Origin of the sequence: Lentzea sp. NPDC059081 (assembly GCF_042738015.1) — a bacterium.
Classification (GTDB): domain Bacteria; phylum Actinomycetota; class Actinomycetes; order Mycobacteriales; family Pseudonocardiaceae; genus Lentzea.
In genome coordinates, this window is sequence record NZ_JBHYGW010000001.1 from 769512 (window position 1) to 827182 (window position 57671).

A 57671-nucleotide genomic window follows, 5' to 3' on the forward strand; every position below is an offset into this window, starting at 1 on the left:
AAACACCTTTTGGAAACGACCCCTCCCCGCCCCCTGCCCCAGAACGCCCCCCGCCGCCCTCTTCGGAAACCTCCCGCCCCGGGTTCGACGTCGTCGGAATGGCTACTTGGTCGACCCCGCGAGCACGCCCTGCACGAAGTAGCGCTGGAACGCGAGGAACGCCACCAGCGGGACCACCATCGACAGGAACGCGCCACTGGCGAGCAGGTCGATGTTGCTGCCGAACTGCCGCAGCTGCGAACGCAGGGCGACCGTGAGCGGGGCCGAGTCGGCGTCGGCGAACACCAGCGCCACCAGCAGGTCGTTCCACACCCACAGGAACTGGAAGATCGTCAGCGATGCGATGGCCGGCTTGCCGATCGGCAGGATCACCCGGCGGAAGATCATCCATTCCTTGGCGCCGTCCATCCGCGCCGCCTCGATCAGATCGCGCGGGATGCCGGTGAAGAAGTTGCGCAACAGGAAGATCGCGAACGGAAGTCCGAACGCGACGTGGAACAACACGACGCCGGCGATGGTCCCGAACATGTCCAGGGCGCCGAAGAGCTTCGCCACCGGGATCAACGCCACCTGCACCGGCATCACCAACAGCCCCACGACCACGAGCGTGAACCAGTCGCGGCCGGGGAAGTCGATCCACGACAACGCGTACGCGGCCAGCGCCGAGATCACGATCACCAGCACTGTCGCCGGCACCGCGATGTACACGGTGTTCAGGAACGAGTGCAGCACCGAGGAGTCGGCGAGCAGCGAGGCGTAGTTGTCCACCGTGAGCTCGGCGGGCTTGGCGAAGATCGTCCACCAGCCCGACGAGGTGTTGGCCTGTTCGTCCCGCAGCGACGCGACGAACAGGGCGAAGACCGGTACCAGCCAGAAGAGCGCGACCAGCGCCAGGAACACCTGCACGACTCCGTTGCCCAGCAAACCCATCAGCTTCGCGGCGCCGGATCGCCGCGGCGCGCCGCTCACCAGGATCTCGATCTGCTGGGGTTCCCTCGTCATCACCGTCGTCACGACTGCTCCCGGCGGAATCGGCGGATGTTGAACAGCATCGCGGGGGCCACCAGGAGGAAGAGCAGGACCGCCAGCGCGCTGCCCGCTCCCTGGTCACCGCCCGCGCCGAAGGACACCTGCCACATCTGCAACGCCAGCACGTTCGCCTCCTCCTGCACCGAACCCGGCGCGATGACGAACACCAGCTCGAAGATCTTCAACACGTTGATCACCAACGTCACGAACACCACGAGCAGGACCGGCGCCAGCAGGGGGACGGTGACCCGGCGGAACACCTGCCACTCGGTGGCCCCGTCGACCCTCGCGGCCTCCAGCGCGTCACGCGGGATCGCGGACAGTCCGGCCGCGATGAACGTGATCGCGAACCCGGTCATGATCCAGATCCAGGACGAGATCACCACCGGCGTGATGAGAGACGGGCCGAGCCAGGTGAGCCCGCGGAACGGCAGCGCGAAGTTGTTCTCCGCCAACCGGACCGAGTAGCCACCGGAAGGAAGGCCGACGAATGTGAACTGACCGTCGTCCGCCGTCATCGCGCGGCCGGCCACCTTGCCGGAGGCGTCGACAGCCTCCACCGCCAGGCCGGGCAGTCCCTTCTCGGCACGGTCGGGCTTCCCGGCGACGCCTCCGGCGGACACGTCGAGCCACGCCACCCCTCGCAGCTCACCGGGGTGCGGCTGCGGCTGGCTGATCGACGCGGCCGCGGCCGGCACGTCCTTGGCCGGGAACCCGACCAGCGGCACGGTGGCCACGTCGCCCGGCGAGTACTTCACCGGCGACGCGAACCCCCCTTCGGTGGCGGCGAAGCCGGCGTTCTCGCGCGGCCGGGCGCCGGGGTAGGGCGACGGCGCGGAGAACACGTCGTGCACACCGACCGCCATCGCGTTCACGACGCCCTGGTCCGGGTCCTCTTCGTAGACGAGCCGGAAGATGACACCGGAGGCGAACAGCGAGATCGCCATCGGCATGAACAGCACGAGCCGAAATGCTGTGGACCAGCGAACCCTCTCGCTGAGCACGGCGAAGATCAGGCCGAGACAGGTGACCGCGGCCGGTGCCACGACGACCCAGATGACGTTGTTGCGGAACGCGGTGAGCGTGCGGTCGTCCGTGAAGGTGTTCACGTAGTTGCGCAGGCCTACGAACTCGCTGCCCCCCTGGTCGAAGAAGCTGCGCACCACCGAGAACAACAACGGGTACACGACGAGCGCGCCGAGCAGGACGACGGCGGGCAGCAGGAACCACAGGGCGTTGCGGGGGGAACGCCCCGGCAGCGCGGTGCTGCCGGGGCTTGAGGTGCCTCGGGTCACTGAGTCACTTCCCGTATGCCTTGACGGCGTTGGCTTCCAGGCTGGTCATCGTGGCGTCGATCTTGGTGGGGTCGGCGAGGAAGTCCTGCAGGTCCTTCCACATGCCCGCCCCCTTGGTCCCGCCGAACGACGCGGGCGTCAGGTCCGACATGTCGAACCGGACGTTGTCCCCCGCCTTGACCAGCTGGGTGGCGAGGTCTTGGCTCACCTTGTCCACATAGGACTCGATGGCGATGCTCTTGTTGGGTGAGAGGAAGCCGCCCTTCTTCGCCCACACCTCACCGGCCTCAGGCGTGGCGAGGAACCTCATCAGCTCGTTCGTCGCCTGGTCGTCGCGGAACTGCACGGCGATGTCACCACCGACCACTGCGCCCTCCGGGCTGCCGCCGACCGAGGGGAACGGGAAGAACTTGGCCCTGCCACCGACGTCCGCCTTGGTGCTGGCGCGGACCACGCCGGCCACGAAGTCGCCCTCGAACACCATCGCCGCCTTGGACGGGTCGCCGAAGACGTTCGTGACGGACTTGGCGAAGTCGGTCTGCAGCGCGGTGGACGAGCCACCGTCGATCAGCTTCTGGTCACCGAACAGCATCGCGAGCGTCTCGAGCGCCTTGCGCACCGACGGGTCGGTCCACGGGATCTCGTGCCGGGCGAGCTGGTCGTACTTCTCGGGTCCCGCAGTGCGCAGGTAGACGTTCTCGAACCAGTCGGTGAGCGTCCAGCCGTCCGCGCCGCCGATCGACAGCGCCGAGACACCGCTGTCGGACAACGTCTTCCCGGTGGAGAGGAACTCCTCCCACGTCTTCGGCACGCCGGCGCCCGCGGTCTGGAACGCGTTCTCGTCGTACCAGACGGTGGACTTGTCGGCGACCTTGAACGTGACGCCGTACAAGGTGCCACCGACACTGCCGAGCAGCCTCCAGGTCTGCGCGTAGTTGTCGGCGACGGCCTTCTGCACGTCGGCGTTCGCCGGCTTGAGCACGCCCTGCTTCACGAACTGCTCGACGAGGCCCGGCTGCGGCACGAGCGCGACGCCCGGCGGCGTCCCGCCCTGCACCCTGGTCTGCAGCACAGTGGGCAGTTCGTCGCCCGCGGCCGTGTACCGGGCGGTGGCGCCCGTCTCCTTCGAGAACTCGGCGAGCACGGCCTCGAAGGCGACCTGCTCGTCACCGGTCCAGGTACCGACGACGTCGACGGTCGAGCCCTTCAGCTCTCCCCCGGCGCTGCCCGCGTTGCCGGAGCCGCACGCGGTGACCGCGAGCAGCGCCGCGACGGCGACAGTGAACTTTCTCGTGCTCATCAGCTCTCCTGGTTCCAGATGGACGACCCGGTGGCCGGGTCGAAGAAGTGCAGCCGGGAGGTGTCGACCCACACCGCGACCGGTTGGCCCTCGTACACCTTCGTGCGCGGACTGAAACGGCCCACCAGCACGGAACGGCCGTTCGCCACGGGCAGCACGTCGTCGGCACCCATGTCCGCCGCCAGCGCACGGGTGTCGTCGGTGACCACCGGTGCCGCGTTGACCGGGAAGTGCACGAGCACGTCGGACCCCATCGCTTCGACGAGATCCGCCACCACGTGGAGGATGCATCCCTCGGAGGCGTCGACCAGGGTGGCGTCCTCCATGTCCTCCGGGCGGATGCCGACCACGAGCTCCCGTCCGACGTACCCCTTCAACGCGGGCTTGTCGTGCAGCACGGACTCGGGCAGCAGCAGTGCGTCTTCGTTCAGCTCCACCCAGAGCCGGTCCTCGGCGTCGAGCGTGAGCTTGCCGTTCACGACGTTCATGCCGGGCGAGCCGATGAAACCGGCGACGAACAGGTTCACCGGGCGGTCGTACAGCTCCTGGGGCGGGCCGACCTGTTGCAGCACACCGCTCTTCATCACCGCCACGCGGTCGCCGAGCGTCATGGCCTCGGTCTGGTCGTGCGTGACGTACACGGTGGTGACGCCGAGATCGCGTTGCATGCGCGCGATCTGCGCGCGCATCTGCACCCGCAGCTTGGCATCCAAGTTGGACAGTGGCTCGTCCATCAGGAATACCTGTGGCGCCCGCACCATCGCCCGGCCCATCGCGACGCGCTGCCGCTGGCCGCCCGACAGGTTGCGCGGTTTGCGGTCGAGGTGGTCGTGCAGCTCCAGCACCTTCGCGACCCGCCGCACGCGCTCGTCGATCTCCTGCTTGCGCAGCTTGCGCAACGTGAGGCCGAAAGCGATGTTGTCGTAGACGTTGAGGTGCGGGTAGAGCGCGTACGACTGGAACACCATGGCGACGTCGCGGTCGCGTGGTGCGACGTCGTTCACGACCGCCTCGCCGATGTGGATCGTGCCTTCGCTGATCGCTTCCAGGCCCGCGATCATGCGCAGTGCGGTGGTCTTCCCGCATCCCGAAGGACCGACCAGGACGAGGAACTCCCCGTCGGTGATGCTGAGGTCGAGATCGGTCACCGCTCGTGTGCCATCGGCATAGGCCTTGCCGAGACCGGTGAGAACAACTTCTGCCACGCCAACTCCAAGGCTGTGACTCAGGACACCGCTGTTGCGGATCGGCGTGGAACGTAAACCGCGGCTCCCTAAGTACGAGTTAAGGCCGTCACCCGATGTTCATCGGGCCGAAATCCTTGCCCGAACGCGCCATGTGCACCGTGTGCCCGACTGCCTATCGTCAGACGATGACCAGACCGCGGCCTGCGTCGCCGCGCGAAAGCGTTGAGAGGTGGCGGCTTCGAGCCGTGGGTCCGGACGTGGCCTCGCTGTTGCGGCGCTCGGTGTTCTGGGCGCTCGTGCCGGTGATCGGGATCTCCGTGCTGACCGCAGGCGCCCTGCTGATGGCGCGGGATGACGCGGTGGTGCAGGAGCGGCGAGATGTCGAACTGGTCTCCGCCGTGCTCGCCGTGACCACGGACCCCGAGGCGTTGCGATCGGCGGTGGCCCGCACGAAGGCGGGTGCCGAGGGCCGGATGGTCCTGCGGCTCGCGGACGGGACCACCATCGGCACCACACCGAGGTCCAGCACCAGGACGACCGGCCGTTCGCTGACCGCGGGCGACGAGTCCCCCGTCGAGCTCGAACTGACCGCCTCCCCGTTCCGGCCGCCGATCCCGGAACTGGTGGTGCTTCTCGTCGCCCTGGCCGTGGCGGGCGCGGCAGGGCTCCTGCTGGCGAGCCGGCTGGTCCAGCCGTTCATCGTCTCGCTGAGCGCTCTCACCGCGGCGGCGCGCGCCGGGCAGCGCGTCCGGCTGCACGGGCCGTCCGACCTCGTCGCACTGGCCGAGGCGATCACGGAGGTAGCCGACCGCGCGCGGCAGTCGATCGACCGTGAACGCGAGATGGTCGCCGATGTGTCGCATCGACTGCGCACACCGCTCACGGCGCTTCGGCTCGACGTGGACTCGATCGGCGACGGCCCGGCGGCGCAGCGCGTCCACGCCTCCGTGGTCGCGATGGAACGCGAGGTCGACCGCATGATCCGCTCGTTCTGCGCACCGTCCACCTCGGGCCCGGAGGACGGCTGCGACCTGGCGGGCGTGGTCAGGGCACGGATGGAGTTCTGGTCGGCGCACGCGGAGCAGCAGGGCCGGACGTGTGATCTCTCGGTGCCCGCCGAGGAAGCTCCTGTCGGGCTCGGTCGTGACGCGGTGGAGGCCGTGCTGGACACCCTGCTGGAGAACATCTTCCTGCACACCAGGCCACCCGCACCGCTGTCGGTCGAGGTGGTGCGGCACGCCGGCTGGGTGCGACTGGTCGTCGAGGACGGCGGCACGGGCATCGCCGACACGGAGGCGGCGCTGCGGAGGGGGACGAGCGCACGCGGGTCCACCGGTCTCGGCCTGGCCATCGCGCGGGCCGCCGCCGAGTCGACCGGCGGCAACGTCCAGGTGGACCGGGGCCGGCTCGGAGGCGCGCGCATCCGGTTGTCGTTCAACGAACTGGGTCACAGTCCCGATGCCGAGGGGCCGAAAGCCTGGCGGTTGTGGACGCGCACGCGCTGAAGGTCCGGCGGGTGCCACTCACCGGATCGCGTCAGGCGCGAGCGAGCAGCTCCACGTGGTCCAGACTGGCCTGCACCTGCTCACCGCAGTGCCGGCCGAACCCGCACGAGGTCGAAATGCGGACCGGCGGCCGCTACAGGCTGACCGGCACGGTGGCCACCGGTGTCTCGACGAGGAAGGCGTTGCCCCGGTTCGTTCCCGTGCCGCGTGTGTCTCCACCGGGTGGTCTCGACCAACGCGGCCGGCTGGGAGGGCGCTCCCAGCCCGAGGGCGACGAGCGCCAGGTCGAGGGTGTTGACGCTCACCTGAAGACGCGGAACGCGGGATCTGGCTTGCTCGGTGACAGCGACGGTCGCCGGTGCGGCGCAGCACAGGAAGGCTCGGCACGGCGGCAGGCGGCTCGAGCCGGTCCTGTGCACGAACGGACACCCGGATCTGCCCTTTCGCGCCTGACCAAGGCCGCGTCATCGTCCTCCGTTGAGCTGGTTCGTGATCTCGCGCATCTCCGCTTCCGGCATCAGGTTGATGAATCCCGCGTGATCCGTCGCCGGGTGGCGAAGTTCGCTGGGGAAGCTGTCAATCGCGAACGGGCGGCCGCCCGGTACCTCATACCCGACCGACACGACGAGGCGCGGGGTCGCGAAAGTCCGAACAGGACAGACGCCGTTCGCGAGCTGGAACACGATGTGCGAACGGTGCGAGGTGCTGTCGACGTTCGCACCGTCCCAACAACTGGGGAACTCGTAGACGCGCAGTGTTTCCGCACCGCCGTCACAAAGCGGGTACTTCGTCGTGAAATGACCGGGAATGTTCGAACACCCCCATCTGACCCGCGTAGCAGGCCCGAAGCCGTTGGTGACCGCCTTCGCGTCTCCCGTCATCATCCGCAGAAATCGCGGCACGGGAACCAGCTGCCCGGAGGGACTTCCCTCATAGCGGACCTCGACGGTCTTCGGAGGCAAAATCTCACCGAGATTGCCGTCGGCACCGCCACCCGCCTCGTGCACGTCGTGAGCCGCACCGTCGGTCAGTCTCAGCACCGGCCAGGAGTAACTCGAGAGGTCACCCCTCTCGCACGTGCTGGTGGACGCCTCCAAGGTGGCGTTGGTCGACATCGCGTCCGTCGACGTGTTACCGACGTACTCGTGCATGTGGTGGGCCGCGGACCGCACGCCCGGCGCCGTCACGGGGTTGTCCGGGTTGAGGTGACGCCGTTCGTTGGTCCCGCAACGCACCGTGACGCTCGGCACGTCCGGGGCACGCGGACCCGGCTCGAGCTTCGCGGCAGGCACGTAGTAGCCGTTGTCCTGTGCCTCGACCAGCATCGAGCCGAACGTGACCGCCACGAGCGCGGCGGCCATCGCGACCAGGACGGTCGTCGTGGACCTGACACGGGAGCTCACACCCCAGTATTTGCGGACAGGGCAACCACTTGTCTCGCCACTGCCTTGAACTACCAGCCGTTGTGCGCGTTCGGCTCGGAGGAGCGCGGTCGAGTGGTTACCACCCGTCACGTTCGCCACCACTGTGGACAGTCTGTCGTGGACGCGTCACCGCGAGTGCATTGTCCCTCGGGCAAACGGTGAGGACCAAGGGGCAGAGGGTGCGTCGCTTCCGCCGGGATGCCACTCCGTTCCGAAAACGGCACCTCGGCGGAGCTGAACACAGGATGGGGAACCCAACGGTGAGGGGGACCGAGGACGTGTTGCGAGAACGAAGGCAGGAGCTGATCCGATCCGGTTCCTGGGAGGAGGCGGATCGCGTGCTCGAGGTGCTCGTGGCCACCGCGTTGACGGCAGAGCTGACCGCGGCCCTCGATCGCGGTGACGTGGCGGCGGCGTCACTGCACGCCGGCAGTCTCCGCCGGCAGGTCCGGCGCATGCGTCCCCTGTGGCGGTGAAGGGTTCGGAAGGAGGAGCGGCGGTACCGCCGCTGGCCGGACAGGCACCGAAGCACGCCGCCGAGGGCAGCAACCACCGCCGAACCGGCCGCAGAGGACCTGCCGGGCGTTTCATCGGCAAAACCCCCGACCCGGTCTCCCCCCGATTCGAGATGATCGCCATGACCGACCCAGTGAAAACGGCACCGGACCTGTCCTGCCGAGACGTCGCACTCCTGCGGGCAGTGGCCGCGGGACGCGCCCAGATGTCCCACAGTTGCGAACCGGACCTGTTCATCGACGGCATCGCCTCCTGCGACCAGCCCGCCGCACGACGCCTGGCGCACTCGGGATTCATCGAACCCGTCCTGCCCGCCGCGGTGGGATCGCTGACCGGGGCACGGCTGACTTCACTCGGGGCGACCGTTCTCGCCCACCGCACGATGTCGGCTTGATTCGAGCCGGGAAGTCCACACAGGACCTGAGGTCGCACTCGCGACGCCCCTTGCACGACCCAGCGGTTCGCTTTGACGCACACTTCGGTTCACCGTGGACAGTTGCCGAATTCCTCTTGACCATTTCAGCGCACGGCCGGAGAAACGCCATGGACAACCAGAACTCGTCGACAACGGGCGTCAGCGAGAAGAAGAGCAACGCCGGGCGGAACAACAGACGCGCTGGCGCTGGACACCTGTCGAGCCCAAGTCAGGCGAACCGCCGTGGGTCAAAGGCGATCGTGCTCCTGGTCGAGGACAACAGCGTGCTCCGCAGCACCTTCACGCACGAGCTGGTCTCGCTGGGTTGCGAACCGCGCACAGCGGACACGGTCGCGGCCGCCGAGGAGGTCGTCTCCCTCGACGATCCCGACCTGATCGTGCTCGACCTGTCGCTGCCGGACGTCGCCGGCACAGCGGCGGTACTGCGCCGCGTCAGGGCGGCGACGGAGGCGCCCGTCGTCGTCATGGCTCTCTGCGGCGAGGACTCACAAGCCCTCGCCGCACTGTCCGACGACGTGGAAGGTGTACTGCTGAAACCCTTCTCCGCCGCGGAACTCGACGCACGCATCCGCCGAGCGCTGGCTTCCCCCGCGAGATCGGTCACGGGCACGACCATCAACATAGGACAGTTGCGAGTGGACGATCCGGCACGAACCGCCGAACTCGGAGGTCGCGCGCTGCGGCTGCGGGAACGAGAGTTCGACGTCCTGTCGTACCTGGCCCACCAGGCCGGGCGGGTGGTGAGCCGGCAAGAACTGAGCCGCGCCGTCTGGAACAAGCCGCTGGCGAGCACGACCCGCACGGTGAACGCGCACGTGTCGACATTGCGTTCGAAGCTCGGCGAACGCTCCGCGGCCCCCCGCTACCTGCACACCGTGCGCGGCATCGGTCTTCGTCTCGCCGCACCGGATGAAGCCCGCACATCGCCATCTCGAATTGACAAGGCGGGCTCGGATCTCACCAAAGCAGACTCCCCGGGAAAATACCCGCACAGACCTACCCAAAAGGCTCCGAAAATGTGCGTTTTTAACTCCTTGTGAGCGATAACACGGCGACTTACAGTCCGTCGCTGTGACCCCCTCGACAGAGCAAGGCGGCCTCGCCTCCCGCTCTCTGCAGGCCGCGCGCCTCATCGCGGATCCCGCTCGGCACGACTACGACGCCGATCTGTTCGAGCAGCTGCTGTCGGACGTCTGGTCGGAAGGAACCGTGTGCGCGGCCACCGCCGAGCTGGCCACGCTGGTGACCGAGCTCCTGCCGACAGTCACCAGCGCCTGGCGCCCGTGGCTGGTGCTGGCGCTGGGTGTGTTCACCGAGGGGCAGTCGGCGGACCCCGCCGTCACCTCCGCCATCCGCGCCGCGGTCCAGGCCGGCTACCAGGGCTACTGCGACCTGCTGCGCGACCTGGCCCCGGAGGACGGCGCCACCAGGGCGGCACTGCTCTACCTGCTCTCGCACTTCCCGCCCGCGGACGGTCTCCTGGAAGTGCTCATCTCGTCTCCGCTCGTGTCCACGGAGGACGCCACCAGGGTTGCCCGGTGTGCCGAGGAACCCGTCGACGACGCGCGGTTCCCGCTCGGCCGGTGCTGGCCCTCCCCCGCGCACTGGGTGCTGGGTGAGCACGAACTGGGCGTCGACCAGGAGTGGCGGGCGAACCTGGCACTGTCCGGGCAGCACCGCGAGGAGATTCGCGAGCTGGAGACCAAGGCGGTGCTGGCCTTTCTCGGCGGGCAGGCGGAACACGAGGCCCATTCCGCGGACGGCCGCGTCTTCGTGGTTCCCCGCATGAGCGGACCTGACGAGATCATCGACGACTCCCCCTTCGACGCCGACGCCGACGTCTTCTGCTGCCCGCGGTGTTCCTCACCGCTGGACCTGACCGAATCCGCCCGCTGTGCCGGCTGCGACGAGCGGTACGAGGTCGACGGCAACGTCGTCGACTTCCTGCCGGACGCGGAACCGCGCACCGCCGGTCTGGGGCAGCTGTTCCTCCAGGATCCCCTGCACGTGGCCAGGTACGAGTCGCTCCGGCACAGCTCCGTCGCGCTGATGGCGGCCAACTGGACGGGCCGGATCGATTTCGAGGACGAGCACGAGTACCTCAGCAACCACGTGCGTCCGGCGGAAGGGCCGGTTCTCGACATCGCGTGCGGAACGGGAGCGTGGACGCGGCCGCTCGTGGACCTGGCCGGCGCCGGTCGGGTGATCGGCGTGGACATCAGCCGCGCCATGGTAGACCGGTTTCACGCCGCACACCCCGACATCCTGATCGCACGCGCGAGTGCCACCGCCCTGCCCCTGCAGGACGGTTCCGCGGGAGCGGTCAGCTCCTGGAACGCGTTGCAGCTGTTCGAGGACCCGTGGGCCGCACTCGCGGAGATGGCGCGCGTGCTGCGGCCCGGCGGTTCGCTGACGCTCCTCACCTTCCGCACGGCGGAGCGCCCGCTCCAGAGGTACTTCCAGCGACGGCACCAGGAGGCGTTCGACGTCGCCTCGTTCGACGAGGAGGTCCTGACGGCCAAGCTCGCCGAACTGGGCGTGACGGTCATCGACACCTGGACCCCGAACAACTACCTGTTCGTCACGGCGCGTCGTCTGCCGCTGACGAGCTGACGAGCCGCGGTCTCCAACGAGCCCCCGGAAGGCGATGACGCACTGGCAGGAGTCCGGCCAGGTGACGGGGAAGGTGCTGGACGCGGGCTTCAACGCCGGGTGGCTCGCCGGTCAAGGCCACGACGTGACCGGGTTCGGCGTGTCACCGACCGCGGTGGCCATCGCGCGCGGCCGTCGCGACCGTCAACCACACCTCGGCGCCGCTGCGCACGCTGTGCAGGACGATCGGCTTTCCCGGGAAGTGGTCGACGAACGCCGCAGTTGAGTCCACAGTGGACTGAAGACGGCCGGCACCGCGCTGTCAGCCGGTCGACCGCGCCGTGCCGTACGGCGAGGAGTGCCGCGACGCGAGGTGGAGCTGTGCGTCGAGTCCGTCAGCGACCGCGGTGAACCAGAGGACGGTCGGCTGCACCGGGGTTCCCTTGTGACAACCGGTTTCGTCCTTCACGGCGTCGATGACCGCCAGGTACCGCCGCAGGACGGCGACCCACGAGGACGCCTGGGCCTGTGTGAGGCAGACCAGCCCGCCGGTGGACGGCAGAACGGACAGCACGCCCCGCACCTCGTCGGCGACTTCCGCCAGGCAACGGGCTTCCAGGAAGGGGAAGAACCAGCCGGGCTCCAGCTGTCCGATCTCGGTCCGCAGGATCGCCGTGAGCCTGACATCGGTAGCGGCTTCCTCCGGCAACCGGAACTCCCGTCCTTTCTCGTCGCGGAAGGACGAGTAGGAGGTGGTGCGGTGATCGAGCAGGCGCAGCAGGGAATCGGCGTAGCCGCGCATGAGTTCGATCTCGAACTCGTCGAAGTAGCCGACCACACCGTCACCGAGGGAGTCCCAGCAAATCACGTCCCCAGAATGGGGGAAGCTTTCCCGGCAGTCAGCAAAACCGCTCCTCGATGCCCCCTCGAACCAGCAAGCGTGCCCTCCACGGGCTTTCTGTTCGCACGGCGTCGGAACGCGATCACCGGGAGCGCGGAACGGACGACGAGGCCGGCGCGAGCACGGCCGACGGCTCGGCCGGTCCGGTCACGACGGACTGGCCGAGCCGTCGGGTTCTGCCCGGCTCGCCCGGCGCGGAGAGATCTCGGGTCAGGAGCGCGGGCGAGGCCGGATCTGACCGCTGCGAGCCGCCCGGCGGAGCAACAGCACGGTGGCGGTCAGACAGACCACCAGTGCCATCAGACTGGCTTCCGGGCCGAACGCGCCGCCGGTGAGCAGCGTCGGGCCGGACAGGGTGGTGCTCAGCAGCCCGTTGGGCACCTCGTCAGACCCCGACACCGCGATGCCGAACACGCCGGTGTGGGTGAAGTTCCACGCGAAGTGCAGACCGATCGGGAACCACAGCGACCGCGTGGCGACGTACGAGGCGGCCAGCATGGTCCCGCCGGTGAGCGCGATCGACAGCGCTCCCCACAGCGTGGCGTTGACGTTGACCAGGTGGATCGCGCCGAACAACAACGAGGACGCGACCAACGAGACCACCGTCCCCGCCCGTTCCTCCAGAATCCGGAACAGAACGCCGCGGAACAGCACCTCTTCCATGACGGCGACGCTCGACATCATCCCGGCGAGCCCGAGGAAGCCGGCGAACGAGCCCCACGACACACCGTCCCACGCACCGAACACGGCGATCAGCAGCATCATCGCGCAGAACAACCCGGTTCCGAGCAACGCGCCCTTCCACAGTCCCGTCCACCAGGTGCTCGCCGTCAGCTCCGGCACGCCGGGCCGCGACTCGACGAACCGGGACAACCGGCGGTAGCACACGAGGCCGGCCACGGCCAGCCCGACGCCGACGGGCAGTGCGAGCAGAGGAAGAGGCGCAACGAGGTTGTCGATTCCGACAACGGCCAGCATTACGACGAACAACGACACGAACAGAACCGGAAACCTGAATTTCCGCAGTCGACGCCGGCGCTCCGGCAGTTCGACGGAGGAAACGCTGTCTTCCGGCAGTGCACTTCTTTCCATGACTCCGACTTCCTGGACAGTCCTCCCCGGGGCTGCGAGTCCATGCGGACATGCGACGACGGGAAGAGCAGGAAAGCAGCTGCTCATTCGCGCGGTTCACGTCGATGTCTCACGCCGCAAGGGCTTGGCAGTGATCCTGGGACGCCGACCCGATCGCGACTTGCACCAGAAACCTGGCGCGGCGCTACCGACAATAGGGTGAACATAGGCGCGGAACGGACCGCACGCCGGGAACTTCTGCCCGGCGGCACCCGCTTTGTTGCCCTTTTGCCGGAGTTGTTCGGCCTTTCTCGAACTACCCGGCGACCTGTTTCCCGCGGAGAGGAGCCCGAAACCGATCAGGAGTGCGGAAGGCGGGCGAGCTCGGTCTCCACCTTCGCGGACCAGCTCGTGAACTCGTTCTCCTCGGCGGTGGCCTGAGCGAAGAGCAGCGCTTCACGAGCCCGCTCGTACTCGCCTGCCTCGATGCGGCACTGGCCCTCCCACAACGCGGCGCGGACCGCCAGGAGGTGTGCCGCGCTGTCGACGTAGACGCGGCGCGCGGCAGCGTGGTCGTCCGCGGCGGCCTCCCACTCCCCCAGCCGGTACCGGCACCGGCCGATTCCTTCGAGGACCTGGGCTGCCAGCTGCAACCGGCTTTCGTGCCGTTCGCCGCGCAGGAGTCGCTCCGCGTCTGCGTAGACCTCCTGCTGCACGACAAGGGCTTCCGTTGCTCGGCCGATGTTCAGCAGGAGGTTGCCGTACCGGTGCCGGATGGGCAGCTGAACCGTCCAGAAGTCCAGTCCGGAGGCCAGGTCGACAGCGCGCCGCAGATCCGTCAGCGCCTCCTCGTGCTGGCCGGCACTGAAGCGGTTCGTGCCCGAGTAGGCGAGCGACCAGGTCTGCTCCAGCAGGTCTCCGCTCTCGGTGGCGACCTGCAGGGCCCGCAGGTGGTACTCGAGAGCCGACCCGTCGTCCTCAGTCTTGCGCACCGCCCAGCCCACGAAGTTCAGCTGCTGCGCCTCGGCCGAGGCATCACCCAGCGCCCTGGCCGCGTCCAGCGCGAGTCGGAAGACCTCCTCCCACGGCAGCACCGTCCAGTAGGAGTCGGAGTACCAGTGCATCGCCTGGGCCAGCGCGAGGACATCACGGTGCGACCCCAGCCGAGCCGCCTCGCGCGTCGCCGCCAGCCAGTTGGAGCTCTCGAGCTCGAGCCACTCGCGCGCCTCGTCGAACGAGTCGAAGACCTCGCCGGGCGGAGGATCCGGGTAGAACCGCCTGCCCGCCGCGGAAGCGGTTCCCAGCAGGTAGGAGAGCGTCTCGCCGGTGACCCGGTCGCGCTCGGCCAGGTCGTGCTCTGCCCGCCACTGCTCCTTGGCGAAGATCCGCAGCAGGTCGTGGAACCGGAACCTGCTCTGCAGTTGTCCCGCGAGCAACATGCTGGCGTCCACGAGCTCGTCGAGCACGGTCATCGCGTCCCACTCGCTCAGTTCGGCGACCACCTTCACGAGGTCGATGCCGAAATCCGCACCCGGCACCACCGCGAGCCTGCGGAACAGGACGCGCGCACGGGGCGAGAGCCTGCGGTACGACACCTCGAACGCCGATCGGACCTGCAGGTCACCGGCGGAGAGCGAGGTGAGCCTGGTGCTCTCGTCCCGCATCTGGTCGACGAGGTAGCCGACCGACCACTCCGGCATGGTCGCCAGGCGGTCACCGGCGATGCGCAGCGCCAACGGCAGGTTGCCGCACAACGCGATGAGCTCGTCGGTCTGCGCGGGCTCCGCGTCGATCCGGTCCTCACCGACGAAGGCGTGCAGCAGTTCGCGGGCGGCGAACCCGGCGAGCGGTCCCAGGTGCAACCAGCGCGCCCCCTCGAGACCCGCCAGTGTGCGCCGGCAGGTGACCAGCACACGACTGCCCGAACCTGCCACGAGCAGGGGCCGGATCTGCGCCTCGTTGAAGGCGTTGTCCAGCAGCATCAGCATGCGCCGCTTGGCGAGCGTCGCGCGGTACAAGCCCGCCTGCCCCGCCTCCGTCGCCGGAATCTCGGCGGGTGGCACACCCAGGGCCCTCAGCACGCGGTCGAACACCGTCTGCACCTGCAACGGCTGATCGTCCACACCGCGCAGGTCGATGGCGAAGCACCCGTCCGGGAACTCCTCGCGGAACCGCTGTGCCGCGAGCGAGGCCAGCACGGTCTTGCCGACTCCCGGCTGCCCCACGATCGCCACCGTCGAGCTGACGGCGAGCAGCTGCCGGAGCCGGGCGACCTCCTCGTCCCTGCCGAACTGCTCGACGGGTAGCAGCGGCAGGACCGCCCAGCACGGGCCCTGTGACTGCGTGCCGCGCCTGCGCCCCTCCTCCGCGGCCTTCAGGAACTCGGACCGGTCGACGCCCACCAGTTCGAGTGCGTCCGCCAGCACCTCGGCCGACCTCCGCTGCGCCGCACGGGCCCTGCCGTTCTCGAGATCCCGGAGCGCGCGCACGCTGATCCCGGACAGCCGCGCGAGGTCCTGCTGGCTCAGACCCGCACGTTTCCGGTGCTCAAGCAGCATCTCGCCGAAGCTCGACAGAAGGGTCTCCTCCACATCGTCAACGTAACTCCTTGAGATCAGAACCGCGATAAGCCCACCTCAGTTGGACTAATCGCCACCCGTACGGACCAAGGATTGCACTCAAGCGGTCGAGCCGGTCGGCGATTTCATCGCGATAATCCCACCGATCGGTGACGCTGGGTCACCAGCGTTCTTCGCTCGCCACCACCACCCATTCGCGTTGTCACATCGGAGACCCGGAACACACGGTCGATCCGCAGGACATCGACGGCCTGCCGGGGTGTCACGGCCTCGCGCTCCCCAAAACGGAGATTACCGGGCGGAAGTGAGCATCATTGCCGCGGTCGGCGTCTTGACGGCAGCCGCAGATGTCGCACATCAGCCCTTACCACGGCGTGACGGCGCTACGGGTTGCACGATCGACCACAAATTCGGGTGCGACGGCGCAACCTGCGATATCCCAGTGGCGTGCAGGGGAAAAATGAACTTCCCCAAAACTCCTGTCTCGAACACGAGGATTCATCTCGGTTCTACTCTCAGCAGGTGCCGCCGCCACACCGACGCCCATCCGCCGCGTTGCCGCCCGACACCCTGATGCGAAACTTTCTCACCAATGTCGAGTGGAATCGACGCAGGACGGCCCCTCCTGAGGCCCCGTCCCCGCCGGTCCTCCTGTCGGTGGGACACCTCGCCAGGAATATCCGTGGTGGGTCGTCCACCCTGGCCGGTTCGCGTTGTCGTGATCAGCGGCCCGGACGCAGGCGCCGGTGAAAACCACCTGGCACGCGCCCGGACGCATTCCGCGCACCGCACATCCCGAAGTCGGGAGAACCCGCAGGGCGCGCGAGCGGTGAATCGCAAATGACGCACGGGCCCGGCGACGCCGGACCCGTCCAGTTCGAGAGAGACGACGTTCCGAAAGGCCGCACCGGAACGATCTCGGCGCCCTTCCCCGAGCCGGGGTGAGGTTCTCCTCACGTCATTCCGACATCAGCCACCGGCCTCAGAGGAGCCATCGTGAAGTACACCAACACGACGATTTTCGCCGCAGACCCGCTGACCAATGCGGGGATCACGGCGTTCTTGCAGGAGGACCGGTCGATCAGCCTGGTTCCGCCTGTGCACCTCTCCCAGCTGGAGGTCGCGATCGTCGCCGCCAAAGTGGTCGACGACGGCACCCTGGACCTGCTGGACCGCCTGACCAGCGACACGGCGGCTCACGCGGTGCTGGTGACGGGTCCGCTGAGAGCGTCCACAGTGGAACGGCTGGCGCGCACCCGCGTCCACCGCATCCTCGACCGCGCGAGGATCGACTGCGTCCAGCTCGTGGACGCGACGCTGGAAGCCGGGGACAGTCCGGACGTCCTGCGCCTGTACGACGAGGGCCAGCAGACCGAGAGACTGAGCGCGCAGCACACGGTCGTGAGCGACGCGTCCGAGCCCGCCGGGGACCTGTCCCCGCGTGAGGTCGAGGTGCTGCGCCTGATCGCCGACGGGTTCGCCACCGAGGAGATCGCCGACAGGTTGAGCTTCTCGGTGCGCACCGTGAAGAACATCGTCCACCAGCTGACTTCCAGGCTCAACCTGGTCAATCGCATCCACGCGGTCGCACACGCGGTGCGCGTCGGTCTGATCTGAACCGCCTTGTCGCTCGCACGGCAGGTGCCGAGCGGCACCGGGCCGTGGACGCGCGAGTGGATCAGACGGTGATGACGAAGCCGGTACCGGATCCCGACGGCACCACTCGCACCTCGTCGACCGTCGCGGTGATCCCGGACCCGCTGGGCGAGTTGCTCACCACGAGTTCGCCCGTGCCCCGGACGAGATGGCTGACCGAACTGCTCTGGTGCGTGGTCCGCCAGTCGAGCCCGGTCCGTTCGCTGTCGGTCACGACCACCGAGAACAGGTCGCCGCAGGTGATGGTCGATTTCAGCTCGCGCCCATCGGAACCGGGGATCACCCGCAGCTCGGCCGGCCCCGACCGCAGCACGACCTCGCCGCCCTGCGCGATCTCCACCTGTGCGGCTGCCGCGTTGACCACGACCTGCCCCGCACGCCGCAGGGACACCACCGAGCTGTCGGCCCTCGCGGCGGGGGTGAACACGGCCCCGCGTTCGTCCAGGACGGTCCGCAGGCCGGCACCGTCGTCCAGGAACGTCCCGCCCGACCAGACCGAGGCGGACCAATCGTGTTCCACGGGCCGCACGAACACCTCCGCCGCGCCGTCGATCGTCCGCTCCGCCGCGACCATGCAGCCGGACGTGCCGAGGTGGCCATCGGCACCCAGGTACCAGTCCTCCTCCTCCTCGGCGACGACCACCTCGCCGTCCCCGACGGAGAAGATCCTGCCGTACCAGCGGATCCAGATCCGATCAGCGGCGACGACGGTGAACCCACCGCCGAGATCGATCTCCAGGCCGTGATCCGACCAGTACGTGCTGAGCCCCCTGAACGGCGCGTCCCCGCTGCCGGACAGCGTGCTCTCCGCACGGTCCCAGCGCAGGCCTCCGCTCCCGTCCACGAACCCGATGGTCACCGCGTCGCGGTCGACCTCGACCCGCCTGCCGCTGCGCGTGCAGGTGATCGCCACCGCGCCGTCGGAGGTGAGGATGGTCGCGAAACCTTCGGCGCAGGTCAGCTCGGCCCTGCCGGTGCCGGCCCCCAGTTCCAGCATCGTGCGGCCACCGGCCATGAGCGCCTGCACCACGTCGTCCCCGGCCACTCGCACGGTGACGTCGTTGTCCACTGACAACGATGTCGCGCTCGCGTCGACCACCGAGGTGACACCGTGGCCGCTCGCAGTGGTCGCACTCACCTCACCGGTGGCCAGGTCGTGCACCGCCCCTGCCTGCGAACCGGGTACCGAGACGCGCACGCCGGTTCCCCGGCGCTCCGCCACCACCAGATCGGTCCGCACGAGAACGCGCTCTTCGCCGAACGCGACCGATGCGGCGGAGTTCACACGAACATCGTTGTGCGCCAAGGAGAATGTCGTGCTCTCCGGGGAGAGCAGGTGCACGTCCAGCCGCTGCTCGCCTTCTCGGGTGTAGCCGACGACGCGCCCGAAGGTCCCTCTCGTCACCGTCAGCACCCCCAGCGTGGCTTCCAAGGTCGTCACGAGGTCGTGCGCACCGTCGACGGGGGTCACCACGGCACTGCACCGGGCGCTGCCGACAATGCGCTCGCCCTCCGCGTTCTCAGCCAGACGATCACGCGCGGACGCGTTTCCCACCTGGCGCACGAGCCAGGGCGAAGCCGGGCGATCGGATGCGTCCTGGTGGAACAACGCGGTCATGAGCTCTCCCGCCAACAAGCGACCTCAAGGCAACTTCCAAGACCATATACTCCTGAGGGACGCGTCCGGAAGAAAATCGGGCCACATGGAACTGTTTACCCGGCAACTCTGCTCCATCGGCCGGTGGTCGCACGAACTCGGCGCGCAGCTCCCTCGCCTGTGGCTCGAATACAATTGCCTCCGCTATTGAAATATCAAATAGGCCGGGCAGAAAAACGTAATGCCCTCGTCGTCCTGCCGGTCGAGGCCGCCCTCCCGGCGCGGACGAAAGCGCGCCCACCACGAGGCCGCCATCATCCATTCGCGATCGAGATGTTCCACTCGGAGATCGAACGCGGAACGGCCGGTGGCCGCTCGGCCCCGTGGTTCGTCAACGCGGACGGGAGGGTGTACCGAACCTGTCAGGTCCAGGACACCCTCCCCTTCGCGCGGCACCTGCCGGCTCAGCTCACCGGTGCGAGACCTTCGTCCAGCGACAACGACGGGAGCGCGGACATCGTCAGCGCGTGCAGGTCCGCCTCCGCCAGGGTGCGCGACGCCGCGGTGGTGGCGAGCCGCTGGGCGAGCCGATGCGCGTCCCAGGCGGTGTTCTCACCACCGGCCAGCAACCCGCTCAACGCCGCCGCGACGGTCTCCGGCACCCGGTGGCCGCAGCGGGAGAGCTGCCGGACGGCCAGCGCGGTCAGCTGGTCCACGTCGTAGTCCTCGAACACCCAGCGCTCCGCGAAGCATTCGCCGAGTCCGACCGACGCGTCGAAAACCCTTGCCAGCGAACGGTTGTCGCCCGACAACAGCACCACCGGACCCGCCGGGTCGCGCCGCATCGCCTCGGCCAGCGCGCCCACGGCCTCGGCGCTCTGCTCGACCAGGTCGACCGGCCAGTCGCCGTCGGTTTCCAGCAGGACCACGCCACCACTCGCGTCGTCGAACGCAGTGGCCACCAGGCTCACCGCCTGGCCCGGCCAGCGCGGCCACAGGTCGCGGCCGAGGGACAGCCTCGTCACCTGACCGGTGCGCACGAGACCGAGCTCGGCGAGGCTCTGCGCGTAGAGCGCCGCCACCGCGCGTCTTCCCATGCCCTGCCGACCGGCCAGCACGATGTTCGCGCGGCGCCCCAGGCCTTTGTTGCGCGCCTTGAGCCCGCACAGCGCGACGAGGGCGCGGCCGGCCGCGTCCCGCACCTCGTCCAGGCCGGACAACGCGGCGAACCGCTTCCACCCCAGTGTGGCCTGCACCGCCGCGACCGGGTCGGTGTTCGCGTCCGGCAGCGCCGCGCTCGGCGCGGCCTCGCCGAGCGCGGCCAGCTCGCCTGCGAGGTCCTGACCGGTGAGCCTGCTCAGCTCGGTGTCCTTGCCCGGCGGTTCCAGCGCCAGCCGCGACGCCTGGTTGTTCACCATGGCCTCGAACAACTTGCGCGCCACGCGGCCGTTGCCGAACGTGTCGTTCTTGGGCACGCGCTCGAAGTAGTTCGTGAGCGTGTCGACGGCGTCGTCGGTCAGCTCGTAGTAGTGCTTGTGGCACAGGTTCGCGGTGATCGTGACGAGCTCGTCGACGCTGTAGTTGGGGAACTCGATCGTGCGCGAGAAGCGCGAGGCGAGACCGGGGTTCGAGGCGAGGAACTGCTCCATCAGCTCGGAGTAGCCCGCCACGATCACCACGATCTCGTCGCGGTGGTCCTCCATGATCTTCATCAGCGCGTCGATGGCCTCCTGGCCGAAGTCCGGCCCGTTGCCCCCGGAACCGCTCGACAGGGTGTACGCCTCGTCGATGAAGAGCACGCCGCCGATCGCGCTGGTGACCACCTCGGTGGTCTTGATCGCCGTGGAACCGATGTACTGGCCCACCAGGTCGGCTCTCGCGACCTCGACCATGTGCCCGCGCTTCAGGATGCCCAGCTCGACGAGCACGGACCCGTAAAGCCGCGCGACCGTGGTCTTACCGGTGCCAGGGGGTCCCGCGAACACCAGGTGCCGCGACATCGGCGGCATGGGCAGGCCCATCTGCTGGCGCTTCTGGGACATCTTGATCAGGTTGATCAGCCCGAGCACCTCGCGCTTGACCCCGTCGAGGCCGATCAACGTGTTCAGCTCGGCGAGCGGTCCCTCCAGCTCGACGCCCATCGCGCCACCCAGCAACGGCGCACTCTGGGACGCCTGCGGAGCGGCCGGCGCGGCCGCGGACCGGTTCGCGGGCTGCGGGGACGGGTCGATCACCAGGCCGCTGATCGAGAGCCGCTCGTGCTCGACCGCCTTGCGCACCGGGCTGCCGCCGTTGCCGGTGCTCGTGGTGTCGGCGACGGTGACGGCCTCCTCGGTGTCCAGCAGCAGGCCGTCACCCGCGCTCCCGGTGACCTCGCAGCCGCGCACGTCACCACGGGAACCGCTGAGCAGGTGCACGCCATGCCGCTTGGCGGTCCGGACGCGGCACCGCACGATCTGGACGACGCTGCCCGCGCCGGCGCTGATGCCGTCCTCCTCCGCCTCGACGACCTCGCTGTCCTGGATCGTCAGGGAGGAGTTCTCCGCCCACACACCGCCGCCGCGCAACAGGGCCGACGCGAGCTCTCCGTGCGCACCTCCGGTCAGCGTCACGAGGTGCCTCACCGCTCCGGTGACCCGCACGTCGTTCAGCTCGCAGCGCGCGTTGTCCTCCAACGACACCCCGGCGGCCCCGGACACGTCGATCACCGCGTCACCGAGCACGAGCTTCGACCGGTTCTTCACCCCCACCGCGAGCCCGGACTCCGGCGCCGCGCGCAGTCCCCTGATCCGCACCGAGGAATCGGCGTCGACCAGCACCGCGCCGTGCGTGCTGCCCTCGACCCGGATGCTCTCGAACGTCGGTCGTGACGACGCGTCCACCAGGACGCCGACCGGGCTGCCGGTGACGACGCAGTCGCCGAACTCGGGCGCCGACCCGCCGGTGACGTAGACGGCGTTGCGGCCGGCCTCGCCGAACCGGCAGCCCCGCAGTCGCGGGGAGCCGCCGCCGGCGATGTGCGCGGACTGCACACCGGCGCCGGAGAACGTGGAGTCGGTGATCGTCACCTGTGCGGTGCTGCGCACGTAGAGGTCGAGGCTCGCGCTGCCGGTCACGGTGACGGCGCGCACCTCGGCGCTCGCCTCCTGCTCCACGACCAGCGCGGGCTTCGCGGCCCCGGTGATCGCGCAGTCCTCGATGGTGATGCGTGCGCGCCCGTTCACGCAGATGCCGTTGCCGCCCGCGTTGCGCACCGTGACGCGCCGGAGCTGCGCCTCCCCCGCCTCCGTCACCACCACGCCCGAGGAACCCGCGTCCACGATCTCGGTGTCTTCCACGCTGCTGGGCAGTGAGGAGGTCACCACGATGCCCGCGCCGGTGCGGCTGGAGACGGAACACCCGTGCAGGACGGCGCATCCCTCGCCGCGCGCCAGCACCGCGGCCCACGCCGACGCCGACACCCGGCAGTCGTCCAGCGAGACCTCTCCCTGACGGATGTCCACCGCGGCGACGGTCGTGTCCGAGCTCGTCAGCACCAGCTGCGACAACCGGGCCGCCGCGGCGGCGACCACGACGGCACTGCCGGTGGTCGCGTTGATCTCCACCGTTCCCGGGCCCTCTTCAGCGGTGATGGTGACCATCCGCGTGACGGCGAGGGACTCGTCGTAACGGCCGGGCAGCACGCTGATGGTCGCGCCGTCCCCGGCCTCCCGCAGCGCTGCCGCGATCGTCGGGTACGCGCCCGGCCGTTCGGGGCTGACCACCAGCAACTGACGACTCATCGCCCCTCCTCCTTCAGGCGCACGAGGCCGGGCAGCAGTCCGAAGCGCGAGGCGACGGCGTCCGAGGTCCGCTTCTCGTGCTTCGCGTCGGCCCACGAGTCCACGAAACGGCGCAGGGAGTTGAGCGCCAGCTCGTCGAGCGCGGCCCGGTTCGAGTCCACCCGGCCGGACTCGTCGATCTCCCCCGCCGCCAGTTCGCGCAGCAGCACCTGTCCGCGTGTGCCTTCTCCGGGCTCGACCAGGTCGAGCACCTTGAAGCTGGTTCCCGGCACGAACAGCACGCGGTCGGGGATCGGGTTCCGGTCGGGTTCGAGCAGCTTCGTGCGGCGCGCGGTCATCGACCACAGGACGACGTCGACGTCGTGCTCGCGGCGCTGGTTCGCGCAGGGGCTGCTCAGCGCGTTCACGAATCCCCAGTCGGTGAGGTACTTCCTGCTCCGGTACAGCTCCCACTCCTGCTCGGTGGGCGATGCGCCGAACACCGAGACGCCGCGGTGGGAAGGCAACCTGCTCAGCCCGGACACGACGCACCTGGCGAACGGCACGTGCGGCCCTGCGACCCCCGACCGCAGCGAGAGGTCGACCCCGTCGCCCTCACCCGACAGGTAGAGGCGGATCGCCACCGCGTCGTTCAGCACTCCCGCCGACCGCTCGATCGCGCCCTGGAAGCCGGGGTGCTCGGAGAGGACCCTGCTGACGGAGTTCGCGACGGCGGCGTACTCACGGCTGAGGGTCCGGCGCAGCCATGCGCGTTCCTCCTCCAGTCCGCGCTTCGGCACGAGGGCCGCGGCGCCGGACGACGGCGTCGGCTGCACCGAGACGCTCGCACCGGACGCTGCCGCGGGCTGTTCCCGCGGCGCCGGCGTGACGGGCTGGGGCGGTGCCGGGGCGGCGGGCTGGGCCGCGGAGGGCTCGCGGTGCGGCTTCGAGGGTGCGAAGCCGGCCACGTCCGGAGCGTCCGTGGCCATGAAACCGGCCACCGGCAGCACCTGGCCCAGGTGCGGGCTCTCGGCGGGGGCGGCCGGAGCGGCGATCTCGGAGACGGGGACGGGAGACCCGGCCGGGGACTCCGTCCGCGCCGTAGTCTCGCCCGGTGCTCCTGACTGCGGCGGCCCTGCCACGACGTGGTCCTCGGCCACCGTGCCACCTGCCGAGGCGGCCTCGGCCGGTGGCGCCACCGGTGAAGAGGGTTTTGCCTGGGACGCCTCGTAGTCGACCGCCCACTGAGCCTGCGAGGGAGCGGGCGCGCCAGGTGCGGACAGCGGCGACTCCACATCGGGCAGCACGCTCTCCAGGCGCACGCCCGCGATGTCCGCCGACCACGACTCGCCGGGCGTCCCGGCGGCCGGCGGCTCGGCCACCACGTCGGCGGTGTACGGCACGGGTCCCGACTCGAGAGCGGCCATCGCCTTCCCGCCGCCGACGACCTCGATCCGCCCCCGCACCAACGAGTTCGCCCGCGTCAGCCCGCTCAGGTACTGCGTCGCGGGTTCCAGCTGGCCGAGCACGTCCTCGGCCAGCTGCCGGAGAACGTCACCGTGACTGTCCTCGAACAGCACCAGGTGCCGCGTCGCGTCGGGCAACGTGGAACGAACGACGGGCGCATGGGGCAGTTCCTGGTCGGGCCTGACCCACAGACCGGACTGGACCACCTCCAGCACCACGTTCGGCGCGTACCGGTACACGGCGGGCGCGACCTCCTCGACGCCGACGACGGGGTCCCGGTAGGTCAGCAACGCCGGCGGCCGCACCGCTCCCCCCTGCGCGGGGTGGTAGGTCATCTCCTCCGCGAAGGTCCGCCACCCGAGGGTGCCGTCGGGGCGCACCGTGTAGACGTCCGGGTCGACCCGCGACCCGACGGGCAGGCCGGTGTAGCAGGTGACCTGCTCCTGGAGCTCGTCCGCGAGAACCTGCCCGTAGGGGATGTCGTAGGACAGCTTCACCGGCCCGAGCTTCACGAGCCGCAGCTGCGCGCGCATCTCGGCGGGGAGCCAGCTCCAGAAGCGGGTGATGTCGTACGTCGAGATCGGCAGCGCCCCAGGACATCCCAGCACGACCACGCACGTGTCCGGCTGGCACGGCAACGACTCGATCAACCGCTCGCGGTGGTGCCGCAGCACGCTCTCGGGGCCGCGCGGCCGCAGCCACACCCCGCCCGGCAAGGGCTCGGCCACCGCGCCCGCACTGGTCGGCATGACCTCGACCAGCGGCGACGCCTCCGTCCAGAACGGACGGGGAAAGCGCTTGCCGTCCGGCTGGGGCGCCTTGCCCGGCTGGAAGCGCACCCATCCCGTGCCCCAGCCCGAGTCCACGAACAGGGACCCGTCGACGCCGCACATCACGCTGCCGTCCGCGGCGATCACCGTGCGGTTCAACCGTTCCGACAACCACTGGCCGGCCAGGGTCATGGTCTCGCGGGACCGTCCGCTGATGACCAGTCGCAGGCCCCGGCGCTTGCGGGGCAACAGCTTCGCGGCCGACTCCCACAGGGTGAACGAGCTGTCGACCGGCAGGTCGACGATGACGAGCTCGTGATCCGGATCCGCGGCGATCCCGAGGGCGAGGTCGCGGATCTCGTCGCGCAGGAGGTTCTTGGGCCGCACGACCAGCGCGTTGCCGATCCTGTGCCCGACCAGATCCCGATCGTCCTGGCGCTTGCTCAGGAGTTTCATTCAGCCACGTCCTTTCTCGGACACGCCCGCCGCGGCCCGGCTCAACGCCGGTCCGCTCGGGATCTCGTCCAGCACGGTCTTCGGCACGGGGCGGGGCTGAACTCCTCCGAACCCCAGTGCGGAGACGGTCTGGTCGTCGGCGAGTGCGTACTTGAACCCTCGATCGGTGATGAGGAACCGATCCGGTTTGGCTCCGGCGGTGGTCGGTGCGGGGACCGAGGCGGCGAGCATTCCGCTACCGGGTGGGAGGTAGGGACCGACCTGGCCGTCCATCCCCGTCCACGCGTCGTCGCGCTCGGCCGTGACCGCCACGCTGAACACGCTCGCGCCGTTCGTCTCCTGCCTGAGGCAGAAGGACTTCGAGCCCGTCGGTGCGGAACGGTCGGTCAGCACGTCCGGGATCCGCGTGGTCAGCGACGTGTCGTTCGACCGCGGCGCCGCCGCGATCGACGCCGCGTCCAGCTCCACCGCGGCCCGGCCGCTCGAGGCCTCCAGCAACGCGGCCTCGGTCGCGGACGCCGCGGCCAGGCCGTCGGTGCGCAGCACCATGAAGTTCTGCCGGTCGGTGCCGACGGGCTGCCGGAACACCGTGCCGACCGGCCGCGCGACGCCGGCCACGGTGACGGACCTGCGACCCTCGTCCGGGATCTGGGCGGCTTTGAGCTCGGGGCCGTCGGGCAGCGAACCGAGCCACGAGTTCGTCGCTGCCGGCGGGGAGGCCGTGCCGAGGCCCAGTGCGACCGCCACCTTCCGGTCCGCCAGCTTCAGCTTGCGGTTCGACCACACGAGGTACTGGTCACCGGACGGCGCCCCGACCCACATGTACTCGTGCTCGCCGAGCGGGACCGAGGGAACGGAGTCGAGGGTCATGCTCATCAGGCCCGCCCCCTGCCGGTCGGGACCGCCGGTGCGGGGCAGGCAGAGCAGCCAGGGCGTGGTCACCAGTGCGTTCGCCGCGGGGACCGGGTCGGGGGCGCCCGCGATGCCGACGGACGGGCCCCGCGGCGCGTCCGCCAGTGACGCGCGGGCGACCGACTGGACCTTCGCGTCCGAACCCAGCAGCAGCATCGCGGACGCGTGGTTGAGCACCGGCACGAGCACGCCGCGCTGGTACACGAACCGGGCGCCACTCTCCTTCTCCACCACGATGACGTTCGGCTTGCGCCAGGCCGTGTTGCCGCCGGGGTTCATCAGCCCGTAGACCCAGAAGCCCACCCCGACGAGCAGGGCGAGCACGAGACCGAACACCAGCCCCATGAGGGCTCGCCGCGCCGGCGTCTCGCTGTAGTTGGTGTCACCGAGCAACAGGGCGGCACTCATCCGGCCGACGAGCGTCTGGTATGCGTGGACGTGGTCCTTCTTCGTCTGCATCCGGCGTCACCCCGCCAGCCCGCGAGCCCAGGCGAACACGCCCAGTGCGTGCAACAGGAACGGCACCAGCGCGATGCAGCCCGCGTTCTCGAGGACGTCGCTCAGGTGCGGCCAGATCGGCAGCACGCGGCGGTGCGCCGGCCGCAACGCCGCCGCTACGAGAAGGAAGGCGACCACTGCGAGCAAGGCGGTGCCGACGACCCTCTCCACGTCGGTCATCCCGGCGAGCAGCACGATCGCCAGCAGCACGAAACCCCACGCACCCGCGAGCACCAGCGAGGTGCGCTGGACGATGTTGAGGAACTCCCGCGACCGCAACAGGATCACGGCGGCCAGCAGGCCGGCGAGCGTGAAGTTAAGCCACTCCGGCTCACGCAGCAGGTACCAGAACGCGCAGGCGAACACCGCGGACGACCCGATGGTCAGCACGCTCAGGTAGCGGTCCGCGTGACCGGTCTGCTCGATCACCTGGGCGGCGGGCATCGACTCGATGTCGATCTTCATCTCCTCCGCGGTGCGGGGGAGCTGCGGACCGCGCAGACGAGCGGCCCTGGTCGCGAGCTTCGGCGCGAACAGCAACAGCCCGAAGAAGAACGTCATGACCAGGGGCGCCGTCTGCAGCGCCGTGAGTTCCATGTTCATGTGCAGCGCCATCGCGAGCAGGGCGCCGAACCCGGCCACCGCGGAGCACCCGAAGGGCACGATCGGGAGGTCGCGGGCGAAGAGCCGTTGCACCACCAGAAGCACCGACGCCGCCAGGCCCATGGTGAGCCCGCCGGTGAAGACCGCCCACGGCGGCAACGACCGGGCGTCCTGCAGACCGGCCTGGGCGATCAGCCCCGCCAGGCCGGCGAACAGGCACCCGGCGACACCGACGACCGCGGCGAGCCCCCGGTCCGCGATCGTGCGCGCCACGAGCACCGCTGCCAGGCAGAGCACTCCCGCGAGCACGCCGGCCGTGGTCGCGGCGAACACCGTGCCCGTGTTCGTGAAGAGCGACACCCCGATCGCGGCGAAGGCGACACCGGTCAGGCTGAGGAACAGACTGCGGTTCACCTCGCCGTTCCACCGGTTGCCCTGACGGTTGACCGCGGTGGCCATCCCCTCCGCGACGTCGTCGAAGTCCAGCTCCGGCAACGGGTTCTCCGCACGGGTCAGGTGGAGCTGCTCACCGTCGAGCCAGTCGAGGGTCTCCGGGGTTCCCTCGGGGTCGAAGGGCGGGTCGCCGAGGCGTTGCAACACCCACGACTCGTACTCCGCGCCCTCGCGGTCCTGGTCCCGCACCACGTGCCGGACGAGTGTCGGCAGCAACGCGGAGACGTTGGTGGAGATCGGCACCGCGAGGTCGGCCCGCCCGTGGGGGCCGAGCACCGTGATGCGGCACGATTCGGGAGTCGCGGTCACATTCCCTCGTTCCTCGACGCGCCGACGGGACCGGCTTCGACGTACTGCGCGCCGTCCACGGGAACGACCCCGGTCTGGATCAGCTTCACGCCCCGGCGGGTGACCATCTGGGCGCGGCCGGGCGGCAGCGTGCGCGGCGGGGCCTCGCCGAGGAACTTGCCCTCCTCCTTCGGGTAGGAGAACAGGAGTCCCGGCGTGCCGAGCTCCCAGAGCCGCCGCATCACCGGATCCATCATGCCGCGCATCGCGTTGGCACTGCTGCGCGCCACGACCAGATGGAATCCGATGTGGACACCTTGTGCCAGAAGAGGAAGCAGAGGGTCCATAGGGGTGCCCATGCCCATCCCTCCCCCGAACAGCTCGTAGTCGTCGACGACCACGAACAGCTGCGGTCCCTCCCACCAGTCGCGGCGCCGCAGCCGCTCCGACGAGATGTCCGGGCCGGGTACCCGCTTGTGCAGCGACACCGCGGCCTTCGCGGCGAGGTCGGCCAACGCGTCGGAACTGACGACGTGCCCGATGCGGTACTCCTCGGGGACCATGTCGTCGAGATCGCGCCGCGAGTCGGCGACGAGGATCTTCGCCTGGCCGGGCTGGTAGCCGTTGACGACCGAGCGGAGCACGAGCCGCAACGCGTTGGTCTTGCCGGTCTCCGCGTCTCCCATCATGAACAGGTGCGGCACCGCGTTGAAGTCGTGCCACACCGGGTTGAGGCGCTGCTCGTCCAGACCGAGGCAGATCCGCAGGTCCCCGTCCGGCCGCGGCAGGTCCACCACGGGCAGCCTGGTCGGCAGCAGCCGCACACCGGGTGCGCTGCGGCCGGGCCAGAACGCCCGCACCTCGTCCACCACGGACTTCGTCGCCACGGCCAGGTCCTCGGTCTCCGAGAGCCCGTCGAGCCGTGGCAGCGCGGCGAGGAAGTGGAAACCGGAGCTCGTGAGGCCGCGCCCCGGCTGGTTCGGCACGGTGGAGGCCCTGCGGCTCTGCACCTCCGACTCCATCGGGTCACCCAGCCGCAGCTCGAACCGGGTTCCCAGCACGTCTCTCAGCCACGGCCGGATCTCCGACCACCGCGTGGACGAGACCACCAGGTGGATGCCGAAGGACAGGCCGCGCGCGGCGATCTCGGTCAGCTTCGTCTCCAGGTCGCCGTAGTCCTGGCGCAGGGTGAACCAGCCGTCGATGATCAGGAAGACCTCGCCGTGCGGGTCCTCGATCCGGCCGCTGCGCCGGGCGGCGCGGTAGTCGGCCATCGAGTCCAAGCCGTGCTCGGTGAAGGCGGCCTCACGCATTTCCATGACCTGCACGACTTCTTCGAGCGTGCGCACGACGCGGTCGCGTTCCATGCGGGTCGCGACGGAGCCGAAGTGCGGCAGGCCGCTGACCGACATGATGCCGCCACCGCCGAAGTCCAGTCCGTAGAACTGGACCTCCTCCGGCGTGTGCGTCAGGGCCAGGCCGAGGATCAAGGTGCGCAGCAGGGCCGACTTGCCGCTCATCGGCGCTCCCACCACCCCGACGTGACCGTCCGCACCCGACAGGTCGGCGACCAGCAGGTCGCGCATCTGCTCGTAGGGCATGTCGACCAGGCCGACGGGCACGCGCAGCCGGCCGCGCGCCATCGGGTCGTCCACGGTCATGCCGAGCTGGGGATCGGGCACCACGCTGGGCAGCAACGAGTCGAGGCTCGGGGACGCGGCCAGCGGCGGCAGCCACACCTGGCGCGCGGCCGGGCCGACTCCGGCCAGTCGCCCGATCAGCACCTCCGCGAGGCTCGGCGCGTCGTCGGCGGTCTCCTCGTCGTCCCCGGTGGCGGTCTCCTCCTCCTTCTCCGCGGCGGGCTGCAGCTGGAACGCGGTGGGGTTCGGCGCGGTGTAGAACGGCACGATCTCGCCGGCTGCCAGGTCCTCCTCGCTGATCGTTCCCTTCTCGGGCGCGGTCGTCCGGCACGGACCGGACACGTAGGCGCCCTTGAAGCGGACCAGGGTCGTGGTGTCGAACTTGAGGAAACCGTTGCCGGGGCCGGGAGGCAGCTCGTAGGCGTCGGCGACACCGATGACGCTGCGGGACTCCATCGACGAGAACGTCCGCAGCGCGACCCGGTACGACAGGTGACCTTCGACCCGGTGGATGCGACCTTCGTCGAGACGCTGGGAGGCCAGCAGCAGGTGCACGCCGAGGCTGCGCCCCAACCGTCCGATCGAGACGAACAGGTCCATGAACTCCGGCTTGGCGCTCAACAGCTCGGAGAACTCGTCGACGATGACCAGCAACGTGGGCAGCGGCGGCAACTGCCCGCCTGCCAGCCGCGCCTTCTCGTACTCGAACAGCGAGGAGTGTCCGCTCTGCCGCAGGATCTCCTGGCGCCGCGTCATCTCGCCGTTGATCGAGTCCTGCATGCGGTCGACCAGCGGCAGCTCGTCGGCCAGGTTGGTGATCACCGCCGACGTGTGCGGCAGCTTCTCCATGTTGAGGAAGGTCGCACCGCCCTTGAAGTCGACCAGGACGAGGTTGAGGGTCTCCGAGGAGTGCGTGGCGGCCAGCGCGCACACGAGCGTGCGCAGCAGTTCGCTCTTGCCCGAACCGGTGGCTCCGATGAGCATGCCGTGCGGGCCCATGCCACCTTGGGCGGACTCCTTGAGGTCGATCTCCACGACCTCGCCGTCCTCGATGACACCGATCGGCACCTGCAGCCGGGTCCGTTGCGCGGTCTTGTGCCGCCACTGGGCGTTGACGTCGAAGGTGTGCACGTCCCGGATGCCCAGCAGGGTGGTCAGCTCGAAGTCGTTCTCAAAAGGACGGTCGACCACGTCGATGGTGCCGTTGGTGCGCTTGGGGGCGAGCAGCCGCGCGAGGGTGTCGACCTGGGGCAGCCCGAGCACGTCCGACTTCGCGGTGCCGGTCTCGCCGTCGCCCGCGGGATAGGAGACCTGGCCGTCCTTGCAGGTCAGCCGAAGCACCTTGGCGCCGCCCGGCAACGCACCGGTGGCGTCGAGCACGACCACGTTGCGCAGACCGGGGCCGAACAGCGGCGAGTGCTCGGGAATGGTGGCGAGGTGGACGACGACCACGATGAACGGTTCCGCCACTCCTGGCAGCACGCTCTTGTCGTGGTCACCGCGGTCGGTGACCTCGGTGCCGAGCAGCTCGACCAGCTCGTCGTGGTCGCAGGTCAGCATCCGCAACGGACCGGCGGTGTCGCGAGCGGTCGGGTGCGCGGTGTGCGGCAGCCACTTCACCCAGTCCCAGTCCGCCTGGTTCTGCGGGGCGGTGAGCACGGCGATGCGGAGCTCGTCCGGCGCGTGGAACGTGGCGAGCTGCCCGATCATGGCCCGCAGCAGGCCGGCCGCGGCGGCGGGGTCGCCCGCGAACTCGACGCTCGTGAAGCTGCGCAGTCCCACCGCGATGGGGATGCCCGTCACGGTCCGGTAGGTCTCGCTGAACCGCCGCAACGAGATCGCCGACAGCGGTTCGAGGTCCTCGATCGGTTTGGTGGACGGAGGCGTGAACTCCATGACCGCCTGCTGCACCCCGAGGCCGATCCGCACCCGGCCGAAGTCGTCGTGACTCCCCCGTCGTTCCCACAGCCGGGGCCCGGAGGTCAGCGACCAGAGCCAGGACGGGTCCGGGTTGTTCCACGCGACCGCGGCCCGCTGCGCGTCGCTCGTCTCCCTCGCCTTGCGGCGCAGCTGGGAGATGTAGCGCAGGTAGTCACGGCGTTCGGCGTTGAGCTTCTTCTTGCGCTCGCCGGAGGCGCGGAACAGCTGGCTGACGGCCATGGAGACCATGCCCATGGCCATGGCACCGGACATGATGATGATCAACGGTGAGCCGCCGGCCGACCCGATGCTGGAGAACATCAGGACCATGGCGATCGGACCGAGCGCCATCGGCACGAACATCAGGATCGAGCTGTAGTCCCGCGCCGCGGGCTCGGGCATCACCGGTGGTTCCTGGAGCTCCTCCTGGCCCTCCGGCAGCTCCGGCCCGGCCAGCCGCGAGCCGCGCTTGACCGTGACGGTGCTCATTCGATCACCCCGGGGCTTCTCGGGCCCGAAGTCCCGGCCCACACGGCTTCGTCCTGCCGCAGCAGATCTGCGGAGGTGCGCGACTCCTCTTCCTCGGCCTCTTCCTCCTCGTCGGCGAGAGCAGCGACCGCGCTTTCGTCCTCCTCGGCACCTTCTTCGGCGGTTCCGCACAGGTTGAGATCGTCCGGCTGAGAGGTTCGGGGGAGGAACTCGTTGCCGAGCGAGGGCTGTTGGCCGCTCGGCGCCGCCACACCCGCGGCAGACCGCGCGGCGGTGTGGTTCTTGGTGGACTCCCAGGGCGTGGTGTCCCGCAACGCGTAGTCCGGTGTGTGCGGCTCCTCCTCGTCGTTGTCCACCGCGCGAGCGGCGCTGATACCGGCCCATGCGAGGCCGGTGCTCGCCGCGACGTCCCACGCGCCGAAGTCCTCGTCGGCGTCGGCGGGCTGCACGACGGCGATCCGCTCGTCCGCCGGCGGCTCGGGTGGCAGTGGCGCGCCACCGGCCGGACCGGCCTTCTCCTTCTCGTGCTCGACGGCGTCGGGAACGTGAGGAACGCCAAGGGAACCGCGGTCGTTCCCCGTCAACGCGGCCGGCTCGGTGCGAGCCGGCCCGCCGGGCACCACCGGCGCGGCCTGGACGGCGGGCCACACCCCTGCGGGGGCGAGAGGTGCGGCCCGGGTGGTCGCTCCCGGCTGGTCAGGAGAGGCGACGTGTTCCCACATCGCGGCCTCCTCCACCGGGACACCGGGTGCGACGGACTGGTCCTGGCCCTGGTCCGGAGTTCCACCGGGACCGCTCCAGGAGGGCTCGACGGACTCGTTCTCCGGCTGCGGGACCGAACCGGCCTCGGGCGCGTCGGACGGCACGCCCACGCCCCAGTCCTGGGCCCTGCCCTGCGGGAGGACCGTCTCCGCTTCGGGCTCGCCGATCCCGCTCAGGCCGGCGCTCTCCCACGGCTCGGCCTCGCCACCGATCAGACCAGAGGCGTCCGACCGCTCCGCACCGTTCGCACCCTGACCCGCACCGGCGGGCGGCGACATCGGCGGCATCATCGGCACGCCGCCGGGCAGCCCGGGTACCTGCAGACCCGGCGCCGTCTCGTCCCACTTCTCCTTGCCCTCGGGCAGATCCGCGAGCACCTCCGGCTCGCCGATCCCGCTCAGGCCGGCGCTCTCCCACGGCTCGACCTCGCCACCGATCAGACCGGACGCGTCCGACCGCTCCGCACCGTTCGCACCCTGACCCGCACCGGCGGGCGGCGACATCGGCGGCATCATCGGCATCCCACCGGGCATGCCGGCGCCGAGTGCGGCGTCGCCCCACTTCTCCTTGCCCTCAGGCAGATCCGCGAGCGTCTGCGGCTCACCGAGGCCCGGCGGCTCCAAGCCCTCCCACGGCGCCACCTCACCACCGATCAGACCAGAGGCGTCCGACCGCTCCGCACCGTTCGCACCCTGACCCGCACCGGCGGGCGGCGACATCGGCGGCATCATCGGCATCCCACCGGGCATGCCGACGCCACCCCTGTCGAGGGACTGGAGACCCTCCGGTTGCTGACCGGCAGCCCAGTCCGGCGCTTCCGGTGGCGCGGAGGGCTCGAACGGCTTCAGCTCCGGCATCTCCGGCACGCCCGCTCCCGATCCCGTCTTCCCGCCCGGCGGCAGGCCCGCGCCGCCGGGGAGCTTGCCGGCACCACCACCGAGCGACGGGGGCAGGCTCGACGGCACGAACGGCGGGATCGACGGCTGTGCGCCCAGGCCGTTGAGACCTGGCGCGTCGCCGAGTCCCGGCATGGAGCCGGGCCCGGCACCGATCCCGGGCATCGAGCCGATCCCCGGCGGGTCCCCGGGCCCCTGTCCCAGCGAGTCGAGACCGGGAGGTGAGAAGGGGAAGTCCCCCAGCCCGGGCACGTTGCCCAAGCTCGAGAGCTCCGGCGGCGGTGGCATCTCCGGAGGCGGTGGCATCTCCGGAGGCGGTGGCATCTCCGGCGGAGGCGGCATCTCGGGCGGAGGCGGCGATTCCGGAGGCGGCGGCATCTCCGGCGGAGGCGGCATCTCGGGCGGAGGCGGCGATTCCGGAGGCGGCGGCATCTCCGGCGGAGGCGGCATCTCGGGCGGAGGCGGCATCTGCAGCGGCGGAGGCTGGTTCGGGGGAGGTGGCACTTCCGGAACAGTGGCGCCCGGTGCGGGGATCGAGACGAGGGTGTTGTCGAACCGCGACTGCTCGTACTCGGCCGCGAGGATCTTCAGGACCTTCCGCATGTCCTCGTTCATCCTCGTGACCAGATCGGGGTAGTTGCCGATCTTGACGAGACCGTTGGGCATGATCAGGTTGTTGAGCTCGTTCTGCCCTCCTTTCACGAATGCGCGGAGAATCGCGGCCTGGGCGTAGTAGACGTCGATGTCGTTCAGCGTGTTCCGAGCCCAGTAGAGGTAGTTGCCCGCACTCCACAGCGACTCCGGCACGGAGTTCACTCGGGCCTGACCGCCGGCGATCTGCCACCCGTGGTTGGTGAACGCCTTGGCGAACTGCGTCATGAGGTCGAGGAACGCCTCTGAGGCCTCGCCTTTCCAGTACCCGTTCTCCCCTGCGAGCACGTTGGTCTGCTCCAGGACGGACCTGCCGATGTCGAACATGACCTCCTGCACCGACCGGAAGACCATCGCGGCCTGCCAGAGGGTGCCGGGATCGGAGGACCCGCTCGAGAGAACGGCCGTGTTCGACGTGACGGCCGCCGAACCCGTGATGGCCGCCTTGATCTCCCGCCACTCCCAGGTGCCGTACTGGTCCCTGGTCATGCCCGCTGTGGAGCCGGTCGCGACGATCCCACCGTCCTGCGGCCTGAAGGCCGAGTCATTCGGAGTCGACATGTCACAGAGCTTTCGTGTCGAACGGGACTCGAGGCCCGCGTGAGGTGGGTGCGGAGGCGAGCGGGTGCGGAGGCGAGCTCAGCCGACGCCGGGACCGCCGGCGGCACCGCCGACGGCACCGTTGATGTAGGCCTTCGTGTACTCGATCGTCTCGAGGAGGTCGCGCCCGGTGGCCCGGTTGAGCTCCTCGCCGGTCTTGTACTTGCTCGCGAGGACCTCGAGCTCGTTCGCAGCGGTGGTGACGGCCTGGATCGCCTTCTCGATGAAGGCGAGCGTGGTCGGCTGGATCGCCCCGCCCGCTCCCGCGCCGACCACCTTGCCGATCAGCTCGTTCGCGTCGAAGAAGTTGCCGGGGGCGAGCTTGACGCTCTGGAGGTTCTGCCGGCAGAAGTTCAGGGGCTCGAGCAGCCAGCGCAGGTTCGCCGCGAACATCCGCAGGGCATCGGTGTTGACCTGGACGCCCGAGGTGACGTTCACCGAGTAGGGAGGCATCGACTTCCACGAGAACTGCTTGGAGTAGAAGCCGTCGGCCGGCCCCTCCCAGTGGGTGTCGACGGGCCCTACGCCTTTGTACCCGTTGTTCGGGTCGTGGTAGGAGAGGTCGTAGTTGGCTACCTGCCCAGGCGGCATGTACGTCACGAAGTCGTTTGCCATCGCGGATTGCTCCTCAGGTCTTGTGGCCGGACGAACGGAGTGGTGCTGCCGGACCGAAGGGCCCCGCAGCACCACGCGAACTCACCTGACGTTGTAGCCGCTCCAGGAGTTCATGCCCTGGTGTTCGATCTTGAGGTAGCCGTCCGTGATCACGTTGAGGACGGTCTCGGCACGGTTGAGGCTGCTGGGCATCCGGGCGGCGGCGGCGTCCCACTCGCGCTTCGCGAACTCGTACTGGTCCTTGTCCTGGCCGGTCCAGTCACCGAGGGCGGCGCGAACCTGCGTGTCCATGTTCTGCAGTTCGGTCTGGAGGTTCTTGGTGATCGTGGCCATCTGGTCGCGAACCGAGTCCGCCATGCCACGGTCGAAGGTGAAGGTGGTCACAGAGCTGTCCTTTCAGCTGATGCGAATGAGACGACGTGGCGGGACTACAGACCCGCGAGGCCCGGACCGAACTGGAGCTGGGACACCTGGTCGACGTTGGCCTGCTCACCGGTCATGATCGTCTTGCGGTTGCCGTGCATGAGCTGGATCATGTCTTCGAGCCTGTCGATGATGAACTTGCAGTCCTTGAACCACTCCTGCATCGCCGAGTCGAACGCCATGTGCGCTTCGCCGGTCCAGGTCGCGCTCAGGGCGGCGAGCTGGTCGTGGACCGTGGCCATACCCTTCGACGCGACACCTTTGGTGTCCGTGAGGTAGCCCGCCGCAGTCAGCATTCCCGGTGTGGTGGTAGACGTGGACTGGTTTCCAGCCATGGAGCATCTCCCTTGAGACGAACTTTCTCGTGTCACCCGGCAAATGGAGCTTGCACAGGCAGGAACTCACGAGGTGAGAAAAACACGAGCCGAGTCCCGGCGAGGCGGGCGCGGCGGATTCATGCCCTTCCAGACCAGCACCCCGACACGTTCACCCTTGCCGGACGGCGGGAAGGCAACCGCGACCCGCGCAACCGTGCGGCGGGCGGCCGGGAGGCCCAGGGATCGAGCTGATTCCGCAGTCCGGAACCGTCTCAACTGGACTCGGAGCCGGACGTTGTCCACCCCGGAAACGAGAAGCCCAGGCAGCCACTCGAGTTCACCGATACCGCGCACGCGGAAATCGTGCGAGCGACTCCCGGGTTGTGTTCGCGAGGGAGGAAGGCCAACGACGGTCTGGACTGCCCCCGAACGCGTCTGACGCGTCGAACGCGCCGCAAGGAGGTGGTGTTTCGGTGCGCCGCGACGCGCGCCTCCGCGAACCACAGGGACGGGGCGATCACACCGCGGTCACTTTCACGTCACGCGAGAAGCTCTCACTTCATGCCGCATTGCTCAGCATGAACGATCGGGCACCGTTCTCTGGCCGGAAGTCATTCGACGGCAAAGCCGTCGCGCCCGCCACGATCAGCCGGCGGGCCGCGCGTCCTCGTCGTCCGGCCCGGCCTCGGCGTTCTCGCCGCCCTCCGGTGCCCACGGCACGAGGTCCACTCCGGCGGACTCGCGATGGCTCGCGTACATCTTCGCCACCTGCTCTTCGTCCAGCAGCAGCGTTTCCCGCATGAAGTCACCGGTGAGCCGCACCGACGCGGGCCCACCGGGGTTGAACAGCACGTCCACGCCGTCCGCCAGCGCCACGACCAGCTCGTCGAGCTCGATCCGCTTCCAGTCGACCGACGCGATCCGCCGCACGTGCGGCTCCCCTGTGCCCACCACGACGCACGGCACGTCATCCGGTGACTTGATGACCAACGGCCGTCCGTCGCCGTTCAGGGCCAGGCTGAACTCGGAGTCGCGCAGCATCAGCTGGATGTGCTCGGCCTCGGCCCTGCCCTGCACCACCAGGCGCAGCACGGCGTCGAGCGGATCCGACGGTGAGGCCTCGTCGCTCGGCAGGTACTCCGGGTTGGGGCGGAACTTCCCGAGCTTGCCGTCCTCCATGGGCCACAGGCCGACCACCGCTTCCGGCGGCGGCGCGTCGTCCTCGCTGACCGGGCTCCAGGCCGGGTCGATCAGCAGGAACCAGTTCTCGAGGGGCTCCTGTTCCTGCGTCTCGTCGGGCGCCTCAGTCACGGTGTCCATCCTGGTTCCCATCTCGGCGAGTTGCTTTCCATTGCCTGTGGTGACCAGTAGACAGCTGTCCGGCCATTTGTCCGTCGGCTGTGGCGCTAGGAAGGGTCCTGCGGGAAAGGAACGGCGATCGCTCGGGCAATGTGCACCGCCTGCTCGGCGTCGAACACCCCGATCGGAATCGGTTTCCTCCCGAACCGCAGTTCGATCCATTCACCGTCCGACACGAGCCGACCATCTTCGGTCACGCGCACCACACCGGCGGTCACCAGTACAGGATGACCGGCCGCGCTGGACATCAGCCGGGCGAACGGTGCCGAGAGCGGCAGCATCAGGGTTTCCGGGTCTTTCAGGTCCTCGACGACCTCGTCCAGGTCGAGACCGCGCGCACCGCCGGAGACCGCGAGAACCAGGTGCGGCTCGACGCCGGGCGAGAGCTCCGCCGCAAGGGAACTGGCGACTGCTTCGTTGGTCAGGGCTCCGGCGAGGCTGACGAGGTGGACAGGTGCGCCGTGCCACATCTCGACCTTGTCCGCCTGGGAAGACAGCGTCGCGGCGACGACCTCCACGCCCGGGATCCGGGGTAGTGACTCCAGACCAGCCAGTGCCTCGGGAACGCTCTGTCCGTTGCCGGGGAAGTACGTGTTGCGGCTCCCCCGCCCGACGAGGGCCTGCGTGCTCAGCCGGATGTCGTTGTCGCTGGTGCGGCTCCACCACTTGTTCCACGCGAACAGCCGCACCGCCTGCTCCTGCGCGGCGGGGCTGAGCGGCAGGAGCTCGAGGAAGTTCAGCAGCACGGACAACGCCGGACGCCGGTCGGCCGGTGGCGTGGTCGGCCCGGCCAGCCGGGGCGAGGCCATCATCGCGTCGAGGCGGGCCTGGATCCTCGGGTCCCGCACCGCCAGCGCCATCGCCGCCGACAGTTCCACGTGGACCTGCCACACCGCCGGCTCCGTGCTGCCGTTCCAGAACCGGAACTCCACGCGGTCCTGCTGCGTTCCCGACACGTGCGTGAAGTTGATCATCGTCTGCTTGTTGCGGTTCAGGCTCCTGACGTCGTCGGCCGACACGACGTCGTCGGGGTGTGGAGGTATCGGCAGCGGGCGGATGGACGCCATGCCGCGCTGGGGCGCATCCGCGCCGTTGTAGTTGCCCAGCCGGTACAGCACCATCTCGTTCGCCTTGGCCAACTGCGCCAGGCGCGCGTGCTCGGCGGGCGTGAGCTGGTTCGTGAAGCTGAAGTTCACGTGACCGCCCGCGTCGACCAGGTCCGGGACCTGACCGGCGCGGCCGCGGTGGTCCCGGAGGATGCCGAGCAGGCCGGGCAGCTTCGCCGTCGCGGACGCACCCGACAGCACCGGCGACACGAGCTCCACGCCCCAGAGCGGGGAGAGCTCCTCCACCATCGACCAGAACCCGGCGTCGACCTGATCGCCGGGAGCGAGGTAGCCGGCTTCGACGAGCTTGGGGCCGAGGTCGGCGCTGAGGTCCGCGAACTCCTCTTCGTCCACCCTGACCTCGACCTCGAGGCCGACCCAGACGTCCGGCCCGCTGCTGACCCCACCGGGCACACCCCCGGCGTGGAACGTCAGCGGGGTGCCGCCGGCCTCGGCGTCCCGCACCGCGGCGTCGTGGATCTGCTCCAGCTGGGCCAGCCGCGCCTGCCGCAGCCGCAACGCCGCCCTCCGCGCGAGGGTCAGCCGATCAGCGGCCGGCAGCTGGTCCTGGTTCGTCCGCAACTCCTCGAGTCGTGCCGCTTCTGACCGCACGGCCGTCGTGGCGTCCTCGCCGAGCGCGAGGAGATGCCGCTCTGCCTGGGCGAGCCACGACTCGGCCTGCTGCTCCGTGCTCGACCCGCCGGGCAGGCCGGCCTGCTGTTGTGCGGGGACGTCGGGCTCTTCCCAGTCAGCTGGCAGCGGTGCGTCCACCACCGTGCTGAGCGCCCGTGCCCGGTTCTCCAGCAGCCACAGGTTGCGCGGTTTCACCCGCGGTGGCGGCAGGTCCGTCGACCCGTACTCCTGCAACTCCTCCAGGTACTGCCGCTGGTAGTCGGTGAACAGACCGTCGTCCGCCATCACACGGCCCGAGCCGGGTGCACGGAACACCCAGTGGTCTCCGTCGTCGGACTGCCGCGCGTACTCGTCGTAGAGGCCGGTGAAGTGCATGACCTCTTCGGCGAGTGTCAGCTCGTGCGAGTCGACGGCCCAGTGCAGTATGTCCGTCGCCGTTCCCTCCGGCACGAGGGTGATCACGGAATGCGCGTCCACCGACGGGTCGTGCACCACCCGGACGTGCAGGCTGTCGCCACCGGGCAGGCGATAGCCGGGATCGTTGACCATCCGGTCCACACCGGACTGCGCACGAGCCACCACCGCCGCGACGTCGGCGCCGGCGTCGGTCCAGAAGCCCAGCCTGACGGTGAACTCCTGCACCCACTTCCCGGGCCGCACCTCGAAGCGTGCGCGGTCGTAAGCGATCGGATGGCGCCACGGCGAGAACGACGGCCGCGGCGTCATCACCGCCGTCGTGGGACCGGCGTCCTCGCCCGACACGGTCACCGGCACCGCGCGCGCTCGCCCGGCCGCCAGCTCCTCCGCGCTCACCGGATCCGGATCCACCATCCACGGCGCCGTCGGGAGCTCGCTGTGCGCCCAGCTCCGGTCGTCGAGCACCTCGTGCGGCTCCGGCAACGACTCGGTGGTGATCACCGGCGGGCCCACCGGCCCCACGACGGGATTCGCCTTCGTGCCGGCCAGCGTCTGGACTCCCGGACCCACCAGGCCCCAGTCGATCCGCACCTCCACGACACCGGACGACAGCTCCGGCTCCAGCACGACCCCGGCCTCCAGACCGAGATGCGCGGCCGAGATCAAGGTGCCCTGGTTCGGGTGCAGCGCCACCGCGGCCCGCCAGACACCCGCCACGTGCTCCGCGGCCGCCGTGGTGGCCGCGCTCACCGTGACGACAGGTGCCGCGAAACCCCTCGCCTCCCGCGCGAACGCGTGCTCGACCAGTTCGGCTGCCTGCTTCCGGAGCCTCTTCAGCTGCACCGCCGTGAGCTGACGGCCCACGCCCTCCAGTCGCAGATCCGGGCGATCATGGCGCACCGACTCGCGCGGCAGCGCCACAGCGCGCGGTTCCACCTGCTCCGCACGCGGCCCGCTCGACGACTCCGGAACGACATCCGGAACGGCAGCTGCAACGGAGTCGCGCGTGGGCTCAGACGCGCTGGTCCTGCCCGCGAGCACGGCCAGTTCCGCGTCGTTCTCCCCGGTGCGCAACGGCTTCGACCCGACGCGCAGCTCGATCCACTCGCTGTCCGACACGACCCGCCCGTCACCGGTGACGCTCACCGTGCCGGCGGTGACCAGCACCGGATCGTGCCCGGTCGCGAGGGCCAGCAGGTGGGCCAGCGGCGGTGAGACGTCGCCGGCCCAGCCGGCCGGCGCCTGGACGACCTGCCCGAGGTCGAGGCCGCGCGCACCACCGGAGATCGCGAAGACCACGTGCGGCCGGACGTCGTCGGGAGATCCCCCGGCAAGAGGGTCCGCGGTCGCCGCGGCACGGTGCTCGAGGCCCGCCACGGCCATGGCGAACTGGAGGAAACCGACCGGTGGACGGTGCCACATGTCGACGGTGTCCGCAGCCGGCGACAGCCTGGCGGAGATGATCTCCACGCCCGCGATCCGGGGCAGCGACTCGATCGTCCTCACGGCCGCGGACACCCGCTGCGTCCTGGGTGGGTAGTGGACGTTCCGGCTGCCCGGTCCGACGAGCGCCTGCGTGCGCAGCTCGTGGTCGTTGTCACCGGTGCGCTTCCACCAGTTGTTCCACGCGAACAGCCGCACCGCCTGCTCGTGCGCCGCGGGGCTGAGCGGAAGCAGCTCCAGGAAGTCCAGCAGCACGGCCAGCGCCTCGCGCCGGCCGTCCGGCGTCCTGGCCCCCACCAGCAGGGGCGCCGCCATCAGCTCGTCGAGCCGGACCTGGATCGACCGGTCCCGCGCCGCCAGCGCCATCGCCGCCGACAGTTCCATGCGCACCTGCCACACCTCCGGCTCCAGGCTGGCCGCCCAGAACCGGAACTCCACACCCTCGTCCTCCGCCGCGGCAGTGTTCCCGAAGCTGATCATCTCGGCCTGGCCGCGGTTCAACCGCGGGACGCCGTGGACCGAGCGGGCCTCCTCGGGGTGAGGCGGTACCGGCAGGGGACCGACTCCGGTCATGGAGCGGTTCGGAGCGTCCCAGCCGTTGTGGTTGCCCAGCCGGTACAGCACCATCTCGTTCGCCTTGGCCAGCTGCGCCAGCCTGACGTGCTCGGCGGGCCTGAGCCGGTCGGCGAAGCTGAAGTTCACGTGACCGCCCGCCTGGCTCAGGTCCGGGCGCTGACCGGCTCGGCCGCGGTGGTTCCGGAGGACCTCGAGCAGTCCTGGCAGTCCCGCCCACGTGGCCGGGAGGCCCGGCAGTGACGGCGAGGCGACCTCCACGTCCCACGACGGGTGCCGCTGCCGCACCAGCGACCAGGAACCGGCTTCGGCCAGTGTGCGCCCGAGGTCCTCACCGACGTTCTCGGGGCGCTCCCCGTCCAGCCGGAACCCGGTCCGCAGGTCGAACCAGACGTTGAACCCGCCGGTGCCCACACCACCGGGCATGCCCTCGGGGTAGAACGTCAGCGGGTTCCCGCCGTTCGCGACGTCCGCCGCCCCGGCGAGGTAGGTCTGCTCCATCTGCTGCAGCCGCAGCACCCGCAGGCGCCGGACCGCCCGGCGCGCCACGGCCAGACGCTCTTCGGCCGGCTGCGCGGCCTGGTTCGTCCAGATGTCCTCGAGCTGCTGTCTCGTCGGTGCGGCGGCCTGCGCGAACTCCCCTTCGAGCACGGCCAGGTGCCGGCTGCCCTGCGCGATCTTCGCCCCGAGCAGCTCCATCGCGCCCGGTCCCGCGACGAAGCCAGGCCCGCGCTGCTCTCCGGAAGGACTCGCGGAAGTCTCCGGCACGACGTCGTCGCCGGCGGTGGGCTCGTGCCGGTCGGGCGGCAACGGCGCGTCCACCGTCATCTTCAACGCTCGTGCCCGGTTCTCCAGCACCCACAGGTTGCGCGGCATGACCTGCGGTAGCGGCAGATCCGTCCAGCCGTTCTCCCGCAGCTCCGCTGCGTACCGGCCCAGGTACGCGGTGAACAGGCCGTTGTCCGCCACCACCCGGTCCGACTCGGGAGCGCGGAACACCCAATGCCCACCGTCGTCGGACTTCCTGGCGTACTCGTCGTACATGCCGGTGAAATGCCCGATCTCCTCTGCGAGGACCAGCTCGTCGACGTCGGCGGCCCAGTGCAGCATGTCCGTCGCCGCACCCGGCAACCGGACCGTGATCGTCGCGTGCGCGTCGAACGACGGGTCGTGCGCCACCCGGACGTGCAGACTGTCGCCACCGGGCAGGCGATAGCCGGGATCGTTGAACATCCGGTCCACACCGGACTGCGCACGAGCCACCAAGCCCGTGACATCGGCACCGGCACCGGGAACGGTCCGGAAGCGCAGCCTGACCGTGAACTCCTGCACCCACTTCCCGGGCCGCACCTCGAACCGCGCGTGGTCGTAAGCGATCGGGTGCCGCCACGCCGAGAACCTCGGTACCGGGCCCAGCACCGCCGTCGTCGGGCCGACGTCCTCACCGGACACGACCAGCGGCACCGCACGTTCCCGCCCGGCCGCCAGTTCCTCCGCACTCACCGGCTCCGGGTCCACCATCCAGTCCGCTGTCGCCTGCTCGCTGTGCGCCCAGCTCCGGTCATCGAGCACCTGATCGCGTTCGGGCACCAACTCGGTGGAGATCACCGCCGGCCCCATCGGCCCCCTGACGGGATTCGGCCCCGCTGCGTCCAGCGTCGTCTGGGCGCCGGGACCCACCAGTTCCCAGTCGATCCTCATCTCGACGACACCGGCCGACGTCCTCGGCACCACCACGACCTCGGCCTCCAGACCGAGATCCGCGGCCACCACAGCGTCCCCCTGGACCTGGCTCGCGTGCCACGCCACCTCGGCATGCCACGCAGCCGCCACATGATTCGCGGCCTCCGCGGTCCCCGCGGTCATCTTGACCACTGGTGCGGCAAACCCCCTGGCCTCTCGCTCGGACACGTGGCCGACCAGCTCGACAGCCTGCCGCCAGAGCCCCGACAACTGCAGCGGCGTGAGCTCGACGCCGGGATGCACCCCCTCCAGCCGAAGATCCGGGTCTGCCTGCCGCTCGGACGGCTCCAGGTGCTCTCCGAACCCGACCACGGGGGCGGCCCGGTCCGCCAGCACCACGTACTCCGCGTGTTTCTGCTTGGTGCGCAACGGCTTCTCGCCGTCTCGCAACTCGATCCACTCGCTGTCCGACACCAGTTGCCCGCCGTCGGTGACACTCACCGTGCCGGCGGTCACCAGCACCGGATTTCCCTGCCCGGCGGCGAACAACATCAGTGCGAACGGGATGCCGGGCCAGTTGGCCGGATCTGCCATGTCCTGGCGGATCTGCGTGAGGTCGAGCTGGAAGCCGAAGTCGAGGTCGTGCGCGGCACCGGAGATCGCGAAGATCGCGCGGGGCAGGAGCCTGCCGTCGAGGTCCACCGGGCGCCTCCGGTTCAGATCTCGGAGGTGCACGGCAAGGGCGAAGTCGCGCAACGCGGCCGGAGCTCCGTGCCACATCTCCACGGTGGCCAGGCCGGGGGACAACGTCGCCGAGACGATCTCCGCTCCCAGGATCCTGGGCAGCGAGTCGACCCCTGCCACCGCCGCCGGCACACCCAGCCCGCGAGCGGGGAAGAAGACGTTCCGATCGCCACGCCCGACCAGCGACTGCGCGTGCAGCGGCGCGTCGTTGCCACCTGTGGCGGTCCACCAGCTGTTCCACGCGAACAACCGCACCGCCTGCTCCTGCACAGCCGCGCTGAGGGGAAGCAGCTCCAGGAAGTCCAGCAACACGGCCAAAGCCGTGTCCCGGTCAGCCGGCGTCGCGGTCGCCCCCACCACTCTGGGCGCGCCCATGATCTGGTCGAGGCGGGCGTGGATCGACCGGTCCCGTGCCGCCAGCGCCATCGCCGCCGCCAGCTCCACGCGCACCTGCCAGGCTGCCGGATCCAGGCTGCCTGCCCAAACCCGGAAACCCACGCCGTCGTCCAGGCTTCCATCCACGTCGCCGAAGTCGATCATCGCGAGCCGGTTCCGGTTCAGGCTCCTGACGTCCTCGACGGACGTCACCTCGTCGGTGTGCGGCGGCACCGGCAGCGGGGCCGCGAACTGCAGGTCGCGTTGCAGCGCACTCGTACCGGCGTGGTTGCCGAGCCGGTACAGCACCGTCTCGTTCGCCTTGGCCAGCTGCGCCAGCCTCGCGTACTCGGCCGGCCCGAGCTGTTCGGAGAGGTTGAGCTTGACCTGGCTGTCCACATCGGACACGTCTGCGCGCTGACGGAGTCGGCCGCGGTGGTCGCGCACGATCTGGAGCACCACGGCCAGGTTCGGCCACGTGTGCGGCCGTCCGTCCAGCGGCGGCGAGGTCAGCAGCACCCGCCCACCGAGGGCGCGGTCCTCCTCGATGCTCCAGCCTTCGTCGGGCCCAGCCTGCTCGAGATCGAAGTATCCGGCTCTGGCCAGCTGGTGACCCAGCCGCCGGCGAACGTCCGCGAAGGCTTCGCCGGCCAGCCGGAACTCGACCTGTACGCGGAACGACACGGCGGCCTCACGGCTCCTGATACCGCCGGGCACGCCGTAGCGGTGGAACCTCAGCGGATTGCTTACGATCTCCAAGTCCTCCAGCGTGGCGTCGTGGATCTCCGCCAGTTGCGCCAGCCGCAGCTGCCGCAAACGCCGAACCACGTCATCCGTGACGGCCAGGCGGTCCTCGGCCGGCCCAGCCGGGTTCTCCCGAATCTCCCTGAGCCGCAACGCCTCTGGCCGGGCATCGTCCGCGAACCTTCCCCTGAGCACCGCCAGGTGTCGATCAGCGAGCTCGATCTGCGCGGCGAGCGACTCGGCCGGACCGGGGTCCGAAGCGCCGCTCTGCTGACCCAGGCCGCTCCCCGGTTCGTTCGAAGGCGAACCCGGCTCCCGGCCCCAGACCTGGAAATCGGTATCGCCGAGCACGAAGAACATGCGCTCAGCGGTGCTCACACCGGACGGTCCAGTGGCGAACACCAGCGGACGCCCCGCCGGGAGGTGCTGCCGCACCTGCTCTGCGAGCCACTCGCTCGACTCCAGCCCGACCAGCACGACCGGCGCCAGCGGATCACCCGCGGACAGCTCACCGACCAGGTCCGTGGAATCGAGCACGTCCGACACCGCTGTCGGGTCGTCGACGACGAGGACGATCGAGTCAGGCGAATAGAGGGGCACCGGCAGCAATGGCGACAGCACCCGCCCGTCCTCGTCGGTGTGCACGTAGACGTCAAGGGTGAGGTCGAGCTCCTCCAGCTCGGCCGCCAGGTCTGACCACCCGTCCGGGAAGTGGGCCAGGTCGTGCCGCCACACCACTTGGAGCGCGGGAGAAGCCGCAGGCGACGAGTCCGGCTCCGCGTGGTCTGCCTGCTGCGGTCCGGAAGGACCCGCGGAAGTCTCCGGCACCACGTCCTCGGTGAGGTCGTGCCGATCGGCCGGCAGCACCGAATCGATCTCCGTGCCCAACGCACGGGCCCGAGTCTCCAGCAACCACAGGTTGCGCGGCATCACCCGCGGCAACGCCAGATCCGTCGAGCCGTTCTCCCCCAACTCCTCCAGATAGCGGCCCAGATGGCCCGTGAACAAACCGTTGTCCGCCACCACCCGATCCGAGCCGGGCGCGCGGAACACCCGATACCCGCCGTCGTCGGACTGCCTCGCGTACTCGTCGTACAGACCGGTGAAATGCCCGACCTCCTCCGCGAGCACCAACGGGTGGGCATTGGCAGCCCAATGCAGCATGTCCGTCGCCGCACCCTCCGGACGGACCACGATCGTCGCGTGCGCGTCCAACGACGGATCATGCACCACCCGGACACGCACACCGTCACCACTGGGCAACCGGTAACCCGGATCATTGAACATCCGGTCCACACCGGACTGCGCACGACCCACCAACACATCGACATCCACATCGGAGCCAGCCGCGAACCGCAAGCGAACCGTGAACTCCTGCACCCACTTCCCGGGCCGCACCTCCAACCGCGCATGGTCATAAGCAATCGGATGCCGCCACACCGAGAACCGCGGAACCGAACCCAGCATCACCGCCGTCGCCGGACCGACATCCTCACCCCACACGACCACCGGAACCACACCACCACGTGCGGCATCCAGCTCCGCCTCACTCACCGGAACCGGATCCGGATCCACCACCCACTCCGCCGTCAACTCGGCACTGTGCGCCCAACTCCGGTCATCCAGCACCGGATGCCGCACCGGCAGCGACCCCTCCACATTCCAGGCAACCCTCAACTCGACGACACCAGGCGGCAACTGGGGCATCAGCACGATCTCGGGCTCCAGACCGAGCTCCCGAGCCATTACCCGCCTGCGGTGGACCTGCTTGCCATAGGTCCTCACCTCGGCGCGCCACTCCCGCACCACATCCTCCGTGCCCTCCTCGGTGACCGCGCTCAGCAAGACAGCGGGCGGCGCCACTCCCTCAGCCGCCCGCGCGGCCGCGAGATCGACCAACTCCCTGGCCTGCCGCCGAAGCGCCACCGTCTGGTCGGCCGTGAGCGGGGAGTCCACCCGCAGGTCCGCACGGGGCCACTCCCGCGGCTGCTCAGGGTCCGGAGGCGGGTCCTCCCCGAATTCGAGCACGGTGGTCCGGCTCGCCATGACCACGTACTCCGCATCGGTCTGACCAGTGCTGAGAGGCCTGGCCCCTTCTCGAAGCTCGATCCACTCACTGTCCGAGACAAGACGCCCGTCAGCGGTGACGCTGACCGTGCCCGCCGTGACCAACACCGGCTTGGCACCCACGTCGGCGAGCTGAACCGGTCTGCCCTGCCCAGCGACGTACAACATCGACGCGAACGGAACCCCCGGCCAGTTCAACGGATCCGCCATATCCGCACGGATCACCTCGAAGTTGAGTTCGCGATTGAAGTCAAGGTCATGCGCGGCACCGGAAATCGCGAACACCACATGCGGCCGGAGCTGGGGGTGAACGTCCGCAAGACGCCTCACGGCAAGCCTCCGGCCGGCCAAGGTGAAGTACAAGGCCGCCAAAGGAACCGGCGCACCGTGCCACATCTCGACAGTGGCCTGGCCAGGCGACAACGTCGCCGAGACGATCTCCGCGCCCAGAATCCGGGGCAACGACCGGAGCCCCGCCAACGCCGCCGGCACGCTCGACCCGTTGACAGGGAAGTACACGTTCCGGTCCCCGCTGCCGACCAGCGACTGGGCGTACAAGTCCACATCGTTGCCGCCCGTAGCAGACCACCACCTGTTCCACGCGAACAGCCGCACCACCTGCTCCTGCGCGACAGGACCGAGCGGCAACAACTCCAAGAAGTCCAGCAACAACCCCAAATCCGCATCCCGGTCAGCCGGAGTCGGGGTCACACCCACCAACCTCGGCGACGCCATCAACTCGTCAAGCCGAGCCTGGATCGACCGATCCCGCGCCGCCAACCCCATCGCCCGCGACAACACCATGCGCACCTGCCACTCCGCAGGCTCCAGACTGGCAGCCCAGAACCAGAACCTCAGGCGGTCCTGCGGACCTCCGGTCACATGGCGGAAGTCGATCATCGCGCCCATGTCGCGGTTCAGGCTCCGCACGTGGCGGGCCGAGACGACCTGGTCAGGATGCAGCGGCAACGGCAGAGGAGCCGCCGACCGCAGATCGCGCTGCCGGCCATCCCTGCCGTTGAAACCACCCAGCCGGTACAACACCATCTCGTTCGCCTTGGCCAGCTGCGCCAGCCTCGCGTACTCGGCCGGCTGGAGCTCGTTGGCCGTCCTGAGCTGCAGGACACCGTCGGTGCCGGCCACTGCGGTCGGCTGACCCGCCCGGCCGCGGTGGTCCCGGATGACCTCGAGTATTCCGGCCAGGTCCGCCAGGTCTGACGGGCTGCCCGTCAACGGCGGCGAGATGAGCTGCATGCAGCCCACGGCGTCACCCTCCTCCACGGCCCAACGCGAGCTGTCGCGCGAGTCGAGAACTTCATGTCCGGCGGCGGCCAGCTTGGGCACGAGATCCTCGAAGAAGTCCTCGAAGTTCTCTCCGGCCAGCAGGAACCCGACCTCCAGGCGATACGCCAGCTCAGTGTTCCCGCTCTCCCCGGGCAGCCCCTCGGGGTAGAACGTCAGCGAGGTGCCACCGTCCGCCAAGGCGGCGTCGTGGATCCTGCCCAGTTGCGCCAGCCGCAGCTGCCGCAGACGCCCGACGACCTGACGGGCGACGCCCAGCCGATCGACCACCGGCCGACTCTGATCCTCCCTGAGCGCCGAGAGCCGCACTCCTTCCCGCCGCAGGTCGTCCGCGAGCTCTTCCCCGAGCACCGCCGAATGCCGATCAGCAAGCGCGAGCTGCGCATCGAGCAACGCCGTCGCGTTCGGCGACGCGTCCCGCTCAGAGCCCCACACCTGGAAACCGGCATCACCGGTCACGAAGAAGACACCCAGCGACACACTCACACCCGACGGCCCTGTCGCGTACACCAGCGGACGCTCCACCGGAAGCTGCGCCCGCACCTGCTCCGCTACAGACCTGCTGACCGCCTTCCCGACCAGCACCACCGGCTCCGACGACACACCCTCGGACAGCCCGGCGGCGACCAACGCCGAAGACGCGAGCGCGCCCGCCACAGACGTCGGATCGTCCACCACGAGCACCGGCGCACCCGCCGAATAGCCCGGCACCGGCTGGACCGGCGACACCGTTCGCCCCTGACCGTCGACCCGCACATACCTGTCGAGGGTGAGCTCGAGCTCCGCCAGCCGCACCGCCAGATCGGACTCCCCGTCGGGGAAATGGGCCAGGTTGTGCCGCCGCACCACCTGGAACGCGGACGAAGCCGCAGGCGCCGCACGCCGGCCCGCCTGCTGCTGTTCTGCCGGACCGGAGGAGGTCTCCGGCACCACGTCCTCGGTGAGGTCGTGCCGATCGGCCGGAAGCACCGAGTCCCTCTCCGTACCGAGCGCCTGGGCCCGGGTCTCCAGCAACCACAGGTTGCGCGGCATCACCCGCGGCAACGGCAGGTCCGTCCAGCCCTTCTCCCGCAACTGCTGCAAGAACCGCTGCAGGTACGCGGTGAAAAGCCCGTTGTCCGCCACCACCCGATCCGACCCAGGAGCACGGAACACCCAATGCACATCGGCATCGGACTCCCTGTCGTACTCGTCGTACAAGCCGGTGAAGTGCCCGACCTCTTCGGCGAGCACCAGCTCGTGCGAGTCGGCGGCCCAGTGCAGCATGTCCGTCGCCGCGCCATCCGACCTCACCGTGATCGTGGAGTGCGCGTCAGCAGTGGGATCGTGAAGCACCCGGACATGAAGACCGTCACCACTGGGCAGCCGGTAGCCGGGATCGTTGAACATCTGGTCCACACCGGACTGCGCACGATCCACCAAGGCCTCGACATCGACGTCGGTGTCCTCATCGATGTCGGGGTCGGCCTCGAACCTCAGGCGGACCGTGAACTCCTGCACCCACTTCCCAGGCCGCACCTCGAACCGCGCGTGGTCATATGCGATCGGATGCCGCCACGCCGAGAAACTCGGTACCGCGCCCACCACCACCGCCGTCGTCGGACCGACGTCCTCGCCCGACACCGTCATCGGCACCACACCACGGCGCGCGGCCTCCAGCGCCGCGTCGCTCACCGGATCCGGGTCCACCGCCCACTCCGCCGTGGACTCGGCACTGTGCGCCCAACTCCGGTCATCCAGCACCGGATGCGGCACCGGCAGCGACTCGGAAGTGATCACCACCGGATCCACCGCCGCGTCCGGCACCGCATCACCCAACGTCTGCCTGCCGGAACCCTCCATTTTCCAGCCGATCCTCAGCTCGGCGACACCAGGCGGCAACTCCGGCATCAGCACGATCTCGGCCTCCAGACCGAGCTCCTCGGCCGACACCTCCCTGCCGTGGACCCGCCCGGCACGGGCCTGCACCTCGGCGCGCCACACCCCCGCCACGTACTCCGCGTCCAACCCGATAGCCGCGCTCACCACGACACCGGGCGGTGTGAATCCCGCGTCCGCCCGCGCGGAAGCGTGGTCAACCACATCGACGGCCAGCTGTCGGAGCTCCGCCTGCTGCACCAGTGTGAGCGCGGCACGCACTCGCAGGTCCGGGAGAGGCCACTTCCAGGGCTGCTCAGGAGCCGTGTCCTCCCCGAGCTCGAACGCCGCAGTGGTCCGGGTCGCCAAGTCCACCACGAACTCCACGTCGGTCTGACCAGTCTTGAACGGCCTGGCCCCTTCGCGGAGCTCGATCCACTCGCTGTCCGAGACGAGACGCCCGTCAGCGGTGACGCTGACCGTGCCCGCCGTGACCAACACCGGCTTGGGGAGTTGCTCGTCGTCGAACAGATCCAGAGTGCCCTGACCAGCGGCGAACAACATCAACGCGAACGGGATCCCCGGCCAGTTGGCCGGATCCTGCATTCTCTCGCTGAGCCTCTGGAAGTCCAGCTCGGCGTTGACGTCGAGGTTGTGCGCTGCACCCGAGATGGCGAACACCACGTGCGGCTCAACGCCACGATGGACGTACGTATCACGCTTTCGCGCAAGATTCCGGCTGGCCACGGCGAAGTACAGGGTGGCCAACGGAATCGGCGCACCGTGCCACATCTCTACAGTGGTCCGGTCAGGCGACAACGTGGCCGCGACGATCTCCGCGCCCGGGATCCGGGGCAGCGACCCGAGCTCGGCCACCGCCGCCGGCACGCTCAACCGGTTGACAGGGAAGTAGACGTTCCGGTCTCCGCTCCCGACAACCGACTGCGCGTGCAACTCCACATCACGACCGCCCTCGGCAGACCACCACTTGTTCCACGCGAACAACCGCACTGCCTGCTCCTGCGCCGCAGGGCTGAGCGGCAGCAACTCCAAGAAGTCCAGCAACAAGGCCAAATCCGCGTCCCGGTCACCCGGAGCCGGGGTCACACCCACCACCCTCGGCGAAGCCATCAACTCGTCGAGCCGAGCCTGGATCGACCGGTCCCGCGCCGCCAACGCCATCGCCGTCGACAGCTCCATGTTCATCTGCCACGCAGCCGGATCCAGGCTGCTCTGCCAGATCCAGAAATTCACGCGGTCGAACAGACCTCCGGTCACCCAGCCGAAGTCGATCATCGATCCGTTGTCGTGGTTCAGGCTCCGGACGTCACGGGCCGAGACGACCTCGTCAGGACGCAGCGGCAACGACAGAGGAGCCGCCGACCGCAGATCGCGCTGCCGGCCATCCCTCCCGTAGAAACCGCCCAGCCGGTACAACACCGTCTCGTTGGCCTTGGCCAGCTGCGCCAGCCTCGCGTACTCGGCCGGCTGGAGCTTGTCGGTCAGCCGGAGGCTCACGACACTGTCGGTGTCGACCACGTCCGTGCGCTGATCGTTCCGGCCGCGGTGGTCCCGGATGATCTCGAGCATTTCGGCCAGGTCCGCCAGCTCGGACGGGTGGCCCATCAGCGGCGGCGAGAAGAGCAGCACGCCCCAGGTCCTGAAGTTGTCCTCCACGATGGACCAGTGCTCGTCGTCCGGCGCGTCGACAACCTCATGTCCAGCGGCGGCCAGCTTGGGAACGAGATCCTCGAAGAGGTCCTCGAATTCCTCCCCGTCCAGGCGGAAGGCGACCTCCAGGTTGTACCGCGCCTCGCTGTACCCGGTCTTCCTGGACAACCCCTCGGGGTGGAACGTCAGCGGGGTGGTGCCACCGTCCACCGCATCCGTCAGAGCGGCGTCGTGGACCCTGCCCAGCTGCGCCAGCCGCAGCTGCCGCAAACGCCCGACAACCTCACGTGCGACACCCAGTCGATCAACGACCGATCGCCTCTGACTCTTCCGGACCGCCTTGAGCCACAACTCTTCCGGCAGTTCGCCGTTCGCGAACTCTCCCTTGAGCGCTGCCAGGTGCCGAGCGGCGAGCTCGATCTGCTCGTCGAGCACAGCAGCGTCCGGCTCTCCCGCGGCGCCGGGCCGGGCCGGCCCGACGCCGGGCAGGTGCGGAAGCGAGCCCCGTTCAGGGCCCCACACCTGGAAACCGGCATCGCCGACCACGAAGAAGACGCCCAGCGAGGTGCTGACGCCGGACGAGCCGTTCGCGTACACCAGCGGGCGCCCGGCCGGAAGCTGGGCCCGCACCTGCTCCACGACCGACGCTCTGAGCGCCTTCCCGACCAGCACCACCGGCGACGCACCGGCGGAAGACTCGCGGGCCATGTCCGTGGCAGCGAGCACGCCTGCCACAGCCGTGGAATCGTCCACGACCAGCACCAGCGCATCCGGCGAGTAAGCCGGCACCGCCTGGAGCGGCGACACCGCTCGCCCCTGACCGTCCACCTGCACATAACTGTCGAGGGTGAGCTCGAGCCCGTCCAGAAGCGCGGCCAGGTCGGACGGCCCGGCAGGGAAGTGGACCAGGTTGTGCCGGCTCACCACCTTGAACGCGGGATCGGCGGAGGTCTGCACCACGTCGTCACCGGGCTCGTGCCAGTCGGGTGGCAGTGGTGCGTCCACCACCGTGCCGAGCGCCCGTGCCCGGCTCTCCATCATCCACAGGTTGCGCGGCATCACCCGCGGCAACGGCAGATCCGTCGTGCCGTTCTCCGTCAGGTCCTGGACGTAGCTCCGCAGATGCGCGGTGAACAGACCGTTGTCCGCCACCACCCGGTCCGAGCCGGGAGCACGGAACACCCAGTGCCCGCCGTCCGCGGACTCCCTGGCGTACTCGTCGTAAGGGCCGGTGAAGTGTCCGACCTCCTCGGCGAGCACCAGCTCGTGCGAGTCGACGGCCCAGTGCAGCATGTCCGTCGCCGAACCCGCCGGCCCCACCGTGATCGTGGCGTGGGCGTCAGCAGAGGGATCGTGGAGCACCCGCAGGTGAAGACTGTCACCACTGGGCAGGCGGTAGCGCGGCACGTTGAACATCCGGTCCACACCGGACTGCGCACGAGCCGTCAACGCCGCGACGTCGAGATCTGCAGGGGCCAAGAACCGCAGCCGGACAGTGAACTCCTGCATCCACTTCCCAGGCCGCACCTCGAACCGCGCACGGTCGTACACGATCGGATGCCGCCACGCCGAGAAAATCGGCTCCGCGCCCACCTCGGCCGTCGTCGGGCCGACGTCCTCACCCGACACCGTCACCGGCACGGCACGAGCCCGGCCGGCCTCCAGCTCGGCCGCGGTCACCGGCTCCGGATCCACCACCCAGTCCGCCGTGGACTTGGTACTGTGCGCCCATTCCCGGTCGTCCAGCACGTCATCCGGCTGCGGCAGCGACTCGGTGGTGATCACCAGTGGCTCGCCGACAGGACTCGACTTCGCGTCGACCAGATCCTGGACGCCAGCACCTCTCAGCTCCCAGTCGATCCGCAGCTCCACGACACCGGACGACATGGCCGGCACCAGCGTGACCCAGGCCTCCAGCCCGAGCTCCGCCGCGGTACCCCGAGCCGGCCGCTCGACCTCCCGGCGCCACACCTCCGCCACCAGCTCCGCGGCCGTCACACCGGCCGCGCTGACCGTGACCACAGGCGCCTCGAACCCCTTCGCCTTCCGCACGACCACGTGATCGACCAGTTCGGCGGCCAGCCTTCCCAGCTCCGCCCCCTGCGCGGGCTCGAGCTGACGGCCCACCCCCTCCAGCACCAGTTCCGGCCGGTCGTGGCGCAACACCCGCCTCCCCGCCGCGGCGCGACGTTCCTGCCGCTCCGCACGCGGCCCGCTCGACGACTCCGGAACCGGGTCCGCCGGGATCCGGAGGTCCTCGGCCCTGGCCACCTCCACCGCCCGCTCGGCGTCGGTCTCGCCGGTGCCGAACGGCCTCGTGCCGTCGCGCAGCTCGATCCACTCGCTGCTCGACACGACGTGCCCGTCGACGACCCGCACCTCGCCGGCCGTGACCAGTGTCGGGGTGTACTCGGTCGCGTAGAACAACAGCTGGGCGAACGGCACCGCCTCCTCGGAGGAGTCGTCATCCGGATACCAGTCGTCCGCGATCTCGTCGAGATCGTTGCCACGCACGGCTCCGGAGATGGCGAAGACGACGTGGAACACGCCACCGGCAGGAAGTTCGTGGTCGAGGTTCTCACCCGGTTCCACCCGCTTCAGGGCGCGGGCGAACTGAAGCGGCCGAGCCGCTGGTCCGCCGTTCCACATCTGGACGCTGTTCCCCTGGGGAGACAGTGTCGCGGCGACGAACTCCACCCCCGCGACGTGGGGCAGTGACCGGACGTCCGCCATCGCGTCGCGCACGCCCCGCCTGTCGACCGGGAAGGAGCGGTTCCGGCTTCCCGGTCCCACGGGCGACGGTGCCCGCAGCTGGTCGTCGTTGTTCCCGGTGTCGGTCCACCACTTGTTCCACGCGAACAGCCGCACCGCCTGCTCGTCCGCCGCGGCACCGATCGGGAGCAGCTCCAGGAAGTCCAGCAACATCTCCAGTGCCGCGCGCCTGTCCGCCGCCGTGGTCATCCCCACCAGCGCGGGCGCGTCCACAAGTTCGTCGAGCCGGGCGTGGATCGACCTGTCCCTGGCCGCCAGTGCCATCAACACCGACAGCTCCACGTGCACCTGCGACCACGCCGAATTGACGTTGCGGGACCAGAACCGGAGCTCCGCGCGGTCCGCCGCATCTCCTCCCACGTTGCGGAAGCTGATCATCGTGGCCTTGTCGCGGTTGAGCGCGTTGACGTCGGCGATCGTGGTGACGCCGTCAGGGTGTGTCGGCACCGGCAGCGGGCCGACGCTCCACAGGTCGCGTTGCGCGGCATCCGGGCCGCTGTACTTGCCCAGCCGGTACAGCACCAGCTCGAACGCCTTGACCAGCTGCGCCAGCCTCGTGTGCTCGGAGGGCGTGAGCGGATCGGCGAAGCTGACGCTCACGTGAGCGCCGGTGTCGACCAGGCCCGGGGCCTGGCCGGGGCGGCCGCGGTGGTTCCGCATCTCGCCGAGCACACCGTCCAGCACCGGCCAGATGGCCGGGAACGCCGACAGCACGGGCGAGATGAAATCCGCGCCCCAGTCCTGGTACCTCTCCTCCACCATCGACCAGTACCCGTCTCGCGCCGAGTCTCCGGCGGGGCGATCTGCGGAGGAGAGGTAGCCGGCCCGGGCCAGCGTGGCGTTGAGGTCCTCGATGAGGTGCTCGAACTCCTCCCCTGCCAGCCGAACCTCGGTCTTCAGGCCCAGCCGCACGGAGGGCCCGTGGCTGCCGGCCCCACCGGGCACGCCGTCGCGGTAGAACGTCAGCGGATCATCCCCGCTCGCCGCATCCTCCAGCGCGGCGTCGTGGTTCTGCTCCATCTGGTACAGCCGCAGTTGCCGCAGCCGGCCGACCACCGCGCGCGCGGTGGCCAGCCGGTCCTCAGCCGGCTCGGCCTCGTTCTCCCAGACCTCCTCGAGCCGCAGCGCGTACTGCTGTGCGGCCGCCGCGAAACCCCCGCGGAGCACAGCGAGGTGCCTGCGACCCAGCGCGAGCTGCGCACCGAGCAACCGCATCGTGCCCGGTCCCGGAACGGAGCCGGGCCCGTGCTGCTGTCCCGACGGTCCGGCGGAGGTCTCCGGCACCACCTCACCCGAACTCCGGTCGCCGGACCCCTCCACGTTCCGGGCAATCCTCAACTCGACGACACCAGGCGGCAACTGGGGCATCAGCACGATCTCGGCCTCCAGACCGAGCTCCAGGGTCATCACCCGCCTACCGTGGACCTGCCGGACACGGGTCTTCACCTCGGCGCGCCAATTCCGCGCCACGTGCTTCGCGTCCTGCTCGGTAGCCGCGCTCACCAGGACACCGGGCGGCGCCACTCCCTCAGCCGCCCGCGCGGCCGCGAGATCGACCAACTCCCTGGCCTGCTGCCGAAGCGCCACCGTCTGGTCGGCCGTGAGCGGGGAGTCCACCCGCAGGTCCGCACGGGGCCACTCCCGCGGCTGCTCCGGGTCCGGAGCCTGGTCCTCCCCGAACTCGAGCACGGTGGTCCGGCTCGCCATGACCACGTACTCCGCATCGGACTCACCGAAGTGGACCGGTGACTCGCCTTCTCGGAGCTCGATCCACCCACTGTCCGAGACAAGACGCCCGTCAGCGGTGACGCTGACCGTGCCCGCCGTGACCAACACCGGCTTGGCACCCTCGACGGCGAGCTGAGCCGGATTGCCCGGTGCCGGGGCGAACTGAATCGGATGGTCCTGCCCCGCGACGAACAACATCAGCGCGAACGGAACCCCCTGCGCTGTGGCCGGAGTCGCCAAGTCCGCGACGACCTGCGCGAGGTCCAGCTCCCGATCGAAGCGGAAACCTTGCGCGGCACCGGAAATCGCGAAGACCACATGCGGCTGGATGCCGGGGTGGACTTCCTCGGGACGCCCTTCGGCAAGCCTCCGTTCGGCCAAGACGGAGTGGAAGTCCGTCAACGAAATCAGCGCGCCGTTCCACACATCGACGACGGGCAGGTCGGGCAACAACGTCGCCGAGACGATCTCCGCACCCAGAATCCGGGGCAACGACCGGAGCCCCGCCAACGCCGCCGACACGCTCGACCCGGTGACAGGGAAGTACACATTCCGATCCCCGCTCCCGACCAGCGACTGGGCGTACAA

The 57671-nt window shown here is 69.6% G+C and carries 28 protein-coding genes (1 of these 28 only partly in view); 7 read left to right on the forward strand and 21 right to left on the reverse strand.

The genetic code is table 11. The features are described from left to right. Positions 1–102: 102 nt before the first annotated feature. Genes ACFWV3_RS03435 through ACFWV3_RS03450 form a run of 4 tightly spaced genes read right to left on the reverse strand, consistent with a single transcriptional unit; the run spans position 103 to position 4829 of the window. The gene (locus ACFWV3_RS03435) at positions 103–1014 is read right to left on the reverse strand and encodes a carbohydrate ABC transporter permease (RefSeq protein ID WP_382407732.1); all 912 of its coding nucleotides are present in this window, start codon (positions 1012–1014) and stop codon (positions 103–105) included. Then, positions 1011–2324: an ABC transporter permease subunit gene (locus ACFWV3_RS03440; RefSeq protein ID WP_382407734.1), complete on the reverse strand. Its 1314-nt coding sequence runs from the start codon at positions 2322–2324 to the stop codon at positions 1011–1013. The genes ACFWV3_RS03435 and ACFWV3_RS03440 overlap by 4 nt, the downstream gene beginning before the upstream one ends. A gap of 4 nt (positions 2325–2328) precedes the next feature. Next, positions 2329–3624, reverse strand: a complete 1296-nt coding sequence (locus ACFWV3_RS03445; RefSeq protein ID WP_382407736.1) for an ABC transporter substrate-binding protein — start codon at positions 3622–3624, stop codon at positions 2329–2331. Beyond that, positions 3624–4829, reverse strand: coding sequence for an ABC transporter ATP-binding protein (locus ACFWV3_RS03450; protein WP_382407738.1), 1206 nt, complete (start codon positions 4827–4829; stop codon positions 3624–3626). Before ACFWV3_RS03450 ends, ACFWV3_RS03445 begins: the two co-directional genes overlap by 1 nt. A 227-nt stretch (positions 4830–5056) precedes the next feature. Here ACFWV3_RS03450 and ACFWV3_RS03455 point away from each other — a divergent pair, with 227 nt between their 5' ends. Continuing rightward, positions 5057–6316, forward strand: a complete 1260-nt coding sequence (locus ACFWV3_RS03455; RefSeq protein ID WP_382407740.1) for a sensor histidine kinase — start codon at positions 5057–5059, stop codon at positions 6314–6316. Between the two features lie 464 nt (positions 6317–6780). Here ACFWV3_RS03455 and ACFWV3_RS03460 read toward each other — a convergent pair whose 3' ends face one another. Then, the gene (locus ACFWV3_RS03460) at positions 6781–7719 is read right to left on the reverse strand and encodes a DUF1996 domain-containing protein (RefSeq protein WP_382407742.1); all 939 of its coding nucleotides are present in this window, start codon (positions 7717–7719) and stop codon (positions 6781–6783) included. Positions 7720–8078: 359 nt separating this feature from the next. On the opposite strand from ACFWV3_RS03460, the gene ACFWV3_RS03465 reads away from it, so the two are divergent. The 5 genes from ACFWV3_RS03465 (at position 8079) to ACFWV3_RS03485 (ending at position 11570) form a co-directional block, all read left to right on the forward strand. Next, positions 8079–8216: a hypothetical protein gene (locus tag ACFWV3_RS03465; RefSeq protein WP_382407744.1), complete on the forward strand. Its 138-nt coding sequence runs from the start codon at positions 8079–8081 to the stop codon at positions 8214–8216. A gap of 161 nt (positions 8217–8377) precedes the next feature. Next, positions 8378–8650 (forward strand): hypothetical protein, encoded by a 273-nt coding sequence (locus ACFWV3_RS03470; protein ID WP_382407746.1) that lies wholly within the window; start codon positions 8378–8380, stop codon positions 8648–8650. A gap of 149 nt (positions 8651–8799) precedes the next feature. Then, positions 8800–9732: a response regulator transcription factor gene (locus ACFWV3_RS03475; protein ID WP_382407748.1), complete on the forward strand. Its 933-nt coding sequence runs from the start codon at positions 8800–8802 to the stop codon at positions 9730–9732. A gap of 31 nt (positions 9733–9763) precedes the next feature. Beyond that, positions 9764–11305 (forward strand): class I SAM-dependent methyltransferase, encoded by a 1542-nt coding sequence (locus tag ACFWV3_RS03480; protein ID WP_382407750.1) that lies wholly within the window; start codon positions 9764–9766, stop codon positions 11303–11305. A gap of 34 nt (positions 11306–11339) precedes the next feature. Further along, positions 11340–11570: a hypothetical protein gene (locus tag ACFWV3_RS03485; protein ID WP_382407752.1), complete on the forward strand. Its 231-nt coding sequence runs from the start codon at positions 11340–11342 to the stop codon at positions 11568–11570. A gap of 36 nt (positions 11571–11606) precedes the next feature. On the opposite strand, the gene ACFWV3_RS03490 is transcribed toward ACFWV3_RS03485, so the two are convergent. The 3 genes from ACFWV3_RS03490 to ACFWV3_RS03500 form a co-directional block, all read right to left on the reverse strand. Further along, a complete protein-coding gene (locus ACFWV3_RS03490; RefSeq protein WP_382407754.1) occupies positions 11607–12152 on the reverse strand; it encodes a hypothetical protein in 546 nt (181 codons plus the stop codon). A gap of 243 nt (positions 12153–12395) precedes the next feature. Then, on the reverse strand, positions 12396–13181 hold the full coding sequence (locus ACFWV3_RS03495) for a CPBP family intramembrane glutamic endopeptidase (RefSeq protein ID WP_382407756.1): 786 nt from the start codon (positions 13179–13181) through the stop codon (positions 12396–12398). Between the two features lie 434 nt (positions 13182–13615). Continuing rightward, the gene (locus ACFWV3_RS03500; RefSeq protein WP_382407758.1) at positions 13616–15847 is read right to left on the reverse strand and encodes an ATP-binding protein; all 2232 of its coding nucleotides are present in this window, start codon (positions 15845–15847) and stop codon (positions 13616–13618) included. A 984-nt stretch (positions 15848–16831) separates the two neighbouring features. On the opposite strand from ACFWV3_RS03500, the gene ACFWV3_RS03505 reads away from it, so the two are divergent. Further along, a complete protein-coding gene (locus tag ACFWV3_RS03505; protein ID WP_382407760.1) occupies positions 16832–17452 on the forward strand; it encodes a LuxR C-terminal-related transcriptional regulator in 621 nt (206 codons plus the stop codon). Between the two features lie 61 nt (positions 17453–17513). Here the strand turns inward: ACFWV3_RS03505 and ACFWV3_RS03510 are convergent, their stop codons facing one another. The 13 genes from ACFWV3_RS03510 to ACFWV3_RS03570 all read right to left on the reverse strand — a co-directional run. Continuing rightward, positions 17514–18962 carry a hypothetical protein gene (locus tag ACFWV3_RS03510; RefSeq protein ID WP_382407762.1) on the reverse strand — a complete coding sequence of 483 codons (1449 nt, stop codon included), beginning with the start codon at positions 18960–18962 and terminating at the stop codon, positions 17514–17516. 330 nt (positions 18963–19292) lie between these two features. Continuing rightward, on the reverse strand, positions 19293–19430 hold the full coding sequence (locus ACFWV3_RS03515) for a hypothetical protein (protein ID WP_382407766.1): 138 nt from the start codon (positions 19428–19430) through the stop codon (positions 19293–19295). A 122-nt stretch (positions 19431–19552) separates the two neighbouring features. Further along, a complete protein-coding gene (locus tag ACFWV3_RS03520) occupies positions 19553–22870 on the reverse strand; it encodes a right-handed parallel beta-helix repeat-containing protein (RefSeq protein WP_382407768.1) in 3318 nt (1105 codons plus the stop codon). Then, complete coding sequence (locus tag ACFWV3_RS03525) at positions 22867–25542, reverse strand: hypothetical protein (protein WP_382407771.1); 2676 nt, start codon at positions 25540–25542, stop codon at positions 22867–22869. Before ACFWV3_RS03525 ends, ACFWV3_RS03520 begins: the two co-directional genes overlap by 4 nt. Next, a complete protein-coding gene (eccB, locus tag ACFWV3_RS03530) occupies positions 25543–26913 on the reverse strand; it encodes a type VII secretion protein EccB (protein ID WP_382407773.1) in 1371 nt (456 codons plus the stop codon). Positions 26914–26919: 6 nt separating this feature from the next. Beyond that, positions 26920–28317, reverse strand: coding sequence for a type VII secretion integral membrane protein EccD (gene eccD, locus ACFWV3_RS03535; RefSeq protein WP_382407775.1), 1398 nt, complete (start codon positions 28315–28317; stop codon positions 26920–26922). Continuing rightward, a complete protein-coding gene (gene eccCa, locus ACFWV3_RS03540; protein ID WP_382407777.1) occupies positions 28314–32345 on the reverse strand; it encodes a type VII secretion protein EccCa in 4032 nt (1343 codons plus the stop codon). Before eccCa ends, eccD begins: the two co-directional genes overlap by 4 nt. After that, on the reverse strand, positions 32342–35215 hold the full coding sequence (locus ACFWV3_RS03545; protein ID WP_382407780.1) for a hypothetical protein: 2874 nt from the start codon (positions 35213–35215) through the stop codon (positions 32342–32344). Before ACFWV3_RS03545 ends, eccCa begins: the two co-directional genes overlap by 4 nt. A 78-nt stretch (positions 35216–35293) precedes the next feature. Then, positions 35294–35869 carry a hypothetical protein gene (locus ACFWV3_RS03550; RefSeq protein ID WP_382407782.1) on the reverse strand — a complete coding sequence of 192 codons (576 nt, stop codon included), beginning with the start codon at positions 35867–35869 and terminating at the stop codon, positions 35294–35296. Positions 35870–35950: 81 nt separating this feature from the next. Continuing rightward, positions 35951–36253 (reverse strand): WXG100 family type VII secretion target, encoded by a 303-nt coding sequence (locus ACFWV3_RS03555; protein WP_382407784.1) that lies wholly within the window; start codon positions 36251–36253, stop codon positions 35951–35953. Between the two features lie 44 nt (positions 36254–36297). After that, positions 36298–36627, reverse strand: coding sequence for a WXG100 family type VII secretion target (locus ACFWV3_RS03560; protein WP_382407786.1), 330 nt, complete (start codon positions 36625–36627; stop codon positions 36298–36300). 627 nt (positions 36628–37254) lie between these two features. Then, positions 37255–37929, reverse strand: coding sequence for a type VII secretion system-associated protein (locus tag ACFWV3_RS03565; protein ID WP_382407788.1), 675 nt, complete (start codon positions 37927–37929; stop codon positions 37255–37257). Positions 37930–38015: 86 nt separating this feature from the next. Next, a protein-coding gene (locus tag ACFWV3_RS03570) for a hypothetical protein (RefSeq protein ID WP_382407790.1) crosses the window boundary here: on the reverse strand, positions 38016–57671 show its 3' portion. It continues 7071 nt past the right edge of the window; only the last 19656 of its 26727 coding nucleotides appear in the window; the start codon falls outside the window, past its right edge — the gene reads right to left on this strand; it ends in the stop codon at positions 38016–38018.

Coding starts and splice junctions, on each gene's coding strand:
- ACFWV3_RS03445 (WP_382407736.1), bottom strand. CDS start 3,624: ATGAGCACGAGAAAGTTCACTGTCGCCGTCGCGGCGCTGCTCGCGGTC.
- ACFWV3_RS03470 (WP_382407746.1), top strand. CDS start 8,378: ATGACCGACCCAGTGAAAACGGCACCGGACCTGTCCTGCCGAGACGTC.
- ACFWV3_RS03475 (WP_382407748.1), top strand. CDS start 8,800: ATGGACAACCAGAACTCGTCGACAACGGGCGTCAGCGAGAAGAAGAGC.
- ACFWV3_RS03485 (WP_382407752.1), top strand. CDS start 11,340: ATGACGCACTGGCAGGAGTCCGGCCAGGTGACGGGGAAGGTGCTGGAC.
- ACFWV3_RS03520 (WP_382407768.1), bottom strand. CDS start 22,870: ATGAGTCGTCAGTTGCTGGTGGTCAGCCCCGAACGGCCGGGCGCGTAC.
- ACFWV3_RS03525 (WP_382407771.1), bottom strand. CDS start 25,542: ATGAAACTCCTGAGCAAGCGCCAGGACGATCGGGATCTGGTCGGGCAC.
- eccB (WP_382407773.1), bottom strand. CDS start 26,913: ATGCAGACGAAGAAGGACCACGTCCACGCATACCAGACGCTCGTCGGC.
- eccCa (WP_382407777.1), bottom strand. CDS start 32,345: ATGAGCACCGTCACGGTCAAGCGCGGCTCGCGGCTGGCCGGGCCGGAG.
- ACFWV3_RS03545 (WP_382407780.1), bottom strand. CDS start 35,215: ATGTCGACTCCGAATGACTCGGCCTTCAGGCCGCAGGACGGTGGGATC.
- ACFWV3_RS03550 (WP_382407782.1), bottom strand. CDS start 35,869: ATGGCAAACGACTTCGTGACGTACATGCCGCCTGGGCAGGTAGCCAAC.
- ACFWV3_RS03560 (WP_382407786.1), bottom strand. CDS start 36,627: ATGGCTGGAAACCAGTCCACGTCTACCACCACACCGGGAATGCTGACT.
- ACFWV3_RS03565 (WP_382407788.1), bottom strand. CDS start 37,929: ATGGACACCGTGACTGAGGCGCCCGACGAGACGCAGGAACAGGAGCCC.